We start from the raw sequence: 53,622 nt of genomic DNA, 5'->3' as shown, positions 1-53,622 counted from the left end.
GCACCTGGCCAGCCATGGCTATTTCTCAGAAGGTGCCAGTGGTTGCGACCCACTGCTCAACAGCGGCATCGTGCTTGCCGGCGCCGATGCCAGCCGCCTGCCGAACAAGGCCTGCGGCGGCGTCCCGTCCGCCCCTGGGGACCAGGCCGCCCAGGCCGGCCGCTCGGCCAACGCGGCCGCTGCTGCCGACGACGGCTATCTGACGGCCAAGGAAGCCTCCGGGTTGCAACTCGATGGCACCGAGCTTGTGGTGCTCTCGGCCTGCAACACGGCCTCGGGCACCCTGCAGAGCGGCGAGGGCGTGTATGGGCTGCAGCGTGCGCTGACGGTGGCGGGTGCCCGCTCCACCTTGCTGTCGCTGTGGAAGGTGGATGATGCGGCCACTCGGGAGTTCATGAAGCGCTACTACGAACTGCTGCATAAGGGAGTGGGTCGTATGGAGGCGCTGGTGCAGGTGCAGGAGGAGTTCCGGAGTCATCCCAAGCAGAAAGATTGGGGCGACCATAAATACTGGGCGGCCTGGCAACTCACGGGTGATGGGGGGCCGGTGCCTGGGTTGTAGGACCCAGGCACCGGCAAGTGCACTGGAACTGGTCTCGGCGTCATCGGGCGCTATGTGCCTCAACAGCCCGCGCCGTGATGCGCCTGCTGGAAGACAGCCTGGCCGAGGAGTTCCTCACCGGGCGCCTCAAGGATGGCGATTCCGCCCTGGTGGATGTCAACGAGGAGAAGCAGGTGGTGATCCGCCACCAGACCATCACCGCGCCGCTGCCGGAGTTGGCAGGGGCGAGTGCCTGAGGGGCGGGCGCTTAGCGCCTCTGATTCAGAAGATTTGGGGGGCCGATGGGCCCCCTTTTTTGTGAATGATGACGGGCTGGGGTTTGAGACACCCCGCATCAGGTGTTGGTGTTGCTCCTGCAGCCGGAGCTGGGTGTATGGGGATTGGCGGCTGAGATCTCCCATGCCTTCGGGTGGAAGTGCTCAAAGCCCCCACGGCGGAGTTGCTCACAGTTGGCCTTCCCCAATAGTTGCGGTGCAAGGAACCTCAGGGCGGCTGAAAGGACTCAGCAAACCAGGCAGCAGGTACACAACTTCCGGCATTGGTTTGATACCCAACTGTTGAAAGGGGTCAGGTCTTTTTCACTATCCAGGAGGTACCAATGCAGGCCATGGAATGACGAAGCAACTTTCAAGCACCTTATCGATCATGGGGAAGCAAGGTGTAGAGCCCAGCGGATCAGCCCTTAGCGGGGCTTGATAGGGTGAGTGTGTTATGCAGGTTTCCGCGGCCAGGAATGGGACGAAAGGGGGTTGCAGTAGAACGCGCACCTGAGAAAATCGTCTGATGTGCTGAGCGGAGAAGGGCTGAAAAGGGGTGGCAAGACGTGGCTGGATGGGCGAACTGTCGAGAATAGAGTTAGATTGTGGTGAATTTTTAAGATCACCGGTTCATAGAAAGCTTGGAGGAAACCCATGAAAGCGATTGTGTACACAGAATACGGGGCACCGGATGTTCTTCAGCTCAAAGAGGTGGAAAAACCTACGCCAAAGGATAATGAAGTTCTGATAAAAGTCTATGCGGCAACCGTAACCACAGGGGACGTGAACGTTCGGGGGTTTACCTTTGTCCCTCCCGGATTCGGGCCCCTACCACGATTAATGTTTGGTCTTAGAAGGCCAAAAAGAACAATCCTGGGGACTGAGCTGGCTGGAGAAATTGAAGCCGTAGGCAAAGGCGTGAAATCATTTAAGAAGGGTGACCACGTTTTTGGCATCGGCTCAGATAGCTTCGGCGCTTATGCCGAGTATGTGTGTCGGCCTGAAGCAGGGGCATTAGCAATGAAGCCGGCCTTTGTAACACACGAGGAAGCTGCCGCTCTTCCTTTTGGAGCGGGAACTGCCTTGTTCTTTCTGAGAGATATGGCGAAGATTCAGCGCGGACAAAAAGTCCTGATCAATGGCGCTTCTGGAGGGGTCGGTACTTATGCGGTTCAACTTGCCAGGTACTATGAGGCAGAAGTCACCGGGGTATGCAGTGCCACGAATTTAGAATTGGTGAAATCCCTGGGGGCCGATAAGGTCATTGATTACACCCAAGAGAATTTTATCCAAAATGGTGAGTTGTACGACATCATCTTGGACACAGTCGTAGGCAAGACTTCGTTTTCACGTTGTAAGAACTCCCTGAAGCAAAAGGGACTTTATCTCGCAGTGGCCGGCGGGCCACAGGAGTTGATTCAAATGCTATGGACTTCCATAATCGGCGGGAAGAAAGTGTTGTTTGGGTCGCCAACCGAGTGCAAAGAAGATCTAATGTTCATCAAAGAACTGATTGAGGCGGGGAAGATAAGAGCAGTCATCGATAGACGTTATCCCTTGGAGCAGATTGCCGAGGCGCACCGTTACGTGGACAAAGGACACAAAAGAGGAAACGTAGTGATAACTCTGGAACAGAGTGGCACAATCTAACAACGGAAAGCAGCCGACATGGCTCCGCTCTGCTCCGCAAGGCAACTGAATCCGACCGTTAGCCCGTCTCGATTCACACAGCATCTATTGGAGGTCAACCATGACCAAGCCAGTCCTTGCTCCAGTCTTCTGCCAAGTTGCCTGGATTGTCCGAGATCGTTCAGCCGCCGAGAAGTTCTTCGTTGAAACGAAGGGAATCAGGCGCTTCATGCACATGGAGGATCTTGCTGCAAAGGATACCGAAGGCACGTATCTCGGCAAGCCCGGAGATTGGCTCTGCAACCTTCATCTCGCCTGTGCTGGGACACCCAGATTGAACTGATCCAGCCTGTCTCGGGGACCACCTCGGTGGCACTCATGGCATGAGTCAAGAGTCTTCAACCAAGGCCAGGAAAGTACGGGCGGACTTGCCCTCAATCGGCTGGCGAGTGCAGAGTCAATCCTGTGCTGCAAGTCGTTGGAGCTCAATGCATTCCCTACCGACGTCCTGGCCTTTGATGATCAAGACGAGGTTGACCCGAAGATGTCATGACTGATTGCTAAGTGTGCGGAGCTCAAGCCGTGCGACGTTTAATGCCGGCATAGAATTAGCCACCATCGCCACAGACTAGAGCCGCCACCGAATCGTTCTCCTCTGCGGTCACTACAGCTTTTGGCCTCGCGATGGCGAACGTCAGCCAGCCTTCACCCATTACCCAAGGAGCCCAGGATGAGTCAATCGAGCAAGCCCAACATCCTGATCATCTGGGGTGACGACGTTGGCATGTGGAACATCAGCGCCTATCACCGCGGAATGATGGGTGGCAGCACGCCGAACATCGATCGCATCGGTAAGGAGGGGCTGATTTTCATGGATCACTACGGCCAGGCCTCCTGCACCGCGGGACGCGCGGCGTTCATCACGGGGCAGTATCCGATCCGGGTCGGTTTGGCGACCGTCGGCTTGCCGGGTGCGGAACAGGGCCTGAACAAGGCTGACCCAACGCTGGCCAACCTGCTCAAGCCGCTCGGCTACGCCACGGGGCAGTTTGGCAAGAACCACCTCGGCGACCGCGATGAGCACCTGCCCACCGCCCACGGCTTCGATGAGTTCTTCGGGATCCTGTATCACCTCAATGCCGGGGAATACACAGAGCAGTACGACTTTCCGAAGGACCCCGAAGTCGCCAAACAATTCGCCCAGCGCGGCGTCGTTCACTCCTGGGCGAATCCGGATGGCACGCAGAAGATTGAAGACAAAGGCCCGTTCGGGCAGCAGCGCCAGCGGACGCTGGATTCTGAAATCCTCGTCGAATCCAAGCGCTTCATCAACGACGCGGTCCAGGCCGACACACCGTTCTTTGTCTGGCACAACACCACGAGGATGCACTACCGCACCAACCTGTCGCCCGAGTACGAGGGCAAGAGTGGCTATGGCCTCTATGCCGACGGCATGATGGAACTCGACGACACGGTCGGCGAACTCCTCAAGCAGCTCGACGACTTGGGCGTCGCGGACAACACGATCGTCATGTTCTCCACCGACAACGGTCCGGCCATGAACAGTTGGCCCGATGGCGGCAACACCCCGTTCGGCGGTGAGAAAGGCGTCGGCGGCAAGGAAGGCGGCTTCCGGGTGCCGATGCTCGTGAAGTGGCCCGGCAGGATCCCCGCGGGCGAGACGACCGGTGAGTTCATGACCATGGAAGACTGGATTCCCACCCTGATGGCCGCTGTCGGTGAGCCGAATGTGAAGGAGAAACTCCTCACCAGTTACCAGGCGGGCGAGCAGACTTACACCCACATCCACCTCGATGGGTACGACCAGACTGAACTGATCACCGGCAAGGGCAAGTCCAAGCGCAAGGAGTTCTACTACTTCACCGAGACCAAGCTCCACGGCATCCGCTACGGCGACTGGAAGTTCCTGTTCGTCAAGCAGGACAAGTGGTTCAATGGCGTCCAGCAGGACATGCTGACGCCGCTCGTCACCAACCTGAAGCTTGATCCATTCGAGCGCATGGAGCATTCGCGCGGTTTCGATGAATGGCAGGAGAACCACGCCTGGACCTATGCGCCCGCCTTCGCTCAGGTCGGCGTGCTGATCAAGTCGCTCAAAGACTATCCGCCGCGCATGGAGAGCCTGGACTTCAATATTGACGAAGCCATGAAGGCGCTCACGCCCAAGGGGGATTGAGACCGGTTCCGGTCGTTGTCGTCTGGCCAGCTGAACCAGTGCCTCAGCTGGCTTAACAACCTAGGCTCAAGTCATCAAATTGATTGTTGCGGATGAAACGAACCACCCGGAAAATTTTCAACTTCGCGGGCGTTGTGATGGCGCTGTGTGCGACGACGATCGTCCAGCCGGTCGCTGCACAAACCCCCGTTGTCAAGCAGAGCATCACGCAACAACGCCTCCCTGAAGCTGGCGTCAAGGTGACGCCGAAGACCTATATCCGGGCCGAAACCGATCGGCAGTTCGCCGAGATCGTGAAAATGGCAGGGGGCGTCAATCGCTTCTATCACTTCCGCACTCCCACGCCGCTCGATAAGCAGAATGTCGTGCGGATGAACCGCGATACGCTTTACTCCATGGGTGTTGTCGACACATCCAAGGGTGCAACAATTACTGTCCCTAAACTGCCAAAAGGTCGCTACGCGTCGGTGTATCTCGTTGACAATGATCACTACGTACCGTTTGTGATCTACACGGAGGGCACCCACCAACTCCCGAAGGACACTAAATACCTGGGCGTCGGAGTGCGCATCCAAGTGGTTAATCCGAAAGATCCAGACGAAATCGCCCTGGTCAACAAGTTGCAGGATCAGTTCGTCATCAAGGCCAACAGCGCCGATCCACTGCCCAAGTTCAAATGGGATCGCCCTCTCTGAAGACCTTGACCGCGCAGTATGAAAAGGATTCAGCGCAGTACAGCAGTTGGAAGGGGATGCAGGGACCGCGCGGTAAGGTTGTTGAAAAGATCCGTCACATTGCGGCTGCGGCGGCCTGGGGGCTCTTCCCCGAATGGGACGCCACCTACCTGAACTACAGCGGCGGCCATAATCCAAAGGTTTGCCACACAGCCACCTACAAGGTGCCGGAGAACAAAGCCTTCTGGTCGATTTTGATTTACGGCAACGATGGGTTCATCAAGAGCGAGAACAGTCTGGTCAATTCCTCGAATGTGAAGCTCAATGCCGACGGCACGTTCACCGTGTCTTTCGGATCAAAGCAACTGTGTGGTGCCGTTCCGAACCGGCTGGATGTGACCGAAGGATGGAACTTCCTGATGCGTGTGTATCGTCCAGGGCCATCCGTCCTGGATGGAAGTTACAAGCTGCCTAAGGCAACGCCAATTCAATGAGCTGAGATGACAAACTCAACATTCGCTTCACCGTCTGATTTTGGAGTGACGGACACCGCTTACAAAGTCTCGGAGACCGATTTCAACATCAAACGAAGCCTTGCCAAGGCGAGTATCAACACCTGGGCGCATCAGCGTGATGTCAGCAACGTCAAGACACAGCAGGTCATCCGGGAAAATCAGGATGTCATCTATTCCAGTGCCGTCGTGGACGTCCGGAGCGGAGCGACACTCTCCGTGCCGGCAAGCAAGACCTATCACATCATCGAGATCATCGACCAGCAGAACTACATCGTTGGTGTGGTGTATCCCGGTAAGACTCTCACCATTACCCTCGATGATCTGACATACGGCAACTACGTCTACCTCAACATGCGAATCCGAAAGCTTCCGGAAGCGCAAGGCGGACTCGCTGCCACCCATACCCTTCAGGGGATGGCAACCATCGAGGCGGCCTCAGCCGTTCCCTATGCAACTCCTGACATTGTGATCGATCAAAAGCAGATGGAGGTGATCCGTACGGCGCTGATCAAGGACGTTCAGGCTGGGAAACTGCCAGACACCAGCAGGGCCCAAGGCGGAGTGTCGGAGACCGAACCGCAGGATCATCTCTACGCCACCGCCTACGGATGGGGTGGTCTCTCGGTCGAACATGCGGCCTACGCTCCGATTGCGAATCGTACAGAGAACAAGGAGGGCAAGGCGTTGCCATCGAGCCTCACCTTTATGCCGCCGGAAGTCGATTCTGACCGAGGCGGTTTCTGGTCGATCACCACCTACAACAGTGAAGGCTGGCTGGCCAGGGACAAGGCCGCCCTTTCGAATTCAGAGGCCATCCCCAACCCCGATGGTTCCTACACAATCCGGTTCAACTCTCCCGGTAGCGCGAACAACGTCGAGACACCTTCACCTTTCGCCGCGCTGCTTCGAATCTATGTCCCCAAATCAAAGGAGAGTGCCATGCAATTTCTAAAAAGTGAGAGCAAGAATTTGGTTATCAAGTAATCTGACTCTCGCGAATGATCATGAGCTTGCTGCACATGTCCCAAGCCGATTCAAGTCATGGAAGTCAATTCATTGCAAGGTCGCGATAGTTGTTGCACCAATGGGGCTCGCTTCCCTCTGCCAGCGGCCTCGATCCCATCAAGTTGGCTCAGGCTACGTGGAGGGTGTGGATCTCAAGCAGCGCTACGTCAATCCAGGCTCAGGTATTCACGGCCTTTTCCCGGTGGGGACTCTGGTTACCAGTTGATGGATGACTTCAGCGATAAGCTCTAGCGTGCGGAGCTGATCATCTATCGGGCGCTCTGATGACTTGCGCTCTTGTTCACCTTCAAACTACAGTACATGGGTCAACGGATCCCTTGTATTCTGCAAGTCATTCTCCTTCAGCTATTTTTCGGGCTGAGGCCATTGAGAGGGTCATGAGATGAGAGCGACGTTTTCTCAAATCGGTGGCGTTAGGGTTGGCGGTGGCACCTTCTTCTCCTTCAACGCATCGTGGCCATTCGCCTCGATTCTGGTGGCTGATTCGGTGTTGACCATCTCCTGCCTGGGCATGAGCTGGGTTTTCCCCAAGGGTTCGATTCGGAGACTCAGCCCATGCAGCGGCCTGTTTTCGGATGGATTGCGCATTGAGCACAACGTGGTAGGCAATGCAGAGTTCATCGTGTTCTGGACTTTTAAGCTGGCCCATTTACAGCGTGAGCTTGAGCAGAGAGGCTATTCAGTCGATGAACCAGAGTTCTGACGATGCGCTCCAGCAATTGGTGGTGCACCTTGGCAAGAACCTTGATCGAAAGCTTTTTCATGTGTGCTGCGCTTTCTAAAAATGTTGACACTTTTGCTAAGTTCCGCATGGGGCCAGTGACCGTCAAGGCTAAGAAATATCAACGGCTTTTATGGCTAGTTATCACAGACTTACCATGATTCTACCTTCGACTGGCGCGAATGCGATTGTTCGTCCACTCAGCCGCTGAGTACGCATCATTGGAAGCTCTGGGCTTGTGATCGGCCGTGAGGGTGCTCCTCTACAACATCTTCAATCAAACCCATTGAACGTCGTTGAATCATGAAAGTTGTTATTCGGAGCTACTCGGGTAAGGGTGCTAAGGAGACATTTGATGCGCTGGAGCAGCAATCGGCCGATGTTGAGCGCCTGCTCCGTTCTGTGAAAGGGTTCGTTTCCTACACACTCGCTCATACCGAGCATGGTGGCCTTTCGGTGACCGTTTGCCAGGACCAGGCTGGAATTGATGAGAGCCTGCTCAAGGCGAAGGACTATATTGCGAGGAACATCCCTGACACGGGCGCATCGGCGCCAGAGGTGACAGTCGGTCATGTAATTTTGCAACTTACTTGAATGCTGATGTGAACTGCATTGCGTCGAACCTAGTGGGGTGTCGTGGTTGTTAATCACACATCCTTATGGCCAGGCCGCTGAGGTGAGTCGTTAGGATTTGGATGTTCGGAGATAGGATCATGACGAGCAACGAACCGGTTGCACCTGAGACGAAGGGTGTTGCGACGATTTTGCTTTCTACGCTTGACCTTGGCCCTGAGATCGTGGGCATGGCTGGCCGCCAACTTCGAATGCGTAGGGTGACCATTGAGCCTGGAGGCGTCTTCGGTCCGATTCACGACCATCAAGACAGACCAGGAATCGTCTACATCCTGCAAGGAACAATCACTGACCATCGAAATGGAGTCGCTACGGACTATGGGCCGGGCGTGGGCTGGCCCGAGGACAGGAACACCACCCATTGGCTTGAGAACAGAGGAATGATTCCGGCGGTTGAGATCTCAGTCGATATTGTCAAGAATGAGTAAGCTCAAGGTCAACAGCTATCACGGCTGGGCCGCGCACGTGGCTTGAGCGGTCGCGATTCAGTCGGCTTCGCCTCCTTTCGTGCGCCGATTTGATCCGACATCAAGGGGTCATTCCATTGAACCCATGGAGGTTGTGCCAATCTCTCCAAATGGCATGAAGACAACATGAAGAAGCATCTGACGGCCATCCTGGTGGTGTTGGCTGCGTTCGTCCTGATCGGAGCTGGGTGTCTCGCGCAGTCGGTGAGGGGCACGCTCACGCGAACGATCAAGGTCGGTGCTCTCAGCCGAACCTATTACCTCCATCGTCCGCCTGGGTTGCCGAAGAACAAGTCAGCGGCCCTTGTCCTGGTGTTCCACGGTGGTGGCGGCACGGCCTTGCAGATTGAGCGCCATAGCGGCTTCAGTGAGCTCGCGGATCGAGAGGGTTTTCTTGTCGCTTACCCCGAGGGCGTGGGCAGGAGCTGGAACGATGGCCGCGATGCTGCGGGGATTGCAGCCCAGCGCGACAGGGTCGATGACCTCGGCTTCATGGCCGCCCTGGTTGACGATGTGGCCAGGGTCCATCCACTCGATCCCAAGCGCGTCTACGCCGCCGGCATCAGCAATGGTGGAATCTTCTCCCATGCCCTGGGCGCTCGCCTGTCAACGCGGATCGCGGCGATCGCTCCGGTGGCCGGCGGTTTGGCCGAGCCCTACAGCTTCTCGTTCCAACCGGAGCAGCCGTGTCGGTGTTGATCCTGCAGGGAACCGATGATCCGCTCGTGCCTTTTGGTGGTGGCAACATCGCAGCCCGTTCCGCGCTCAACCGTGGGCGGATCATCTCCACCGACGCAGTGATCCACCAATGGCTCAAGCGCAACGGCTCCCAGCTACAGCCGGTGATCAAGGATCTCCCTGACACCGACAAACATGACGGCTGCCGTGTCCAGTCGTTCAGCTATGCCGTTGGTAAGGCTGGTACGGAAGTCGTGCTCTACCGCATGAACGGAGGCGGTCACACCTGGCCGGGTGCTCCAGCGATCCTGCCCAGATGGCTCGTTGGCAACACCTGTCACGACATCAGTGGAACGCAGGTGATCTGGGATTTTTTCAAAGCTCATCCAAAGCCGTAGCAACAACCAGGAAGGTTTTGACTCCTTTTGATCCTGGCATTGGTCACCAGACGATGGCTCGAAGCTGGATCTACTCAAATCCTCCACTGAGTTTTTCATTCGAGAGATGGGTGGACCGAGTGTGTTGTCACACGACGTTGTTCAGCTCTCGAAGGGGTTTACGCCCACCCTGCCATCACCTGCCATCTGAGCTGGGTGCCTTGGCTTAAGTGTGTCGCCTCAACAGCCAGCGCCGCGCCGTGGCGAACACCAGCAGCCCCACCCCGGGCTGGATCAACACAGGAGCTTGCGCCGCCAGCGGTAAGTCCGGGCAGGAGAAGCTGGCCGTGAACTGGCTGAGGATCTGCAGCAGTCCGCTGAAGATCGCGCAGAACATCAGCACGATCACCACGGGGAACAGCACCAAGGGCGTGATCACACCGATCAGGGCCATCACCAGCCCCAGGACCTGCAACCCACTCAGCCAGCGCCGGGTCCGCGCCGTGAGCCCAGCGCCTGGCAGAAGGGCGCTCAGCAGCACGGCCACCAGCAGAGGTACCAGCAGGGTCAGGGCCCAGCGGAGCGCTTCGGCGGCGGATTCAGGGATGGCCATGGGCGTTGCTTGGCGACTGGATCATCACCGCCCTGGGCTGTCGTTGTCTCAGCCGCTGGGCTACTTCCGCTCAGGCGGTAGCCTCCGCGATTGCGTTCTTCCTTCCATGGCACCCCGCCGCAGTTCCTTCCTTCGCGATTTCCAGGAGTTCATCAACAAGGGCGATGTGGTCGATCTGGCGGTGGCCGTGGTCATCGCCGGAGCCTTCGGCAAGGTGGTGGATGCGGTGGTCAGCCTGGTGATGACCACGCTGCTGGCTCCGGCCCTCAAGGCCGCCAACGTGGCCTCGATCGCCGCCTGGCCCGCCGGCGCCGTGATCGTGGCGCTGATCAACTTCGTGGTGATCGCCTTCGTGGTGTTTCTGATCGTGCGCGCGATCGAACGCCTGCGCCGCAAGGAGGAGGCCGTTGCTGCCCCCGATCCCCAGGCCGATCTCGCGGCCGCCGCCACGCGCCTGGCCGAGGCCCTCGACCGCCGCGCCCTCTGAGGGCCTGGGCCCCTGTGGTTCGGTCGGCTCAGCGCGTGCTGATCACCGCCAGGACGGCTTCGCCGTAGCGCTCCAGCTTGGCGGCCCCCACACCGCTCACCTGGGCCAGTTCGCCAGTGCTGGAGGGCCGCAGTGCCGCCACCTCCACCAGGGTGCGGTCGTGGAACACCACGTAGGGGGCACCCCCTGGCTGCGGGCCTGTTCCCGCCGCCACTCCTTGAGGGCCGCCAGCAGGGCTTCGCCTTCGCGATCCAGCTCCGTGTCGCCCGCCCGGGCGCGCTCGGCGCCGCTGGGCCCCTGGCGGCGCTGCACCTGCCGGGGGCGGCAGGTGCACGGCGAAGCGGCTCTCCCCGCAGCAGCGGCCGCACCAGATCATCGGCTCCGAAGCGCAGGCCGCCACGGGCCTCCGGGTCGCTCTCCAGCAGCCCCCGGGCCACCAGCTGCCGAAACAGGCTGCGCCACTGGCCCTTGTCGAGCTCCTTGCCGATCCCATAGACGCTCAGTTGCTGGTGAGCCAGCTCCCTGATGCGGGCGGTGTCGGCCCCCAGAAGCACATCCACCAAATGGGCCGCCCCGAAGCGGCTGCCCGTGCGGTAGACAGCTGAAAGCGCCATGCGGGCGGCCTCGGTGCCGTCGCTGGAGCGGCCTGGCTCCAGGCAGCGGTCACAGTTGCCGCAGGGCTCCGCCAGCGCTTCACCGAAGTGGGCCAGCAGCACCTGGCGCCGGCAGCCCGCCGCCTCGGTGAAGGCCACCAGGGCATCGAGCTTGCCGTGCTCGATCCGCTTCTGCTCCGGCTCGGCGGCGGAGTCGTCGATGAAGCGGCGCAGCTGGGGCAGATCCCCCGCCCCGTGCACCATCCAGGCGGTGGCCGCCAGCCCGTCGCGCCCGCCCCGGCCGGTTTCCTGGTAGTAGGCCTCCAGGCTCTTGGGCAGGTCCACATGGGCGACGAAGCGCACATCGGGCTTGTCGATGCCCATGCCGAAGGCCACCGTGGCCACCACCACCACGGCGCTCTCCTGGCGGAAGCGCCGCAGCACCTGGGCGCGCACGTCGTTGTCCAGGCCCGCGTGGTAGGCCAGGGCGTCGAAGCCCGCCGCCCGCAGCGTCTGGGCCAGGCTCTCCACCCGGCTGCGGGAGCGGGCGTAGACGATGCCCGCCTCGCCCCTTTGCCCCTCAAGGAAGGCCAGCAGCTGGCGGCTGGGGTCGTCCTTCTCGCGCAGCAGGTAGCGGATGTTGGGCCGATCGAAGCTGGCGCTGAACACCCGGCCGCTTTCCAGCGCCAGGCGCTGGCGGATCTCCTCGCGGGTGCGCGGATCGGCCGTGGCCGTGAGCGCCAGCCGCGGCACCGCCGGGAAGCGTTCCGCCAGCTGGGCCAGCTGCAGGTATTCGGGCCGGAAATCGTGGCCCCACTGGGACACGCAGTGGGCCTCATCGATGGCGAACAGGGCGATCGGCAGCTCCCCCAGCCGCTCGAGGGTGTCGCCCGAAAGCAGGCGCTCGGGAGAGAGGTAGAGCAGGTCCAGCTCGCCGGCGCGCAGGGCCCGCCAGCTGGCGGCGCCCTCGGCGGGGCCCTGGGCGGAGTTGAGGGCAGCGGCGCGCACCCCCGCCTGGCGCAGCGCCTCCACCTGGTCCTGCATCAGGGCGATCAGGGGCGAGATCACTACGCCCGTGCCGGCCCGGCAGAGGGCGGGGATCTGGTAGCAGAGGGATTTGCCGCCCCCCGTGGGCATCAGCACCAGGGCCGAGCCCCCGCCAGCACATGGTCAACGATCGCTTCCTGGGGGCCGCGGAAGGCGCCGTAGCCGAACACCTCCCTCAGCACAGCCGCCGGCTCGCGCAGGGGTGCTTCGCTCATCGCTCAAGCATGCCCACGCCGTTCCGGAAGATCAGCATTCGGTTGTTGGCGGGCAGATCCACGCCTTCCGCCAGGTTCAGCCCCACCCGGACGGCCTCGGCCTGGATCACCTGGGCATCGCGAACCCCCATGGACGGATCGCGGGCCCGCAGCTCGGCGTCGAAGGCGGCGTTGCTGGCAGCGCTGTGCACGCCGCCCTCGCTGAAGGGGCCATAGAGCAACAACAGGCCCTCGGGCGAGAGCACCTGCGCCGCGCCGGCCAGCAGAGCCAGCACGGCCTCCCAAGGCATGATGTGCGCCGTGTTGGCCGAGAACACCGCCTCGAAGGGGCCCGCTGGCCAGGGCTGCTCGCGCACGTCGAGGGCGAGGGGCTCCAACAACCCCTCTGGCCGGGGGCTGCAGCAGCAACAAGCGCAGCATCTCCAGATGGGGCGCCAGCTCCGTCGGTTGCCAACTCAGGCCTTCGATCGAGGCGCAGAAATGCTGGGCGTGCTGGCCCGTGCCCGAGCCCAGCTCCAGCACCGTCGCGCGGGCGGGGAGCCGGCGGCGCAGCACTTCAAGGATCGGGCCTTTGTTGCGCTCGCAGGCGGCGGAGAACACCGCCGCTTCAGGCCGGCTGCCAGTCGTCCGGGGGCAGGGGCTTCTCGGTGTCCTTGAGCGAGGGGAAGGTGCTGCGGATCAGGGCCACCACCTCCTGGCGCACCTGGGAGCGGAAGCTGGCCGCCGCCTGGGCCTCCAGCACGGGGTAGTCGCTGGCGGCGGCGTTGTCCTCGCCCCGCAGGGGCTTCCAGCTGGTCTTTTCCCTGGCCTTGAGGGCCGCCAGCGGGGCAGCGAAATCCACCTGCAGCACACGGCCGCCGGCGGCGGTGGCCGCCACCCAGGCTTCCCGAGCCGGGATCAACGCCTTGGCCTTGAGGGTGTCGGGCAACCCCAGCACCGGTTCGTCGTAGGCCAGGGCGCGCAGCTCTTCTTCGAGCACGATGCGCCAGGCGCCCAGCTCAACGCCTGTCAGCCCCAGTTCCGCCTCGGCGGCCTTGAAGGCCTCCAGGTAGAAGTTCAGCCAGCGCACGTGCGACTTGTCGCGGAAGCTCTTGCGCACCGACCCCTTGCCCGTCGGCAGCTTGGGGAGGGCGGCATCGGCCTTGCGCAGGTAAGCCCGGTCCTCCGGTTCGAGGTTGATCGCCCCCCAGCGCTGGCGGTACTCCCACAGCTCCTCGTAGCGCCGCACGTCATCGGCCGGCCAGCCCAGCTCCTTGAGTTCCAAGGCCCGGTTCACTTCGCCCTTCAGCACCCTGTGGCCCGTCTCAGTCGCAGGAAGCGTAGAGGGCGGCCCCCTGGGGAGGTCAATCGTGGCCACCCGGAAGCGCCCGTCAGGGCCGGGATCGCCTTCAATTCAGGACGGGATTGAGCCCAGGAATGAAGGCAAGGTTGCCTGGGCTGCTCTGGATCGCCACCCCGGCGGCCCCCACCTGGAAGCGTCCTTCGTCGCTGCCGGAACCGCCCTGGCCGTCGCTGGCCTGGATCAGCACCTTGCCGCTCTCAAAGAAGGCATAGGCGTTGCGGGAGCCGTCGGCCCAGGCCAGGTCGTAGATGGTCTGGCCGTTGTCGTTCTGCAGGCGGCTGAGGCGGCAGGGGATGCGCTCGGCGTCAGCCTGGTCGCCCCGGCGGAACACGCAGACGCTGGGGGCGCCGGGTGCCACGCCCTCCGGTTCGCTGGGGCGCGCTTCTGGATAGGGAACCCGGGCCGTGTCGTCACTGCCTCCCGCTGACCCCTCGCCAGCCGCGGGCAAACGCTTGAGGAAATCGCGCACCGCCGCCGCGGAGACGGCGAAGTTGAGCCCCTCACTGTCGTTGTATTTGAACGTGGCGATGCCGGCGACGCAGTTGCGGGCGTCGAGCACCGGGCCGCCGGAGTTGCCCGGGTTGATCGCCGCATCGATCTGCAGGATGCCGTCGCGATCCCGGAGGCTGCTGACGACGCCGCGGCTGAGGCTGAACTCCAGCCCCTTGGGCGCCCCGATCACGAACACCTCCTGGCCCACGGCGGAGGGCCGATCGTTCAGCTTGAGCACCTGGCCGCGGGTGCCCTGCACCGCCAGCAGGGCCAGGTCGTTGGTGGGGAGCCGCCGCCGCCCCGGGCCACCACCTGGGCTCCGTCGCTGCGGCCGTCCACCCACTTGAGGTTCACCCCGTCGCTGCCCTCCACCACGTGGGCGTTGGTGACCAGGTAAGTGGTGCCGTTCTGCTGGGCGACCACGAAGGCGCTGCCGAGGCCGCGGTCGGTGCGCACCACGGCGACGCCATTTTTAGAGGCGCTGAAGATCTGCTCGGCGTTGCGGTTGCCGTTGGTGCAGCGGCCGCCGGCGCCCACCGCCAGGGGCGGCTGCAACCGAGGGGCCAGGGCGGTGGCCTGCACCATGGCGCAGCCGCCCAGGGCCAGGGCCACCCCGGAGAGGGCGAGGCTGGCGCGCCAGCGGGGGCGAGAGGCCTTCGGGGAGGGGGCATGGTCCTGGGGGGCGGGAAGGGGAGGCTGGCCTGGATCCTTTCTATGGCTTGGGTTTGCTCCTGTCGGCGGGGCGCTGCCCCCAAACGGTGACCGGATCTTTCCAGGCAGGCCTCCGGTCTGATCTGGTCATGAACCAGCGCGCCAGCGGGGCGATGATCAGGTCGATGGCCGTTTCTGGGTGATCTGAAACGCCGAGAGGTACGACAAGGCGATCTGCCCCCCAGGCAGCTTGTCGATGATCCTGTGTAACTCCGCGAACAGCGCTGATCGACGCTCGGGGTCCAACCGGAGATAGGGGGAGTAGGTGGCCAAGGACTCCAGGTACTGATCCGCCGACCAGGTGAGCTGGGTTTCAACCGACCCCTCCTGCAGGTTGCCGAACAGGTCCGATTCCAGGGCGAGTTGCGCCAGCACGCTGAGAATCCGCTGCTGCTCAGCCCTGGTTTCATGGCGGATCAGCTCTGGAGCATGCAGCTCGTAGGCCTCCAGCAGGAGTTCATGGGTGGCCTTTGAGGGCTGAAGTTCCATGTTCCACAACAAAATCAGATGGCCGCGTTCGTTCAGTGCTGAAGAGGCCTTGCGGTAGGCCACCTCTGGCGTCACCCAATGAAATGAACTGGCCGCCAGAACAGCATCGAAGGCTTGTTCAGCCAGGGGCCATTCCTCAAAGGCCGACTCGACGATTTCGATCGAGGGGTAGGCCTCACAACGTCGCCGAGCTGCCACAGCAAAGTCTCGGTTGGGCTCCAGGCACACCATCGGGCACCCCAAGGGAGCCAAGCCAAGGGTGGCGGTTGCCGGTCCACATCCCACCTCAAGGATTCTGGAGTAGCGGGTCAGTCCGGCGACCTTGATGACCTGCTCGATCAGCTCCTGGGGATAGGCCGGACGTGCACGTTCGTACACCTGGGCCGCTGCCGAGTACCACGATTTCCGTTCCCCAAGATCACGGGCCCCGTAGGACGCGATGGACTGCTTGAGATCAGCGTCGTTCATGCGAACAAGCCTGGCCTTGCCTTGTTTTCAGGCTAGAGATCGGCACCGCATGGGACCTGTCTCCAAGCCCTCCTTGGCGGCGCGCCGAACCGCTCTCCCCAGCCTTCACGGTGACCCTCAATGGCTTCCTGATCAACGCGGGCTCAAGGTTCCCCCCAGGACGGCCAAGCGAGGGAAGGGGCGCGACTTTTAAACTCAAGGCATGACCAGCCCCGTCAGCCAGCACCAGATCGCCCCGGCCCGGGTGCTGCGGGGGAGGCGGCCTGGGCCGAGGCCCTGCCGCTGATCGCCGGCCTTTGTCGCCGCCCGTTGCTGCTCGGTCGCAGCGCCGCCACCGCCGAACTGCGCCAGCGGTTGGCGTCCGATCTGCGCGATCAGGGCCTCGATCCGATTGATGGTGAGCTGCAGTTCGACTGCTGCGAGCAGGATCTGGGGCGACTGCAGGCGGAGCTCACCGCTGCAGCCCGCGCTGGCCGCGCCGTGGATGCGGTTCTGGCCGCCGGTGGCGGCAAGGTGCTCGATGCCGGCAAGTTGCTGGCCCAGCGGCTGGACCTGCCCTGCCTCACCGTGCCCACCAGCGCCGCCACCTGCGCCGGTTGGACGGCCCTGGCCAACCTCTATTCCCCAGCCGGTGCCTTCGAGGGCGATGTGGCCCTTGATCGCTGCCCGGAGCTGCTGGTGTTCGACCACGGCCTGGTGCGCCAGGCGCCCGTGCGCACCCTGGCCAGCGGCCTGGCCGATGCGATGGCCAAGTGGTACGAGGCCCAGGTGAGCAGCGGCAGCAGCGGCGACGGCCTGATCCAGCAGGCGGTGCAGATGGCGCGGGTGCTGCGCGATCAGCTCCTGCTTGAAGGGGAGGCGGCCCTGGCGGAACCCGGCGGTGAGGCCTGGGTCCGGGTGGCGGAGGCCAGTGGCCTCACCGCCGGTCTGATCGGCGGCCTCGGTGGCGCCCGTTGCCGCACGGTGGCCGCCCATGCGGTCCACAACGGCCTCACCCAGCTGGAGGCCACCCACGGCAGGCTCCACGGCGAAAAGGTGGGCTTCGGGATCCTGGTGCAGCTGCGTCTGGAGGAGCAGCTCGCCGGCAACCAGCTGGCGGCCCAGGCCCGCCGTCAGCTGCTGGGCTTCTTTCGCACCCTCGGCCTGCCCGTGACCCTCGCCGATCTGGGCCTCGCCTCGGCCCCCTTGAGCGATCTGCAGGCGATCTGTGCCTTCGCTTGCCTGCCCCACTCCGACCTCCACCATCTCCCTTTCCCGGTCACCCCCGCTGATCTGCTCGGGGCCCTGGTGAGCGCCGACGCCTGCCCCACGCACCAGCGCGAGCTCGCGGCTTGAGCGCTGGAGAGGCGCTGCTGGCCGAGGCTGCCCGCAGCCTGATCGACCCCCAGGGGCGGGACCTGGCCGCCGCGGTGCAGTGGTGGGAGCTGGCGGGGCTGGAGGGTCGCTGGCCGGTGGCGCTGCTCGGCCAGGGGCCGCCCCTGCTGCTGCTCCATGGCTTCGACAGCTCGCTGCTGGAGTTCCGGCGCCTGGCGCCCCTGCTCTCGGCCCGTTTCACCCTGGTGATCCCCGACCTCTACGGCTTCGGTTTCTGCCCCCGGCCCAGCGAGGGTTCCTACAACCCGGCCGGGGTGCTGGCTCACCTGGAGGCCCTGCTGGCGGCCATCGCCGAGCGGATCTCCCCGGACCCAATGGGTCTGATCGGCGCCTCCATGGGCGGATCGGTGGCGGTGGAGCTGGCCCGTCGGCAGCCCGAGCGCATCGAACGGCTGCTGCTGCTGGCCCCCGCCGGGCTCACCGGCCGGCCGATGCCGCTGCCGCCCTTGCTGGATCTGTTGGGGGTGCGCTTTCTCGCCCTTCCCGGCGTGCGCCGGGGCCTAGTGCGCACCGCCTTCGCCGACCCCGCCAGCAGCGTGGGCCCCGCCGAGGAGCAGATCGCCTCGTTGCCCCTGGCGGTGCCCGGCTGGGGGATGGCCCTGGGCCGCTTCGCCCGCAGCGGCGGCTTCGCCGGCTGCGGTGATCCCCTGCCCCCCAGCCCCTGCAGGTGCTCTGGGGCGCCAACGATCGCATCCTGCGGCCGGCCCAGAAGCGCGCCGCCCAGGCCTTGCTGGGGGAGCGCCTGCGGGAGCTGGAGGATTGCGGCCACCTGCCCCATCTCGATCAGCCCCAGCGGGTGGCCGAGGCCTGGGCGTGGGCTGCTGAACAGCCATGAGCACTGGCCATGACAACTCCCGCCCCAGCCCTGCGTTGCAGCTGCTGGCCAGCGGCCTGCAGCTCTGGATCCGCCAGCAGTGCCAGGCCGTCGATGCGCTCGAGCTGCAGCTCCACGGCAGCGCCCTCCAACTCCTGCGCGGTCGCCTGGAGGGGGTGAGTGTGGTGGCCCAGGGGGTCGTCTACCAGCAGTTGATGTTCGAGCGGGTGGAGCTCACCAGCACCGCGATCCGCGTGCAGATGGGCGGCCTGCTCAAGGGCCAGGGCTTGCAGCTGGAGGAATCGTTCCAGATCAGGGGCGCCGTGGCCTTCAGCGGCGAAGGTCTGAACCGCTCGCTCACCAGCCCACCCTGGGGGTGGCTGGGGGACCTGCTGGCGGAGCAGTTGTTGGGGCGTTCGCCCCTGGGGAGCCTGCGCATCGCCGACGAGGTGCTGGTCCTTGCGGTGGTTGCGGGCGAAGGGTCACCACCCAGCGAGATCTGCGCCATGACCCAGGCGGTGAAAGGCAGCGTCGAAATCAGAGCGATCGAGGGGAGTGCGGTGGCACGCCTGCCCATGGATCCATCGATTCGCATCGATGAAGCCCGCTTGAGCAAGGGCAACCTCGAGCTGGAGGGCGAGGCGAGGGTGTTGCCCTGAATGCATAAGGAGAGCCGGTTCTAGATCTTTGTTCCAAGCGCGACAGCTCCACCATGCGGTTCCGCTGGCCGACGAGAGCCAGGAAGTTCAACAAAGATCATCAGGGGGCGGCTCAGGAGAATGGCATTGTTAGTCGATTACTGCCTGCATCAAAGATCACTTGGTTTGAGACCGGTGTTCTTGGCAATTCGAGACAGCATCCTGGGGCCAATCTCCTCGCCATCATGGAATGCAAAGACATAGTCCGGATAGCCTGCGTGTTCAAGGGTCTTGTGAGATCCTGACTGACGCTTAACTCCCCATCCAATGGACAGCAGGGCTGCTAATACTTTCTTGGCTTTAGCTGACGGCCAATGACTCATGCAGAGAGTGGAAGGGAAAACTGGATGCTGACTGGCTCGGAGTCGCCATTTTCAAGCCGATCAGCGATTACACGAAGGGCTAAGACCTCAGCTTTTGACATTGCATCAGCAGAGGAACTCCCGTATGCAAGAACTCCAGGCAGCTCGGGCACCTCGGCGATCCAACGACCGTCTACTTCTTCTTCGCACTCCAAAGTGAAATTCATTTGTAGCTCCCTATTGATGCCATTGTAGCAATATTCCAAGCTAGAGCGCATCCTGTTCCTCCGCTCAGCCCGGCGCCCTTCCCAGAGATTCGGCTAAGTTGTTATTGGATGGTTTCTGTGAACCACCGCTGAGAGAGCACCCCTTTCTGAGAACCGCGTCTCAAGGGCATCGGGCTCACAGCAAGAACCCAGTTGAATTAGAGGCTTTTAGACCCTTCTCCATAGGCTTGGCCGTGATTCTCGGGTGCGAGAACCACTTGTTCATGACGCCACACAATGTCTGCCGGGTTGCGGACACAAACGGCCCACGATTGAGAACATTGATATAGATCATGGTCGTGCTCACGTTTTGATGGTGCAGAAGTTCCCTGATCGTGTGGATGTCCTGGCTGCCCTGCAGTTGACGAGGGGAAAGCGGGTAGCGCCACTTCAAGTCATTGGAGAACAGCCTTGAGGCATCCCGTGGCGTTGTCAATCCATTCCGCTGTGCTGGCCTGAGCGCTGTAGCCCAGGCCTCCCTCAGGTCTCCTGTGCAGTTTCAGGGCTGCTCTCGCCGCAGCGTTTCAGCACGGCATGAATCACTTCCGGAGCGATCCTGAAATCACTGCCATGCAGTTGGGACAACACGGCCCGAGCTGACGGGATCAAATGGCGCGCTCGGGCCATGCCGATGACCGCGGCTGTACCTGCCATCGACAGCCCCAAGCCCTGGGCCACGGCCCGCCCTGAGCGCTCGTCGATCAGCAGCAGCGCCGGGCCCGGATGCGCCAGGGCCAGGCGAATGCTGGCCGCTTCTCCCTCATCGAGATCCGGCAGGTCAGGCCCGTCTGGAATGGGACCAGCAATCTGCAGCCAGCCAGCCTCCAACGCAGCGGTGATGCGCGCTTCTTCCGCAGGGAAGCCTCCGGTGATGACCTCAGCGGCGACCACTTCTGGGATGAGGACCTCCCCGAACAGCTCCTTCAGCCAGCCGATCCCGTTCACACGGGCGAGGCCGATCAGAGGGCTGGCGTCGCTGATGACGACTGCAGCCATTGCTCCAGGGTGTCAAGGTCGGCGTTGGCTTCGGCTTCCGTCAGCCGGATCACCGGAATCCCCAGCCGTGAGAGGTGGGAGATGAAGGCGGCCGTGTCCATCTCGGCGACCCGGGCGGCGCGGGCCAGGGACAGCTCACCATCGCGGAACAGGGCCGTGGCCAGCGCGGGCCGCACGCCCGGTGCCTGCAGCAGTCCGTCCTGATCGAGGCCCATCAACACCGCATCGGGATGGTCCCTGTTGAGCACGACGACCATGCCCTGCTTGGACTGGCGCAGGGCCTCGGCCGGATTGTTCTTGAGGCCGCTGACGCTGACGGCATGCATAGCCCATCCCTCCAGGGATGATCTGATGGGATGATCCTAAGGGCGATTGAGAAGGGAGGAGGTTTGCCCACTGGTGGCAATAGCCAAAAGCAGCACCAAGCCTTTGGCCTCCAGGAGTCGCAGCCGATCCCGCAACAAGTGGCTGCCGCTATCTCCGAACGAGCAGCAAGCCCGCGCCGCCGCCAAGGGCGCCCCGCTGCTGGAGCCCTGGCGCGAACACAACACCTTGCGTGGACTGCGGGATCGGCTGCAGCTGGCTTTCGACTGCTGGAACCTGCTCGATGCTCCCGACGGCACCAGTCGCCGCTCGGTCTACCTGCCCCCTGGCGTCAAGGAGCCGGACTCCTCATACCGCAACCGGATCGAGAACGCCCGGCCCACCGGCTTTTTCCGTGACGCGCTGCCTCACACCCTGCAGGCGGTGATCGGTGATGTGGATGGACGCGGCACCGATCTGGGGGTATTTCTGTTCATCGCCGATCTGTTGGTGCTGCGCGATGGCGGCTGCCGGACCATCAATCCAATGACTGCGAAACAACCTGATTGCCAATGTGGCTGTCAATCGCTGGATGGGCCTGTGCCAGCCATTTCGTTGCGACTTGCGACGGAGAAAAGCTGCCTTGAGATGAGAAAGTTTGTGGCAACCTTCACCCTGCCGATCAATTGTTGGGTTTATTGAGTTACTTCGTTTCACTGGTCTGGCTCCTGTGTCACGTTTTCAGGGAGCCCTCATCGAAAAGGTTTGCTCCCTCAGCTTCGCCCAGAAACGTTCTACTCAGGACAGTCTTCTTCAAGAAACCAGTGGCACCAGCAGCGTGACGAAATAAAAGACCACCGCCGGTGTGAACAGGTAGCTGTCGATGCGATCGAGGATACCCCCGTGGCCGGGGATGGCATCGCCTGAATCCTTCACGCCCGCATCCCGTTTCATCATCGATTCGGTCAGGTCGCCCACGAGGGCGAACACCGCCACCACACCGCCCAGCAGGCCCCCCAGGGCCCATCCCCCCAGGGCCAACCCAGCAGCACGCCGCCGATCGCGCCGGTCAGCACGGCACAGCCCATCCCCCCAGGGCCCCCTCAACCGTTTTGCCCGGGGAGATCGGCGAGAGCGGATGGCGCCCGAGCCGGCGCCCGATCACGTAGGAGCCGATGTCGGTGGCGACGATCAGCAGGCAGGCCAGCAGGGTGAAGGCCATGCCCGGGCCCAGGGGCCAGGGGGCGCCCACCAGATGGGGGGCCAGGGCTTCGCCTGTGAGGTCGCGCAGCTTGAGCCAGTGGCTGGGCAGAAAGCCCAGGTAGAAGAGCCCGAAGATCGAGGCGGCGATGTCGGCGATCGTGCCGGTGACCGGCTGCAGCAGCAGCCAGCCGCAGATCGCCGCCCCCGACACCGGCAGCACCGCCGCCGCCAGTTCGGTGGCGCGCTCGCCGCCGCCGCTGGCGGCCTGGGTGGCCAGCAGCAGCACCTGGCAGAGCACCAGGGTGGTCTTGGTGGCGGGCCGGATCCCCTTGAACTGCGCCAGGCGGAAGAACTCCAGCAGGCCCAGGTGAACCAGCACGCACACCGCCAGGGTGAACCACCAACTCCCCAGACTCACCACCACCAGACCGAAACCGCCTGCCGCCAGACCACTCACCACCCGGGGGAGGGAGGTGCGCTGGCGCGGTCCCGGCAGAGGGGGATCGGCGGGGATCAGCGGGCTCAAAGGGGGCGTTCGGCGGCGATCAGGAACAGGGGTTCGGCCGCCGCCAGCCTGGCTTGGCTGCCCCGTCGCTGCATGCGGTGCACGGTGGCCTGCACCACCTGCACGTCATGGGCCTGCAACTGGCCCAGGGTGTCGGTGGCATCCACCAGCCCCTCCAGGCTCGTGGTGCTGATCACCAGCCGGCCCCCGGCTGCAGCGCCTGCCAGACGGCGTTCAGCACATCCGCCAGGGGACGCCCCACCTCCAGCAGCACCCGGTCGGGGTTGGCGGGCAGCCTGTTCAGATCGCTCGGGGCCTGACCCTCGTGGATGTGCAGGTTGCTGATGCCGAAGCGGCGGCGGTTGCGCTTGAGCAGCTCGATCGCTTCGGGGTCTCGCTCCAGGGTGTGCACGGCTCCGGCGGGCATCAGCCGGGCGATTTCCAGGGCCAGGGCGCCGGTGCCGCCCCCCACGTCCCACACCAGCGACTGGGCCCTGGGGCGCAGGTGGGCCAGCAGCATCACCCGCAGTTCAAGCGGCGTAGGGCTGAAGCCTGGGGCGTCCTCGAAGCTGCTGTCCGGCACCCCGGGGGTGACGAAATCCCACTGGAAGGGTTCGACGGGCACGCCCCCAGCAGCTGCTTGCATGGGCGTGCTCAATCCGCCAGGACGCTCACCGTATCAGCGATCTGGCCGGGCCAGAGTGCCCGCTGACGCCGCAGCCAATCGGCGCGCTCGGCGTCGATCCGCTCACCGGGGATCAGCAGGGGAATGCCGGGTGGGTAGGGGCAGAGCGGCTCCGCCGCCAGCCGTCCGGCGGCCTGCGCCAGGGGCACCGGCTCGGCCCGGGCTCGCCAGGCCACGGCGGGGGCCAGCTCCGGTTCGGCCACCAGGGGCAGCGGTGGCGCCGAGAAGGCGGGCAGGGGGTGCCCCCGAGTTCTCGCCCCAACTGCTTGAGCTGCTTCCCCAACCGGGGGATCAGCCGGCTGGGGGCGCAGCCCCAGGCAGAAGGTGAGGCAGCCCGGTTCGGGCAGTTCGGCGATCACGCCGCGTTCCAGCAGCCACTGGTCGGCGTCGAGGCCTTGGATCCCCAGGGCCGCTGCGTGCAGTACCAGCCGCAGGGGATCGTCGTTGGCCACAACGGGCAGCCCCTGGCGTTCCAGGGCCGCGCGCAGCCGCAGACCCAGCTCCAGCGAGCGCCCCAGCCGCCGCCGGCCGTCGGGGCCGTGCAAATGCGCCAGGGCCGCTTCGCAGGAGGCCAGCAGCAGGGCGCTGGGGCTGGAGGTCTGCAGCCAGAGCAGCGCCCGTTCCACAGCCGCCGGGTCCACCCTGGCGGAGGCGCCTGGGCCCAGCAGCAGCACGGCGCTCTGGGCCAGGCCGCCGGCGGCCTTCTGCAGCGACTGCACCACCAGATCGGCGCCGCTGGCCAGGGCCCCCTGCGGCAGCAAGGGATCGAGACCGAAGTGGGCGCCGTGGGCCTCATCCACCAGCAGCGGCAGACCGCGTCGGTGCACCAGCTCCACCAGCGGGGGCAGATCGGCCGCCAGCCCCTGATAGGTGGGGTTCACCAGCACCACTGCTGCCAGCTCACCTTTTGCCAGTTCCCCCCGCCAGCTCCCCCGCCGCCTGCAGCACCCGCTCCAGGTGGGCGGCATCGGGGGGCAGCCAGAGGCCGGTGGCCGGATCGAAGGGCAGATCGAAGAGCACCGGGCGGAGCTGAGCGAGCACGCAGCCGTGCAGCAACGAGCGGTGCAGGTTGCGGGGCAGCAGCACCCGCGAGCCGGGCGGGCAGAGCCCGAGCAGCGCCACCTGCAAGAGCCCGCTGGCGCCATTGACCCCGAACCAGCAGCGCTGGGCCCCGAGCAGCTTGGCCGCGGCGGCCTGGCTTTCGGCCACCGCGCCGTCGTGCTCCAGGGGCCCGCCGATGCTGGGCAGTTCCGGCAGGTCCCAGGAGCCGGGGGCTGGCGCAGCAGCCGCTTCAGATCGGGCGCCAGGCCCCGGCCCCGGCCATGGGCCGGCAGGTGCAGGGCGAGGTCGGCCCGGGCCAGGCGCAGGGCATTCAGCAGGCCCATGGCTCCCCGGAAGGTGTTCCTAGAGTCTGCAGACACGACCAAGGTCCCGGGAGAACCACGCCATCGCCGACGCCGCCCTTCCCCTGCGCTACGACCCCAAGGGTGACCTGCGCTGGCTCCTGCTTCGCCCCTGGGTGCTCATCGGACGCCTGCTCCAGGTGCTCAGCCAGCTGGCCGCCCTGGCACTGGCCCTGCTGATCCAGGGCTCCAGCAGCGACGCCGCCGTGCAGCGCCGGCTGGGCCAGAAGATCCTCACCACCCTCACCAACCTGGGCCCCTGTTTCATCAAGGTGGGCCAGGCCCTTTCCACCCGGCCTGATCTGGTGCGACGGGACTGGCTCGACCAGCTCACCCAGTTGCAGGACAATCTCCCCCTTCCCCCACGCCATTGCCCTGGCGGTGATCCAGGAGGAGCTGGGGGCCCCGGCCGATCAACTGTTCGATGTGTTCCCCCAGGCGCCGGTGGCCGCCGCCAGCCTCGGGCAGGTCTACAAGGTGCGCCTGGGCAGCGGCCATTGGGTGGCGGTGAAGGTGCAGCGGCCGAACCTGCCCCAGATCCTGCGTCGGGACCTGGCGATCATCCGGCTGCTGGCAGTGCTCAGCGCGCCGCTGCTTCCGCTCAACCTGGGCTTCGGGCTGGGGGAGATCATCGATGAGTTCGGTCGCACCCTTTTCGAGGAGATCGACTACCGCCTTGAGGCCGACAACGCCGAGCGCTTTGCGGCCCTGTTCGAGCACAACCCCACGGTGTTCGTGCCCCGGGTGGAGCGGCTGCTCTCCGCCCGCCGCGTGCTCACCACCCAGTGGATCAACGGCACCAAGCTCCAGGAGCGCCGAACCCTCGAAGCCGAGCACCTCGATCCCACGGCGCTGATCCGCACTGGCGTGATGGCCGGGCTGCAGCAATTGCTGGAGTTCGGATACTTCCATGCCGATCCCCACCCCGGCAACCTGTTCGCCCTGCCGGGCAAGACCGGAAACCTGGGCCATGTGGCCTATGTGGATTTCGGGATGATGGACTCGATCAGCGACTTTGACCGGCTCACCCTCACCGGCGCGGTGGTGCACCTGATCAACCGCGATTTCCAGGCCCTGGCCGGGGATTTCGTCGCCCTGGGGTTCCTCAACCCCAGCACCGATCTGACCCCGATCGTGCCCGCCCTGGAGACCGTGCTGGGCGGCCAGCTCGGAGAGAACGTGGGCAGCTTCAACTTCAAGGCGATCACGGATCGCTTCTCCGAACTGATGTTCGATTACCCGTTTCGGGTGCCGGCGCGCTTCGCCCTGATCATCCGGGCGGTGGTGAGCCAGGAGGGGCTGGCGCTGAGGCTGGATCCCGCCTTCCGGATCATTGGCGTGGCCTACCCCTACGTCGCCCGGCGTCTGCTGGCCGGCGACACCGCCGAACTGCGCGAGAAGCTGATGGAGGTGCTGTTCGATCGCCATGGCCGCCTGCAGCTGCAGCGGCTCGAAAGCCTGCTGACCGTGGTGGAGGCCAACGACGGCGAAGGCTACGGCGATCTGCTGCCCGTGGCCGGTGCTGGCCTGCGGCTGCTGCTGGGGCCCCAGGGCAGCAGCCTGCGTCAGCGGCTGCTGCTCAACCTGGTGCGCGACAACCGGCTCCAGACCGATGACCTCCAGGGCCTGCTGGCTCTGCTTGGGCGCACCTTCTCGGTGCGCAAGCTGGCGGGCGGGATGCTGGCGCGGCTCAATCCCCTCGCCGGCGCCCTCGAGGCGGCGGCCTAAGGTCACAGCCCCATGCCCCTGGCCACCACTTTGTTCCCCGACCCGATCACCCTCAGCGAAGCGGCCAGCGATGCGGCCAGCGGAATGTTCGGCGATCTCGACGCCCAGGAGATCCTGCTGGAGTACGTGCCCTACTACAGCGATCCCCCTACGCGGTGGCGATCTTCGGGTTGGCGGTCGGGGTGCTCTGCGGGCTCACCTTCGCCAAGGTGATCCAGAACCGGCTGGAGGGCTGGAAGCAGGACCGCTTGACGTTGCTGCCGCTGGCGCGCATCGAAACGGTGGCTCCTGCGATCGGCATCGTGCTGGGCATCACCCTGTTCATCGGCGGCATCCTGCAGGTGTTTGGCTTTGGCGGTGCCACGGCGCTGCTGGTGGCGCTGCTGCTCTCGTTGCTCACCGCCGGCGGACTCTGGGTGCAGCTCGCCCGCCTGATGGCCCAGGTGGACGCGGGCACCTTCAAGGCCGTGGATTTCGACAACTTCGATCAGTTCTTCTAGGGCCCTTGGTCGGCTTACCCCAGCGACCCCAGCGGACCTGCGCCGAGGGGCTGGCCCTGCGCTTCTGGCCCGGCTGGCTCGATGGTGGCCCCCCGGGCGCCGATCGACTGCTGTTCCAGCTGCTCGCGGAGGTGCCCTGGCGCCAGGAGGCGATCAGCCTGTTTGGCCGCAGCCATCCCCTGCCCCGCCTCACCTGCTGGGTGGCCGATCCCGGTTGCCACTACACCTACAGCGGCCTGCTCAATCAGCCCGAGCCCTGGAGTCCGCCCTTGGAGGCCGTGCGAGAGCAGCTCGGGGCGCTGCTGGGCTGCCGCTTCAATTCCCTGCTGCTCAACCGCTACCGCCATGGGGGCGAGCGCATGGGCTGGCACGCCGACGATGAGCCGGAGCTGGAGGCCAGCGCGCCGATCGCCTCGCTGAGCCTGGGGGCTACGCGCAGCTTCCGGCTCAAGCCGAAACGCCCCGAACGATTAGCCCACGCCCCGATCAGCCAGGAACTGGGCCATGGCGATCTGCTGGTGATGGATCCCCCCACCCAGCGCCACTGGCTGCACGCCCTGCCGGCCCGCCTGAAGATCAAGGAGGAGCGGATCAATCTCACCTTTCGGGTGGTGAGCGGTTGAGGCTGCCTCCGCGATGGAGGAAGTCTCAACATGAAAGCGCAGATCGCTTGATTCAATTTTTCCCAGATCCGTCCGCTTCCAGTTCCCGTTCCCACGACCCCAGCAGTCGCTCGCAGAGCAGGATGGCGCCGGCATCACGCTCAGCAAAGCTGTCTTCGCCCAGGAGAACGGATTCAATGCGCTCACGGATCGACAGCTCGGTACTTGGCGTGGGCCGCATCAGTCGCATGAATCCCGCAACCGGCATCAGCCCCTCGGCCTTGCGCAGGGCATGAAATCGGCCTCGGGCTTCCTCAGCCTCCATGGCCAGCACGTCGTCGTCGGGATCCAGCAGGCTCGGCTTGTACGCCTCGGGGATGGCCAACTCGCCAATGAAGGCTCGGAAAAAGTCTCCCGGCGTCCACGGTTTTCCGTTTTGATGGCAGATCGGTTTGGCGTTGTAGATCCGCTCGTGCAGGACTCGATCGCGGATCGCGCCTCGAAAGTCCTCAGAAAGGGCCACGTTGGCCATCCCAAGGGCCTGAAATGTGCTCGTATCCGTGTTCTTGTTGAGCTTCAACTCAAGGCCAGTCAGCACCGAGTTGAGAAGTTTGATCGGCAGCAGCTCTGGGCAGTTATGGGCCCAATCCTGAAGCGTTTGGCTGCTCCAACCGTTGGACTGGCGCCACACCAACAGCATGTCGCCAAAAGCGTTGATGTGCTCTTCGCATTTCTCTTGCCATTTAGCTTCGTAAATTGAGAGATCAGGCATAGTCGAAACGACAGGAAATCAAGAATCCTTGCTTGAGAGCGCAGACGGAGCACACCCACGAGCGAATGACGCTTGGACATACGCCGGCCTGGTAAGACTACAAAACGCAGGGAGATAGAGCTTTCCCTGTCACTCCCCATCAGAGTGTCGCGATCAGGCCGTGGGTCCTATTCCGGCGGCGCCTGGACCGCCTGGGCCTCGGCCGCTTCGAGCATGGCGGCCGTGACCTCGATCACCTCGAGGGCGTCGTCGTTGTCGAGGTAGGAATCGAAGGAGCTGTAGCGCCGGATGCTCGGGGCATAGGTGGGGTTGCTACAGACCTCGCTCCAGGCCAAACCCTCGGGCTTCACCACCAGATAGCAGGCCAGGGCCTCATCGAGATCCGCCGCATCGCTGAAGCTGTCGCCCTCCCAGAGCACCTCGAAGAAGGTCATCGCGATCGATCCACACCACTCAGATCTAGCCCGGGCGACGAACCATGACAGTCAGCGGAGGCTCCATGGGCCGCTGACTAGGAAGAAGGCAGTTCCACTGACTGGTCTCCATGGGCGGAGTCCTGATTCTGCTGGTGATCGTCGTGGCCATCGTTCTGGTGAGTGGCGCGTCAGAAGGACGCCGGCGCACCCGGGAGCTGTTGCACCACTTCAAGCACCTGGAGGTCCGCCTGGCGGAGCTGGCCCTTCAGTTGCAGGGCATCGATCTGCGGTTGATCGACCTGGAGCGCCGCCAAGACGAGCGGGCAGAGCGGCGATCCCCGTCCCCCTCCCAGAGCCGGCGCCGCCCTCCCTGACAGCCGAACCACGGGAGGTTCGATCGGATTCCTTGCATGAGAGCGCCGAGCGGCTGGGCAGTACCCCGCCGCCGCCGTCCAGTCCCAGGGCGCCCCATCAGCAGGGTTCGGTTCGTGCCCCCCAGGCGCCCGAACCGGAGCGCTCCCCGTCCCGCCGCCCTGCCGTCCGGCGTCCACCGCTTCCCCCAGCCCCGCTTCCCCCAGCTCCGCTGCCACCAGCCCCGCCTCCGCCGGCGCCGGCGGAACCCAGCGCCCTGCAACTGCTCTGGCGCCGGATTGAGCGCCTGTTCATCGAGAACTGGACCGGCATCCTCGGTGTGCTGGTGGTGGTGGCCGGGGTCACCTTCGTGGTCATCAACGTCGCCCTGCGACTGGGCCCCTTCCAGCGCTTCTGGATGACCGTGGCGGCAGCGGCCGCCCTGGCGGCTCCTTCCTTAGTCCTTGGGCATCGGCTCCCCTGGCGCAACCTCACCCACTGGATGCGCAGCGGCGGGGCCGCCCTGTTCCTGTTCGCCTGTGCGGCGGGTGGTGGGCTGCCGGGCCTCGGTCTCCAGTGGCTGCAGAATCCCCGCCAGGGGCTGGCGCTGCTGAGCCTGGGGGTGGGGGTCAACCTCGCCCTGGCCGGTGTCGCCCGCACCCAGACGATCGCTTCGTTGCACGTGGTGCTGGGCCTGGTGCCCTTGATGATCGTGCTGGACAACCAGCCGGCACTGGCCGCTGAAACGCTGCTGATCGCCAGCCTGGTGGCCCTGGTGGGCTTGATCCTGCCCCTGCGCCGCCCCTGGGATCCCCATCTCCTGGTGGTCACCCTGGCCTATGCCGCCTTCCACGGCGCCTGGTTCCTGCGCTGCGCCGAGGCGCTCCAGGCCAGCGGCGACCTGCGCCTGCGCGGAGCCCTGGCGGCCCTGCTGGTGTTCGGGGGCGGGGCGCTGCTGCAGCACCGCCGGTTGCTCAGCCGGAGTGAGGGGAGCGCCGCGTCGCTGGCGCCGTTGCCCCTGGCCCTGCAGCTCAGCAACTGGGGCGCCCTGGCCCTGGCTCTGCTGATCTACCCCCAGCAGGCCGCCAGCCGCGCTGGGGCCCTGGCCCTGGCGGCGCTGGTGGCGGCACTGCTGGCCCGACGGGCGCGCCAGGGCCAGCTGGGCTGGCTGCAGCTGAACGACACCCTGATCGCCCAGTCCTTGGCCATGGGGGCGGTGATCAGCCTCCACCCCCTGATCGCCAACGGCCCCTTGCTGCTGATGGTCCTGCTGGTGGAGACCCTCCTGTTCCTGCGCCTGGGTGTTGTGGAGAACGACTCCACGATTCGGCGCCTCGGCTGGGGGCTGGTGAACCTGATCGCCCTGCTGCTGGTGCTGGCCGGGGTGGAGGCGGGGGTGTCCGGTGGAGCGCCGGCCCTGCTCTGGCAGAACGGCGGTGTGCTGATCGGTGCTAGCGCCCTGCTCACTGCGGTGCAACGGCAGCTCAGCCTCAGGCTCGTGAAGCTCCCCCTGCCAGCGCTGCTGGGTTGGCTTGCCGGAGCATTGGCCTTCGTGGGCGCCATGGTCTGCCCGCCGGAGCCCAGCCGGGAGCTGCTGGCCCTGGCGGTGATCGGAGCCCTGCTGCTGGCGGGCCGCCGCTGGCGACCCGACGGAGTGCTGGCAGGAGCCACGGCGGCCGCGGTCGCAGCCCATGGCGTCGGCTGGATCCATGGGCTGCAGCTGTTGGCTCCCGGCAGCCATGGGGGTGTGACCCTCTATGCCCAGGGGTGGTCAGCGCCGACGTACCTGCCCCACCTCCTGCCCCTCACTGGCCTGGCCCTGCTCGCCCTGGCGATGCGCCGGGAGACCGTGGTCAGTGGCATCGGCTGGGCTCTGTTCAACGGCACCGGCGTGGTGCTGATCATCGGCACCGTGTTGAGCACCACCACCCAGGGCGGTCCTGGAGGCCTGGCGCTCAACGGGGGTGTCCTCGTGGCCTGGGCCGCCTTCACCACCCTGGTGCAGTTGTTGATGCGTCGCTTTGCCGTTCGTCAGCCCTTGCCTCCGTTGATGGGTGGCCTGAGCGCGGTGCTGGTGTTCGTGGCCGCCGGCCTCTGCACCCCCGAAGGGGGCCGTGAACTGGAGGGCCTGCTGGCGATCGGTGGTCTGCTGCTGATCGCCCGCCGCTGGCGGCCGGAGGCCCTGATGGGCAGCCTCGCCGCGGCGGCCGTCGCCCTCCATGTGCTCAGTTGGGGTGCTCAGCTGCAGCAGCTGCCCTGGTCGCCCCTGCCGCTGCTGGGCCACCTGCTGCCGCTCACCACCCTGGCCCTGCTGCTGCTGGCAATGAAACGGGAGCCGCTGGTCAGTGCTGTCGGTTGGGCTCTGCTCAACGGCACGGCGGTGATCCTGATCCTCGGCGCCCTGGTGGGCGCCGCATTGGAGAGAACCGCAAGCTGGCCTGAAACCGCCTCAGGACCAGCCCTGGCGGGACTGCTGGTGGCCTGGGCCGGCTTCACCACCCTGGTGCAGGTGTTGATGCCTCGATTCGACCTTCGCCAACCCTTGCCGGCCTTGATGGGCTGGATCAGCCCGGCCCTGGTGCTGACCGCCGTGGTGGTCGGCACCCCCGCCGCTGGCCGTGAGCTGGAGGCAGTGCTGGCCCTGGGCGCCCTGTTGCTGATCGCCCGCTGCCTGCGGCCGGATGGCTTGCTGGTGGGCACCGCCGTTGCCGTTGCCCTCACCCATGCCGTCGCCTGGGGAGCGCTGCTGCTTGAGCAACCCTGGGCCACGGCCCCCCTGCTGGGCCACCTGCTGCCACTCACCGCCCTGGCACTCGTCACCATCGGCAGCGGCGGTCCCGGGGCGGTGCGCCTGTTGGGCCTCGACCTGCTCGGTCTCGACCTGGGCCTGGCGGCTTATCTGTTGTTTGAGCCGATCTCTCCGTTGATCCCCGGTGTGGTCTGGCTGCTGCTCTCCCTGGTGGCCCTGGAGAGCTCCGATCGGCTGAGGCGCTCAATGGCCACCCATGCCTTGGTGCTGGGCCTGCTCTACCTGCTGGCCTTCGCCGGGTCGTACCTGCTGGTGATCAGCCAGAGCCCGGCCCTGGTGAGCGCCGGGCCGTTCACCCTGCCGATCCGGCTGCTGATCGAGCTATTGGCCCTGGCGGTGGCCCTTTACTGGTGGTTCTTCTCGCCCAGGGAGCGCCTGCGGGAGCAACCGCTCTGGCAGGCGGTGCACCCCTGGTTTCTGGAGGTGGTCCTGGTGGGGGTCGTGGTCACGATCCTGGGCGAGGTGGAGGCGCTGTGGCGGCCGGTGGCCTGGTCGTTGCTGGCCCTGGTGCTGGTGAGTGATCCCTGCCGACGCCTGTTCGCCACCCGGGTGAAGGTCTATGCGGTGATCCTCTACTGGGTGGCGGTCGCCACGGTGGTGGCCATGCTCAGCAGCCTGGAGACCCCGTCGCCGCTCTGGTACGAGCAACCCCATCAGCTCGCCCTGGTCGCCATTGGCCTGCAGATGACGTTCATCGTCGTCTCCCACCGCAGCCTGGACCTCCAGGAGTTGCGACAACCCGGCGGGGGCCCGCTGCTGGCTTGGGTGGGTCGCCGGGTGGCGGCCCACCGCAACCACTGGCTCTACTACCCGATGTTCGCCGCCGTGGCCTACTACCTCTACCTGCGCTACGACCCCTCCCTGCACACCCTGCTCTGGGCCGTTGAGGCGTTCGCGCTCTACGTGCTCAGTGCCCTGCTGAGGGAGAACAGCTTTCGCACCATCGCCCTGGTGGGGCTGGGGATCTGCCTGTTGCGCCTGATGTCGATCGATCTGGCCCAGGTGGATCTGGGCCTGCGGGGGATCGTATTCATCGGCGTGGGCCTGCTGATGCTGGCGATGAATGCGATCTACAACCGCTTTCGCGCCCGCTTCGAATGACATCCGAGCGCCACGTTCCCCTGCGCACAGTCCTGCTGGTGTTGCTGCTCGCCGGCGGTGCTGGACTGATCGCGCTGTTGATGCAGGCGCGTCCCGGTAGCCCCTTGACCTCCTCCCTGGCCACCCCCTTCCAGTTGCTGGGCACGCCGTTGAAACTGGCCGACCGGCTGGCCAGCCGGGGGATGCCGATCGGCTCGTTGGAGGAACGGGATCTGGGGGACACCTTCCGGGAGCGCTATGCCTACCAGGTCAAGGTCTCCGACCCAGACCAGGCCTACCTGGATGCCCTGATGCCGCTGATCCGGTCCCATGCCAGGAAGCCCTTCCCCTACCGCGCCTATGTGATTCCGTCGGAGTCCGCCAACGCCATGGCGCTTCCGGGCGGTGTGATCCTGGTCAACAGAGGGTTGCTGAACACCCTTGGCTCCGAGGCGGAGCTGGTGAGCGTGTTGGCCCACGAGGCCGGCCACATCGAACTGGGCCACTGTTTTGACACCGTGCGCTTCCAGTTGCTGGCCCGCAAGCGGGGCAGTGAAACGCTGGGGCAACTGGCTGATCTGGCCCTTGGGATCCTCGTCCAGCACAACTACAGCAAGGCCGCCGAGCACGAAGCCGACGTCTACGCCTTCACCCTGCTGCGCTACAGCCCCTACGACCCCCGGGGCAGCGGGGCCAGCTTCGCTTCCCTCGAACGCTCCGAGGGCTCACAATCCAGCCGTGCCGACGACCACGCTGATCTGCTGCGGGATTACATCAGCTCCCATCCGCCCCTGGCGATCCGCCAGGCGGAGTTCAGCCAGGCTGCCGAGGCCTGGTGGCGGGGCCATCCGGCAGAACGCCGCTACTGGGGCCGCCGAAACCTGCGCGGGCGACGGGCCTTGAGCGCCCTTGATCTGGGGGCGGAATGGCACGGAGCGCGGTTGACACCGCCAGCCCCTCAAGCCACCAGATAGCCCTCCAGCTGGCGCGAACGGGCGCGAATCGCCTCCAGCCCACGACGCTCGAGGTTGCGGGTCTTGTCGCGACTCATGCCCAGGGTGCGGGCGATCGAGGTGAGGCTCATCGGCTCCTCCACATCGATGCCGTAGCGCATCTTCAGCACCCGGCCCTGGATTTCGGGCAGCTGCTCCAGCAGGGTGCGCATGTCGCCCCGCAGGCAGGCGCTGTCGACCGCCTGCTCGGGCAGTTGGGCGTCGCCCTGGAGCAGATCCAGCAGCTCGGTGTCATCGCCATCGCCCACCTTCATCTCCAGGCTCACGGGCGCTCGGGCGCGGCAGAGCAGATCCTTGACTTCTTCTTCGGGCAGCTCCACGGCCACGGCCAGCTCACTGACGGTGGGGGTGCGGCCCAGCTCCTGGCTCAGCTCGCGCTGACCTTTCTTGAGCTTGTTGAGGGTTTCGGTGATGTGGATCGGCAGCCGGATCGTGCGGCTCTTCTCGGCGATCGCCCGGGTGATTCCCTGGCGAATCCACCAGTAGGCGTAGGTGGAGAACTTGTAGCCGCGGGTGGGATCGAACTTCTCGACGCCACGCACCAGGCCGATGGTGCCCTCCTGGATCAGATCCAGCAGCTCCATGTTCCGGTTGGTGTACTTCTTGGCCACACTCACCACCAGCCGCAGGTTGGCGGCAACCATGCGCTCCTTGGCGCGGCGGCCATTGGCCAGCTTGCGCTTGAGCACGGGAAGCTCCAGCTGGGCGGCGGCGGCCCATTCGGCCTCGGAGGGCTTGGCGCCCTGGCGCATCTCCAGCTCCTCGACAACCTCCTCGAGCGCCATCAGCTCCTGCACCTGGCGGCCGATGGTGATCTCCTGCTCATGGCTGAGCAGGGGCACGCGACCGATGTCGCGCAGGTAGGAGCGGACCAGGTCCGTGCCACCGCCCAGGGTGGATGTGCCATCGGCCGAGGCAATGGGGATGGAAGGCATGGGTTGGGAGTAAGGAACCCTTGTGGTTTCGTAACTTATCACCAATCCCGAAGCAAATCCGAACATCGGGCCCGCCTGTGCCGCCCGTCACAGCCATGGGCCTGGAGAATGGGCCCATGCACCCCTGGCCCCTTCTGTGACCGCCCCGCGCCTGATGGTGGTCGAGGACGACGACACGATCCGTGAAACCATCGCCGAAGCCCTGGAGCTGGAGGGTTTCGAGGTCGCCGCCTGCGCCAATGGCCGTCAGGCCCTCGATCAGATCCAGAGCCACGGCGAGGCCCGCCGCTTTGATCTGATCGTGCTCGACCTGATGCTCCCTGGCCTGGGGGGACTGGAACTCTGCCGCCAGCTGCGCCAACACAACGACCGCACCCCGATCCTGGTGGTCAGTGCCCGGGACAGCGAGACCGACCGGGTGCTGGGTCTGGAGGTGGGGGCCGATGACTACCTGATCAAGCCCTTCGGTATCCGCGAGTGCGTCGCCCGTTGCCGTGCCCTGCTGCGCCGTTCCCAGGCCGAGGCCGGCACCGGGGCCGAGCCTTCGCCGCAGCGGGTGCTCGAGCATGGGGCGATTCGCCTGTTCCCGGACGAATGCCGGGTCACCCGCGATGGGCTGGCGCTCAACCTCTCCCCCAAGGAGTACCGGCTGCTGGAGCTGTTCATGCAGCACCCGCGCCAGGTCTGGAGCCGCGACAAGCTGCTGGAGCGCATCTGGGGGATCGATTTCATGGGTGACAGCAAGACCGTGGACGTGCACATCCGCTGGCTGCGCGAAAAGCTTGAGGTCAACCCCTCCGCCCCTCGCCACATCCTCACGGTGCGTGGCTTCGGCTACCGCTTCGACATCGGTGGCTGAACCTCTGACCCTGGCCGTCGGCCTGGGACTGGGATGGCTCCTGGCCAAGGTGCTGCCGTGGCGCCGCCGCGGGCCCCAGCCTGGGGGCCATGGGCCCCGGACCCTGCCCCCTTCCCAGGTGCTCGATTGGATCGATGCCGCTCCCCAGGGCTGGCTGGTGCTCGATCCCCACAGCACCATCCAGTACGTCAACCCCCGCGCCCTGCGGCTGCTGCGGCAGTCCAGCGACCGCCTGCGCCGCGGCGAGGCCCTCGGGGAGGCGATCGAGACGCCGGCCCTGCTGAACGTGGTGCTTGATGCCCGGCGCCTGGGGCGGCCCCAGCGGATCGGCTGGATGGAGGGCAGCGAACCCCTGGAGGCCCATGCCCTGCCCGGTCAGGATGGCTGGGTGGGGTTGTTGGTGCAGAGCCGCCGTTCGCTGGAGGCGCAGTTGGAGCAGCAGGAGCGCTGGGTCAGCGATGTGGCCCATGAACTGCGCACGCCCCTCACGGCCCTGATGCTCGTGGGCGACAGCCTGGCCGGCCAGCTGGAGGGCCGCAATGCCGTGCTGGTGCAACGGTTGCAGCGGGAGCTGGATCGCTTGCAGCTGCTGGTCAATGACCTGCTGGAGCTCTCACGTCTGGAGAACACCCTGCATCGGGAAGGGGGCGATACACGCTTCTCGACCTGCGCGCTCTGGTGACGGAGGCCTGGTCCAGCCTCGTTCCCCTGGCGGAACAGCGGGGCATCACCCTCGCGCTGAGCGCCCCAGCGGAGGCCCCCTTGCGGGGGATTCCTCCCGGCTGCACCGGGCCCTGCTCAATCTGTTCGACAACGCCCTTCGCCACAGCCCCGACGGCACCCGCGTGGAGGTGGGTGTGGAGATCAGTGGCAACTGGTGGCTGCTGAGCGTGCGCGACCACGGCGCCGGCCTGAGCGAGGAAGATCAGCGGCGCATGTTCGAGCGCTTCTACCGGGGCGACCCCTCCCGGGAGCGCAGCCAGCGGGGCGGCAGCGGCCTCGGGCTGGCGATCGTCCAGCAGATCGCCGTCACCCATGGGGGCAGGGTTCTCGGCCGCAACCACCCCGAGGGGGTGCTGTGATGGACCTGTTGCTCCCCCGCGGCGGCTGAGCCATGGCCGAAGACCCTCCCCTGCCCCAACGACTGCAGAAGCTGCTGGCCGGAGCGGGACTGTGCTCCCGCCGTCAGGCCGAGGCCCTGCTGGTTCAGGGTCGGGTGCGGGTCAACGGCCGGGTGGCCCAGCTGGGGGATCGGGCCGATCCCCTCCGCGACCGGGTGGAGCTCGATGGCCGTCCGGTGGCGGCCAGGGCCCCTGCGTTCACGGTGCTGTTGAACAAACCCCGGGGGTGGTCAGCAGCTGCTTCGATCCGGAGGGCCGCACCACGGTGCTTGATCTGCTGCCGCCCGAGCTCGCCCGGGGCACGGGCCTGCATCCGGTGGGGCGCCTGGACGGGGAGAGCCGGGGGGCGATGGTGCTCAGCACCGATGGGGAGCTCACCCTGCGGCTCACCCACCCCCGCTACGGACACCGCAGGACCTACCGGGTGTGGGTGGAGGGCCAGCCAGAGCCGGAGACCCTCGAGCGCTGGCGCCAGGGGGTGCCCCTGGACGGTGAGCCGAGCCGGCCGGTGGGGGTGAGCGTGGGCGAGCGGCAGCCAAGGCGCACCCTGCTGGAGCTGGAGATGCGGGAGGGCCGCAACCGTCAGATCCGCCGCACGGCCGAGGTTCTCGGCCACCGGGTGCTCGACCTGAGCCGCATCGCCATCGGTCCGATCAGCCTCGGGGCCCTGCCGGAGGGGCGCTGGCGTCGGGTCGACCCGGAAGAATGGGGGATCTGGATCGCCTGGGCTGAGTCGACCCCCTGATCGTCCTCCTCTGATCGCCGTCTCCTGAGCACCATGCCCCGGCCCACGCCGAACTCACCCCTGCCCCGGATCCTGCGGCGCTGGTTCGGCCGCGATCGCCCCCAGGGCTCAGGTGCCTCGGTCATCAGCGAAGACCCCCTGCTTCAGGCCGGCCGTCTCCTGCGCCAGCGGCGGGAGGAGCGGGGGCTGAATCTGCGCCAGCTGGCCCTGGAGACCCGCATCAGCACGCCGGTGCTGGAGGCGATCGAGCGCGGCTGGCGGGACCGGCTGCCGGAATCCACCTACCTGCGCACGATGCTGCCGCTGATCGAGCAGCACCTGGAGCTGCCCAACGGCAGCCTGCAGGTGGCCCTGCCCCCTGCCCAGGACGAGGAGGGGCCACGGCGCAGCCGCACGATGTTGCTGGGTCGCTTCCACCCCCGGCTCGATCGATGTCTTCACCACCTGGCAGGGCACCTTGCTCTATGGGGTGATCACCCTCGCGCTGATCTATGGCCTCAACCTGCAGCAGCGGCAGCTGGCGACGGCCCAGATGCTCAGCCTGCGCTCCATTCCCCCTTACCCCCGGGCGAACAGGTCCGCAGCGGCGACCCAGGCAGCTTGCTGCTCCAGATCCAGCCCGGCCTGCGGCCCCTGGCCCTGGCGGATCGAGGGATGGGACGCGTCGCCCTGCAACGGCTGCAGACCCCCGGGGCGCCCCGGCCGGGGTGCTGCGGCTGCAGCTGGCGCAGCCCAGCCAGGTGGTGCTCAGCAGTGCCTCGGGCGAGCGCAGTCAGCTCAGCGGCGCCAGCGGTGAGCTGGTGCTGCAGCTGCAGCCGCCCCTGGAGCTGGAGCTGAGCCCAGCCCCCACGGGCCCGGCGGTGTTCTGGGATGGCCAGCCCCTGGCCCCGATGCCGAAGCAGCCCGGCCGCTACCGCTATCCCCTGCCAGCTCCCGTGCGCCCCGAGGCAGGTTCCGTGCGCCCCGAGGCGGTGGCGAATCCTTCCAGCCCCTGAAGCGGACCCTCCAGCTCCCCGATCGGCTGGGTCAGCCGCCACTGCCAGTTGCCCGTGGTCGTGCCCGGGGTGTTGAAGCGCGCCCCATCGTCCAGCAGCAGCAGGTCCTGGAGCGGCACGATCGCCAGATCGGCGGAGGAGGCCAGGGCCAGTTGCAACAACTGCCAGCCCGGGGCCTGCATCGCCTCCCCCAGCACGGTTTCCACCTGGTGGCGCTGGCCGCCATCGAGTTGCTCCCACCAGCCCAGGCAGGTGGCGTTGTCGTGGGTGCCGGTGTAGACGACCCAGTTGCTGCCCTGGTAGTTGGCGGGCAGGTAGGGGTTGTCCGGGTTGCCGTCGAAGGCGAACTGCAGGATTTTCATCCCCGGCAGGGCGAAGCGATCCCGCAGCGCTTCCACCGCTGGGGTGATCACGCCGAGGTCTTCGGCGATCAGGGGCACGCGGCCCCCTGGCGCCGGCGCAGTCGCTCCAGCAGGGCCTGGCCTGGAGATGGTTTCCAGTGGCCGCCCTCAGCGGTGCTGTCCGTGCCCGGCACGCTCCAGTAGGCCTCCAGGGCGCGGAAGTGGTCGAGCCGTAGCCCGTCCACCAGCTCCAGCTGACGCTCCAGCCGCCGCATCCACCATTGAAAACGGCTGAGGCGATGCCAGCGCCAGCGGTAGACGGGCGTGCCCCAGAGCTGGCCGGTGGCGGAGAAGTAATCGGGAGGAACGCCGCTCTGCTCGCTCAGCTGGCCATCGGATCGCACCGAGAACAGCCGGCGGTGGCTCCAGACATCGGCGCTGTCGTGGGCGACGTAGAAGGGCAGATCGCCGATGATCTCGACGCCATGGCCCTGGGCATGGCGGTGGAGTTGTTGCCATTGCCGGTCCAGCTGCCACTGCACCAGGGCCTCCTGCAGCAACGCCTGCCGCTGCTGCCGATCGAAGTGGGCCAGGGCCCAGGGGCGGCGCCGCGCCAGGGAGGCCGGCCAGGTCCACCAGGGTGCCTGGCCATGCAGGCGGCGCAGCACCATGAAGCGCCCGTGGTCGATCAGCCAGTGGGCCTGCGCGCGCCGCCAGTGCTCGAACTCCGCCTGGCGCTCGGCTGCCTGGGTGGGCCAGTGCTCCAGGAGCTGCTCCGCCAGGGCTTCCGCCCGGCGGGGGCCCCCTCCAGATCCAGGCGCTCCGTCTCCGCCGCCGGCAGCCGGGTGGGGCCATCGGCGGCGATGAAACCCTCGCTGGCCAGGAGTTCCCCGTCCAGCAGCCAGGGATTGAGGGCGAAGCCGCTGGGGGAGCTGTAGGGGGAGCCGGTGCCATCGGTGGGGGCCAGGGGCAGCAGCTGCCAGACCGCCACCCGGTGGGCCGCCAGCAACTCCACCCAGCGGTGGGCCTGGGCCCCGAGGGTTCCGCAACCGGGGGTGTGGGGCAGGGCGGTGGGGTGGAGCAGCACGCCGCAGCGGCGTCCCCCAGAGGGTTGGGTGGCGCTGCTCACAGGCTGGGCAGGCGGTAACGGGCCACGATTGCCTTGGCAAAGCCAGGAATGTGATCCTCGGCTTTCTCGGGATGGTGCCGGCGCACCCAGAGGGCGTTGCGCGTGAAGTGGGAATCGATCGAGAAGCGGCCGTATTCCAGCCCCTGGGGACCCACCCGTTGGACGATGAAACCCACCAGCTCCGCCAGCCAGCGGGGAAGTTTGATCGCCTTGTCATAGGCGTCGATGCCCTGCTGCACCGCGGCGCGGCGATCCCCACGGCTGCTCACCGGGGCCAGATCCAGTTCCGTTTCCACCAGATCCAGCAGCTCCTGACCGCGGGGGTTGCGCACCGTCAGCCACTGGCGGCCGAAGCTGGCGCCCATGTACCCCACCACCAGATCGGCGCCGCCGTTGACGTAGTCGAAACAGCTCAGGCAGCTGGGGGCGAAGACGTTTTTGAGCTTGGGGGTGTCGAGGCCGAAGAAGGGCACGGTTTCTTCGCGGCCATCGCTGTGGCGGAAATGGATGCGGAAGTCCTGCATGAACTCGTAGTGCACCACCGTGGCCGGCGAATCGCTGGCGCTCTCCAGGAAGGTCTGCAGCCCGGCGCGGCTGACGTTGTCGACGCAGGGCAGCCCGAGCACATAGAGCTGCTCCAGGGGGAGGGTGTCCTGGACGGCCCGCAGGGCCTGCACCTGGCAGCCGACGCCGATGGCCAACAGCCGCCTGATGCCACTGCCGGGGAGCTGCTCGAGCACCTCCAGATTGGGCGAGAGGGTGGGCTTGTTGACCCGGGCGGCCAGCACCTGCTCGGGGGTGCGGGCCAGCACCGGCAGGGGGGTGAAGCGGTCGTCGGGGCTCTGCTGCACGCACAGCACCGCATCCACCAGGCCGGTTTCCAGGGCGCGCACGCCGATGCGCGAGACGATGCCGCTCCACTGGGCTCCCTCGATCGCTGGCCGCAACCGTGCCGTCACCATGCGCTGGCTGACGCCGAAATAGAGCTCGTCTTCGTTGGCCAGGTCCCGGCTGCGGCCGTGGGCCGCCGTTTCCATCGCCTCGAAGCGCTGGTTCAAAAAGGCGCAGGCCCGGCGCACATAGGCCACCCAGCGGCTGTCGCAGAGCCCGCACTGGCTGCAGAGGTCCTTGGCGGGGTAGGTGCTGCCCTTGGCCAGGGGACGAGCTCGTTCGTGGGGGCCGGGGACCGGGGGGCTGAGGTCAAGGAAGTTCTGGCGGCGGGCGCCTCCGCGCGCCTCAACTTATCGGCCGGCCCTACGAAACTGACAGGCCGGAGCCGGCCCGGGCCGGTGCATCAAAGTGGGGGCATCGTCCCGTGATCCAGACCCCATGGTCCCCAGAGGGGAATCCCCATCGGCCCCGGGGGGCGCTCACCCTCTGGCGGGACGCCGCAGCGGGGCAAGATCGCCCGCCCCAAGGGGCCCCACCGCCCCTGGCGCCTGGCGGGCCAGCTGCTGGTGGGGGTGGCCGGTCTGGTGATCGGCGGGGGCGTGCTGGGGCTGGTCTGGCCCCCGGCCGATCCGGCCGCCCTGGATCAGGCCCGTGATTCGGCGGCCCTCTCTCCGCTCCCCGATCGGCCGATCACGGTGCTGGTGATCGGCACCGACGCCGATCGCCTCGGGGCGACGACCAACGGCGCCGCCCCCCGGGCACTCCCAACAGCGATGCCCTGTTCCTGGTGCGGGTGGATCCCAAGGGCCCGGTGCAGGTGCTGGTGCTGCCCACCGAGCTGGCGGTGAAGCTGCCGGGGCAGCAGCAGTCCCTGCCCCTGGGGGCCGTCTACCGCCGGGGGTGTGGCCCTCACCGCCGATGTGGCCGCCGAGTTGGTGGGACTTGGCAAGGGCCAGCCCGACCGTTATCTGCTCCTCAGCCGCGGGGGCCTGCGCCAGCTGGTGGATGCCCTGGGCAGCCTGGAGCTCAGTCCTGACCGGCTGATGCGCTACGAGGACAAGGCACAGAAGTACACGATCGATCTGCAGGCGGGGCTGCAACAGCTCAATGGAGTCCAGGTGGAGCAGTTGGTTCGTTTCCGCGAGCCTGCCGGCGGCGAGGCCGCCAGGCGCACCCGCCAGCAGCAGGTGATCAGCGGCCTCCAGCAGCAGCTGGCCCAACCCACCCACCTCGCGCGGCTGCCCGATCTGGTGCGGCAGCTGCGCAGCGGGGTCGAAACCAACCTCAGCGAAGCCGAGGTGCTCTCACTGCTGGCGGCCACCCTGGGCCAGAGCAAGCCGATCCGCTTCGCCAGCCTGCCCCTGGAGCCCCCGGCGGAACCCGCCCAGGCCCTGCGTCAGCTCAAGCGGGAGGCCACGCTGCCGCTCTGGCCCTCCCCTTGATCCAGGGTCTGCCAACGCAGCAGCAGGACCCGGGCGAGCCCGGCGGTGGCAGCGTCATCGGGATCCAGCGCTGGATCGTGCCCCTGGGGGTTCACCCAGCCCAGCCATGGCAGACCCTCGGCGCGGCGCCTGTCCGCCCTCCACGGTCCGCCCCATTGGATCAGGCCCACCAGGGGCACCCCGGCGCGCTCCAGAAGGGCGGTGGTGGCCGCCGCCAGACCCCGTCGGTGCTGCTGCCGGCCACCAGCAGGGCGGTGGGCTGGCGGAAGGCCCCGAGCAGGTCCGCCCAGCGGCCCGCCGGCCCCAGCCATGCCCCTGGATCGCCGGGCAGGGGCGCCAGCCAGGGACCCGCCTGGGCCTGGAGCGCCGCCAGCTGAGTGGGTGGGTCGCCGCCGCCGCCGAAGCGCCGCCAGGTCAGGCCCACCCGAGCCGCCAGTTCCGCGGCGACCGCTTCGGCCAGGGGCGGCGCCAGGGAGCCAGCCGCCGCTTCCTGATCGACTCGGGCAGCGCCGACCACGTCCGTCAGCACCAGGCGCAGGGATGAAGGCAGCAGCGGTGGCGTTGGCAAAACGGTCATCGAACGATCTTCTCCTGGGCCGAATGGCTTCTACCATCAACTTTCAGCCCAAGCGCTCACGCCCGCCGTGACCAGTTTTTTGACCGCTGCACGGGTGGAACACGAGAGCGCACCCCACGACACCCGCCGTCTGCGGCTGTTCAGTGGCACCTCCAATCCCGCCCTGGCGCGGGAGATTGCCAATTATCTCGGTGTGCCCGATGGCCCGCGGGTGATCAAGCGCTTCGCCGACGGGGAGCTCTACCTGCAGATCCAGGAGTCGATTCGGGGCTGCGATGTGTTCCTGATCCAGCCCACCTGCGCGCCGGTGAACGATCACCTGATGGAGCTGCTGATCATGGTGGACGCCTGCCGCCGCGCCTCCGCCCGCCAGATCACTGCTGTGGTGCCCTACTACGGCTACGCCCGCGCCGACCGCAAGACCGCCGGCCGCGAATCGATCACGGCCAAGCTGGTGGCCAACCTGCTGGTCAAATCCGGCGTCGATCGGGTGCTGGCGATGGACCTGCACTCCTCCCAGATCCAGGGGTACTTCGACATCCCCTGCGATCACATCTACGGCTCACCGGTGCTCGTGGATTACCTGGCCGGCCGCAACCTCGGGGAGGTGGTGGTGGTCTCCCCGGATGTGGGCGGGGTGGCCCGGGCCCGGGCCTTCGCCAAGAAGATGAACGACGCCCCCCTGGCGATCATCGACAAGCGCCGCTCCGGTCACAACGTCGCGGAAAGCCTCACCGTGATCGGTGATGTGGCCGGCAAGACCGCCGTGCTGATCGACGACATGATCGACACCGGCGGCACCATCTGCCAGGGGGCCAGGCTGTTGCGGCAGCGGGGTGCCCAGCGGGTGCTGGCCTGCGCCACCCATCCGGTGTTCTCACCGCCGGCGAGTGAGTTGCTCTCGGAGCCCGGGCTGTTCGAGGAGGTGATCGTCACCAACAGCATTCCCCTGGAGCCCGACCGGCGCTTCCCCCAACTGCAAGTGCTCTCGGTGGCGAACATGCTGGGGGAGGCGATCTGGCGCATCCACGAGGAGAGCTCGGTCAGCTCGATGTTCCGATGAGCTCGTTTCGATGAATCCAGGCCCATGGGCAGGATCAGGGGCCTCCCTGTTTCTGCCGCTGCATCGCTGCCCTTGACGAGCCCCTTTCCCTTGCGCGTGCGCCTGAAACGGGCCCTGCCCACGGCCCTGGGCGGTCTGCTGGTGTCGGTCCTGCAGACCGTCGGTCTGGGGCCGCCCGCCTTAGCCGCCAGCCAGAGCGTGGGGGTCTGGCTCACCAACAGCCCAAGCCCCCTCTACTACGACGGCAACCGCATCGACCGGGCCGTGAATGAGCTGGCGGCGGCAGGGTTCACCACCCTCTACCCCAACGTCTGGAGCCGCGGCGCCACCTTCCATCGCAGCCGTTGGGCGCCGATGGAGCCGGCCCTGAAACAGAGCGCCCCAAACCTCGATCCGATCTGTCGCCTCACCCGCGCCGCCCATCGCCGGGGCCTGAAGGTGATCCCCTGGTTCGAGTACGGCCTGATGGAGCCGGCTGACGCCGACGTGGTGATCCAGCACCCGGAGTGGGTGCTGCAGCGCAGCGACGGCACCACCACCTACGCCATGCACGGCGCCAACATGCGCAGCTCGCCCATGAAGGATCTGCGGGTCTGGCTCAATCCCGCCCATCCCGGCGTGCGCCAGCGGTTCATCGGCCTGATCAGTGAGATCGTGCGCCGTTGCGGGGTGGATGCGATTCAGCTCGATGACCACTTCGCCTGGCCGGTGGAGCTGGGCTACGACCCCTTCACCCGAGCGTTGTACGAGAAAGACACCGGCCGCCAGCCACCTGAGGACTTCACCAACCGCGACTGGATGACCTGGCGCCGCCACCAGCTCACGAACCTGTTGCGGGAGCTGCGCAGCGAACTCAAGGACCGCCAGGGCGGCGCCGGCATCAGCCTCTCGCCCGGACCCTTCCGTTTTGCCTACAACCAGTGGCTCCAGGACTGGGAGATCTGGTCGCTGGGGGGGCTGATCGATGAGCTGGTGGTGCAGAACTACGCCTACTCGGTGAAGGGATTCCTCAAGGACCTCGACCAGCCTGCGCTGGTCAAGGCACGCCAGTGGGGGATTCCCGTGGAGATCGGTCTGCTGGCCGGTTTTGGCGGCCGCACCACCCCGATGCCCGTGCTGGCGGAGAAGGTGCGGCTCTCGGCCCAGCGGGGCCATGGGGTGATTTATTTCTATTGGGAGGGGCTCTGGGGCCAGTACGCCGGTCCCGAGGGGGCCCGGCGCGCCAGGAAGCCTTCCGACAGCTCCACGGCAACCTGTTCCCTGATCCCTATCCCAACCGGAGCAATCTCAGGCCGGCGAAACGCTGAGCCTGAGCCCCAGGTCTCAGTTCAGCGTTGGGGCTCCGTGCCGAGGCACTGCTCCACCACCTCGCGGGTGTTGGTGGACAGGCGTTCGTCCGCCAGTTGCTCGAGGGCGGCCCGCTGGGCGGCGCCGCGCGCCGCCCCATAGCTCTGCCAGCGGCTGAACACCTTGGCCAGGCGCGAGGCGGTGATCGGGTTGCGCCGGTCGAGTTCGGCGATGCGCGCCGCCATGAAGCGGTAGCCGCTGCCATCGGCGGCATGGAACACCGGCGGGTTGCCCGCCAGGCCCCCCAGCACCGCCCGCACGGAGTTCGGGGCGGCCGGATCGAAGCGGGGATGCTCCAGCAGCCGTTGCACCCGCTCCAGGCCGTCGGCGAGCGGGGCCGAGGCCTCCAGCGCGAACCAGGCATCGAGGATCACGGGCTTGTCCTGCCAGCGCGCATAGAAGGCCGCCAGGGCTTGCTCGCGGGCCGGGTGCTCCAGGGGCTGCAGGGCGCGCAGGCCGGCGCGGGCCAGGGTCATCGAGGGGCCCTCCACGGCGGCCGCGGCGGCGGCGATCGCCGCCCCTTCACCGGCGGCGGCCCGCCAGGCCCAGATGGTGGCGGTCAGCATCCGATCGCCAACACCCTGGGGCCAGGGGAGGTCCCATTGGGGCGTGCAACGGGGGAGGGCCTCCAGGAGTGGTTCCGCCAGTTCGCTGCCGAAACGGCGCTCCAGGGCGAGCTGGGCGGCGAACAGGGCCGGCGGATCCGGCTCGGCGGCCTCAGCTTCCAGTTCCGCCAGTCCGGGCAGGTCCAGCAGCACACTGCGGTTGGCCTCCGAGAGCAGGCCATCGCGGAGGATGCGCTCGAAACCGGCCACCAGACCCTCTTCCAGGGGTTCATTCGGGCCGCCGGCGGCCCGTTCGATCAGGGCCCGCCGCAACAGGGTCTGACCGGCGTCCCAGCGGGCCACCGGTTCGCTGTCGTGGGCCAGCAGGTGCAGCAGTTCCTCGCTGGAGCGCTCGACCTCCAGCCGCACCGGCGTGGAGAAGCGCCGCAGCAGGGAGAGGGCGGGTGGATGGGGCTGGTGCTCCAAGCCCGTGAGCACGAACCGCTGCTCGGCCTGGTCCACCACCAGCAGCCGGCTGAGTTGTCCCCAGCGGGGCGGGAGGCTGCGGGCCGCGGCCTCCAGCTCGCTTTCCCCTCCAGGCGCACAGGCACGGCCTCGCCGCCCTGGTCCACCAGCCCCAGGGCCAGGGGCAGCACCAGGGGCTGCTTGTGGGGCTGCCCGGGGGTGGGGGGTGTGCTGGCGGGCCGTCAGGGTGAGGGTGCCGCCAGCGGCGTCCCAGTGGCGCTCCAGCTGCAGCACCGGGGTGCCCGCCTGATTGTACCAGCGGCGGAACTGGGCAAAGTCGAACTCCGCTGAGCTGGTGGCCGCGCTGGAGGTGGCTTCGAGGGCCGCATCCTCCATGGCCTGCACGAAGTCTTCGCAGGTGGCGGCGGTGCCGTCGTAGCGCTCGACGTAGAGATCGATGCCGCGGTGGAAGGTGCTTCCCCCAGCAATGTGTGCAGCATGCGGATCAGTTCGGATCCTTTTTCGTAGATCGTGGTGGTGTAGAAGTTGTCGATCGCCTGGTAATGATCCGGCTGCACCGGGTGTGCTGTGGGGCCGGCATCTTCGCGGAACTGCCTGTTGCGCAGCATCGACACATCCTCGATCCGCTTGAGCGCATCGGCGTGCAGATCAGCGGTGAAGCACTGGTCACGAAACACCGTCAGGCCCTCCTTGAGCGAGAGCTGAAACCAGTCGCGGCAGGTGATGCGGTTGCCGGTCCAGTTGTGGAAGTACTCGTGGGCGATCACGCTCTCGATCCGCTCCAGTTCGCCATCGGTGGCCGTGGCGGCATCGGCCAGCACCAACTTGGAGTTGAAGATGTTGAGGCTCTTGTTCTCCATCGCGCCCATGTTGAAGTGGCGCACGGCAACGATGTTGTACTGATCGAGGTCGTATTCGAGTCCGTAGACCCGCTCATCCCAGGCCATCGAGCGCTTGAGGGAGTCCATGGCGTGGGCGGTGAAGGGGCATCGCCCGGCTCCACGTGCAAGCGCAGGCGCACCGCACGGCCGCTGGCGGTGATGAACGTGCTTTCCACTTCCTCCAGCTGACCCGCCACCAGGGCGAACAGGTAGGAGGGCTTGGGGAAGGGGTCGTCCCAGAGCGCGAAGTGACGTGGGGCCCCGCTGAGCGGATCGGGGGGCAGCGCTCCGCTCTCCAGTTGGTTGCCGTTGGAGAGCAGCACCGGGCAGCTCTCCCGTTCGGCCTCGATCCGCACCTGGAAGCGGCTGAGCAGATCAGGCCGGTCGGGGTGGAAGGTGATGCGCCGGAAGCCCTCGGCTTCGCACTGGGTGGTGACCATGCCGCCGCTCACGTAGAGCCCTTCGAGGGTGGTGTTGGTCTCCGGGTGGCTGCGCACCAGGGAGCGCAGCAGGAACGGTTGACTGGGGGGCTCAAGGATCGTCAGACCTTCGCCATCGAGCCGGTACGCCCCCTCATCCAGGGCCACCCCGTCGATGGAAAGCTCCAGCAGCTCCAGTTCGATGCCCTGCATCAGCAGCGGTGCGCTGTTCAGGGGGTGATCCGCAGCTGCGCCTCCACCAGGGTGTGATCGGGGAAGATCCGCACGATCAGGTCGGTGCGCTCGATGCGGATCGGGGCCGGACGGTAATCGGCGAGCCGCACGGTGGTCATGGAAAGGGGGAGCAGCGGTGCTTCGATCCTGCCGCTCCGCTCCCCTGCCGCTTCACCAGAGGGTGGGACCCTTGCCGATGGCGGCGTTGCAGCCCACCTGGGTGCCGAGCAGGGCGCCCAGGGGCACCGCCCAGGAGCGGCCGTCCTGACGGGAGGCGGCATAGCCGACGCCACCGCCCACCAGGCCACCCACCAGCCGGCCGATCTGGCAGGTTTTCTGCTGCTGTTGGGCATCGGCCTGCGTCAGCGGAGCGTTGCCGTCGAGCTGAGCGGCATACCCCTGTTGCCCGTAGGTGGGCTGGATGTAGTCCTGGCGGTAGGGCTGCCGGTAGGCCTGCCGGTAAGGCTGGGCGTAACCGGGCTCGTCGTAGCCAGGCTCGTAGTTGACCTGGTAGGTGGGTCGGTAGACCTGCCGGTAGGTCTTGGTGCGCACGGGTACCCCGTAGCTCTGGCGAACGACCGGCGCCGGCCGGTAGCTGGGCTGGCCGTAATTGCGTGAGCCGTCATCGCGATATTCCACCGTCGTCACGGTGCGTTCGATGATCACCGGCTGGCTCTGGGCCAGGGCGGCGACAGGGCCGAGCAGGGCCGCAGTGGCGAGGCCGCAGGCCAGCAGGACAGGGCTGTTGGAACGCCAGGCCGGGCGGCTGGAGCGCTGAAGGTCATTCATGGGATCGGAGGCGATGGGACATCCCAGGTGTGAGGGATGAGCCAAGCAAAGCCCTGAGATCTGACCCAATCACAACTGGCACATGTGCCAGTTGTGGCCAGATGCGACTGGCCCTGCCCTGCAGGGCATCTGGGCCCTCCTGAACCCTATTTCGCGGCTGGAGCCGGAGCGGGTTTGCCGCCGGATTGCTGCTTGATCAAGCCTCTTACATTCTTGACAACATCAGCCGGCACATTATCCGGACAGATCTCAACGGCGTCGATCACTGCGGAGTTGCTCGAGCCCTTGCGGAGTTCATCGCGCGCTAGGGGCTTTGGGCCCATTTGAACGATCATGCCACCGTGCTGACCCTGGAGAACTAAAGAAATAGTCTCTCCAGCAATCGCCACGGCCCTGTCGAATTCGATCCCGGCCGCTCTCATGACGCAGATGTTAAGGGCTGCGAGACGTGTGTAAAGCCTAAAGTCGGCATCGGTTGCTGGGTCTGCGAGGGCCGGCGTGGGCAGCAGCAGCGGGGCCAGCAGCAACGTACCGGACCAGCGTAAGAAGGTGGGCATGCTAGATGGATTCTAGAAGCCGACACTCTGATCTACGGGTTCCCTTCTGTCTGTGTCTATGGGCATGTTTTCGCTTCAACGCGTCCACTTGGAGCGTTGAAGGTTGCTCATGGGATCGGAGGGCGGATGGACATCCCCGGCGGGGGGATTCACCTAGACAACCCTACCGATCTGACTCAACAGCAACTGGCACATGTGACAGTTGCTGTCAGATGCGACTGGCCCATGACCAGCTCCCGAACGATCCCCGCAGAGGCGCTGCGGGGGAGCCGTTTCAGCCCGGTGGGCTACTTGGCTGGGGCGGGTGCGGCGCCGGGCGCCTTGCCACCGGACTGCTGTTTGATCACGTCCTGAACCTTTTTGACGACATCCGCAGGGACCTCCTTCGGGCAGATCTCCACGGCGCCGATCACGGAGGAGTTATTGGAGCCCTGGCGCAGCTTTTCGATGGACAGGGGGTTGGCTCCCACCTGCTGGATCAGGCCACCGTGCTGGCCCATCAGCACCTGGGCGATGGTTTCACCGGCAATCGCCACGGCCTTGTCGAATTCGACCCCAGCTGCCCGGGCGATGCAGACGTTGATGGCGGCCAGACGGCTGTAGAGCGTCATGTCGGTGTCGGTGGCCGGGGCCGCCAGGGCCGGGGTGGGCAGCAGGGCCAGGGGCAGCAGCAGCAGCGGGGCCAGCAGCAACGGGCTGGACCAGCGGAGGAAGGTGCGCAAGCTCGACGAAGGCGAGGAGGCCCCATGGTGAATCACAGGGGTCCCGGCTGTCGGTGCCCTGGGAGGCCTGTTTTCGCTTCAACCTGTCCCTTGGAGCGCCCTGCGCGCGGCCCCCGAATCGCGCCCGCACCGGCCCGCCTCGGCCACTGGCGTGGAGGGGGTCCTTCCTTGACGAAGGGCCTGTCGGCCCCGTAGTTTCCCTGCATCGGAGCGCACACCCACGGGGTGCGGTTCGTGGCCTCGCCCCCATCGTCTAGAGGCCTAGGACACCTCCCTTTCACGGAGGCGACAGGGGTTCGAATCCCCTTGGGGGTATTCAATCCGAGCTCAGTGTTTGTTCTCACGAATACTGAAAAATCGCCCTTTGAGAAATGCTCGTTGCGCTTGATCGCAAATCGAGCAGCAATCGAAGCGCCCATTCGTTACCCGCTTCAGGGTCAACGACCCCATGGGTTTCAAGCTGTCCGTAACGCTGCCATCGCTTCCAAGGTTGTTGTGCTTGGAGTCGATGCCATCACCGACGGAGCGGCGGTTGGCCTGGAGCTCAGCTTGTGGCCCGGCGCAGGGCCTCCTGTTGCACGGCCCGGAGGTTGGCGGCCAGGTCTTCCCGCAGTTGTTTTTCGATCATCCCAATTGGCATTCCCGGTCGCCCCTGCACGGTCAACTCGTAGTACAGGCGGGTGGCGCTCGTGTCGCGATCGATCCGCCAGATGCCCTCAAACCGCCTGAAATCTCCGCAGCTCATCCGGAAACACAGACATCCGTTGCTCTCCTGCTCGGTGAGCTCCAGCTCCACCCGGGCACTGAAACGAAGGCCGCAGAACTGCTGGGACCCCACCTGCTCCAGGCCCACCACCGCACCCTTGCGCCATAGCAGGCGGCTGGAGGCCAGGTTGGGGATGAAGCCACTGAGGTTGTTGTAGTCGGTGAGCACCGACCAGAGCAGCTCGGGTTCGAGGCTCAGCCGTAACAGGACCGCCAGCCGACGCGTGCCATTGGGCAGACGCTCCATCTCTTGCTGGATCGTGTCCAGGGCGCAGATTTCGCTGCCGATGTCCCGCAGGGTCGTGGTGGCGATTGGATTGACATCGCTCTTGAACAGAGCCGGAAGCTGCGCCAAGTGGTGTTCAGCGGGGCGGGCGAGTCCAGGCCGCCAACCTAGCCTTGCCAGGACGAATTGAGGGACTTTGGGCCCCGGATCTGACCGGGAGAGGTGTTCCCTATGATCACCCGCAAGCTTTCCGGGGCCTCGTATCCATGCGCGTTTCGACCGCCACCACCAGCCGGGACGACTCCCGCATGTTCACTGTGGTGGTCAGGGGTTACGGCGCCGGCAGCCAGCGCCAGGCCGAACGCACCATCAACGTTCCCTTCAGCCGGTTGCAGGTGCTGGTCCAGTCCATCGCCCAGCTCGGTGGCCAGATCCTGTCGGTGAATGCCACCGACGGGCCCTCGACCGAGCGCTCCACCCCTGACGGCGCCACTACCACCGCCACTGCCGCAGACCCTGCCTCCTCGAACCCTGCCCCCTCGACACCTCCTTCCGTGAGTACGACCCCCGCCCACGAAGCCGTTCCCGTCAACCTTTACAAGCCCAAGGATCCCTACGTGGGCACGGTGCTGGAGAACTACTCCCTGCTGGCCGAGGGGGCGATCGGGCGCGTGAACCACATCACCTTCGACCTGTCCGAGGGCAACCTCCATTACGTGGAAGGCCAGAGCATCGGCATTATTCCCGATGGTGAGGATGCCAAGGGCAAGCCCCACAAGCTGCGCCTCTATTCGATCGCCAGCACCCGCCACGGCGACAACCTTGAGGAGAAGACCGTTTCGCTCTGCGTGCGCCAGCTGCAGTACGACAAGGAGGGCGAAACCATCCTCGGCGTCTGCTCCACCTTCCTCTGCGACATCGAGCCGGGCGCCAAGGTGAAGATCACCGGGCCCGTGGGCAAGGAGATGCTCCTTCCCGCCGATGAAGACGCCAACGTGATCATGCTGGCCACGGGTACCGGCATCGCCCCGATGCGGGCTTACCTCCGCCGCATGTTCGACCCGGGGGAGCGCTCCAAGAACCCCGGCTATCAGTTCCGTGGCAAGGCCTGGCTGATCATGGGGGTTCCCAAGACGCCGAACCTTCTCTACGAAGACGACCTGCAGAGCTACCTGGCCGCCTTCCCCGACAACTTCCGCTACACCAAGGCCATCAGCCGCGAAGAGCAGAACCCCAACGGCGGTCGCATGTACATCCAGGATCGGGTGGCCGAATACGGCGAAGAGATCTTTGCCTGGATCGAAGATCCCAAAACCCACGTCTACATGTGTGGCCTGCGGGGCATGGAGCCCGGCATCGACGAGGCGATGACCAAGGCAGCCGAGTCCAAGGGTCTGAACTGGGCCGAGTTGCGCCCCCAGCTCAAGAAGGCCGAGCGCTGGCACGTCGAGACCTACTGACCTCCAGCTCCAGCCCGCCTTCGGCGGGCTTTTTGATGCCCGCTACGGCGCCGCTGGGGGGTCTGATGCTCCCCCTGGATCGGCGCCTTCTCCGCTCGTGCCGTTTGGCGGATTCCACACAAACCATGCCCCCAGACCCCCGCGGCAGGGTCAAGCCGCTTTTCGTGGTTAAACCAGGGGCACCGCTTTCAGCGATCCCGCGCCCATGACTGTCAGCCACACCAATCCCCTGCGGGTCGGCCTGCGCCAGGAGCGGGTGATCGCGCCCCAGTGTCTGGTGATTTTCGGCGCCAGTGGTGATCTCACCCACCGCAAGCTCATCCCTGCCCTGTTTGAGTTGTTCCGCCAGCGGCGGTTGCCCACCGAGTTCGCCGTGCTCGGCTGTGCCCGGCGGCCCTGGAGCGACGAGGAGTTCCGCCGCCGCATGACCGAGGCCCTCGCCGGCGAGATCCGGCAGCACCAGAGCGCCTGGGCCCAGTTCGAAAGCTGCCTGTTCTATGAGCCCGTCGACCTGGAGCAGCCCGCCGATGTGGTCCGCCTCGGCACCCGCCTGGAGCTGATCGACCGCCAGCGGGCTACGCGCGGCAACCGCACTTTTACCTCTCGGTGTCGCCGGCGTTCTACGGCAGCGGCTGCCGCTCCCTGGCGGCCGCCGGTCTGCTCAAGGACCCCAGCCGCAGCCGGGTGGTGATCGAAAAACCGTTCGGCCGCGACTACGGCAGTGCCCAGTCACTGAACCGGGTGGCGCAGGCCGCCGGCCAGGAGAACCAGATCTTCCGCATCGACCACTACCTGGGCAAGGAAACGGTCCAGAACATCCTGGTGCTGAGGTTTGCCAACGCGATCTTCGAGCCGATCTGGAACCGCAACTACATCGCCAATGTGCAGATCACCGCTGCCGAGACGGTGGGGGTGGAGGATCGGGCCGGGTACTACGAGTCGTCTGGTGCCCTGCGGGACATGGTGCAGAACCACCTCACCCAGATGCTCGCCCTGACCACCATGGAGGCCCCGGGCCGCTTTGATCCCGAGGCGATCCGCAACGAGAAGGCCAAGGTGCTGCAGGCGGCCCGGCTGGCG

Annotated in this window: 60 protein-coding genes, 1 tRNA gene and 12 pseudogenes (1 of these 73 only partly in view); 36 read left to right on the top strand and 37 right to left on the bottom strand. The window is 66.1% G+C overall.

What is annotated here, in order from left to right:
* The 3 genes from AAF143_RS10025 to AAF143_RS10015 all read left to right on the top strand — a co-directional run.
* Positions 1 to 562: the 3' portion of a CHAT domain-containing protein gene (locus tag AAF143_RS10025; protein ID WP_414026961.1), read on the top strand. It extends 161 nt beyond the left edge of the window; 562 of the gene's 723 nt are visible here — the last part of the coding sequence; its start codon lies off the left edge, out of view; its stop codon occupies positions 560 to 562.
* A 77-nt stretch (positions 563 to 639) separates the two neighbouring features.
* Positions 640 to 798 (top strand): hypothetical protein, encoded by a 159-nt coding sequence (locus AAF143_RS10020; protein ID WP_255007767.1) that lies wholly within the window; start codon positions 640 to 642, stop codon positions 796 to 798.
* 675 nt (positions 799 to 1,473) lie between these two features.
* Complete coding sequence (locus tag AAF143_RS10015; protein WP_255007148.1) at positions 1,474 to 2,469, top strand: NAD(P)-dependent alcohol dehydrogenase; 996 nt, start codon at positions 1,474 to 1,476, stop codon at positions 2,467 to 2,469.
* A gap of 160 nt (positions 2,470 to 2,629) precedes the next feature.
* Here AAF143_RS10015 and AAF143_RS10010 read toward each other — a convergent pair whose 3' ends face one another.
* Positions 2,630 to 2,758, bottom strand: coding sequence for a hypothetical protein (locus tag AAF143_RS10010; RefSeq protein ID WP_414026960.1), 129 nt, complete (start codon positions 2,756 to 2,758; stop codon positions 2,630 to 2,632).
* A gap of 420 nt (positions 2,759 to 3,178) precedes the next feature.
* Here AAF143_RS10010 and AAF143_RS10005 point away from each other — a divergent pair, with 420 nt between their 5' ends.
* From AAF143_RS10005 to AAF143_RS09960, 10 genes are all read left to right on the top strand, one after another.
* Positions 3,179 to 4,645 carry an arylsulfatase gene (locus AAF143_RS10005; protein WP_255007150.1) on the top strand — a complete coding sequence of 489 codons (1,467 nt, stop codon included), beginning with the start codon at positions 3,179 to 3,181 and terminating at the stop codon, positions 4,643 to 4,645.
* Positions 4,646 to 4,737: 92 nt separating this feature from the next.
* Positions 4,738 to 5,340: a DUF1254 domain-containing protein gene (locus AAF143_RS10000; protein ID WP_414026959.1), complete on the top strand. Its 603-nt coding sequence runs from the start codon at positions 4,738 to 4,740 to the stop codon at positions 5,338 to 5,340.
* 5 nt (positions 5,341 to 5,345) lie between these two features.
* A complete protein-coding gene (locus AAF143_RS09995) occupies positions 5,346 to 5,813 on the top strand; it encodes a DUF1214 domain-containing protein (RefSeq protein WP_414026958.1) in 468 nt (155 codons plus the stop codon).
* Positions 5,814 to 5,858: 45 nt separating this feature from the next.
* Positions 5,859 to 6,818: a DUF1254 domain-containing protein gene (locus AAF143_RS09990; RefSeq protein WP_255007152.1), complete on the top strand. Its 960-nt coding sequence runs from the start codon at positions 5,859 to 5,861 to the stop codon at positions 6,816 to 6,818.
* A 424-nt stretch (positions 6,819 to 7,242) separates the two neighbouring features.
* Complete coding sequence (locus tag AAF143_RS09985; RefSeq protein WP_255007153.1) at positions 7,243 to 7,563, top strand: hypothetical protein; 321 nt, start codon at positions 7,243 to 7,245, stop codon at positions 7,561 to 7,563.
* Positions 7,564 to 7,565: 2 nt separating this feature from the next.
* Positions 7,566 to 7,742 (top strand): hypothetical protein, encoded by a 177-nt coding sequence (locus tag AAF143_RS09980; RefSeq protein ID WP_414026957.1) that lies wholly within the window; start codon positions 7,566 to 7,568, stop codon positions 7,740 to 7,742.
* Between the two features lie 142 nt (positions 7,743 to 7,884).
* A complete protein-coding gene (locus AAF143_RS09975) occupies positions 7,885 to 8,175 on the top strand; it encodes a hypothetical protein (RefSeq protein WP_255007155.1) in 291 nt (96 codons plus the stop codon).
* Between the two features lie 101 nt (positions 8,176 to 8,276).
* Positions 8,277 to 8,642, top strand: coding sequence for a cupin domain-containing protein (locus AAF143_RS09970; RefSeq protein ID WP_414026956.1), 366 nt, complete (start codon positions 8,277 to 8,279; stop codon positions 8,640 to 8,642).
* Between the two features lie 165 nt (positions 8,643 to 8,807).
* Positions 8,808 to 9,380: an alpha/beta hydrolase family esterase gene (locus tag AAF143_RS09965; protein ID WP_255007159.1), complete on the top strand. Its 573-nt coding sequence runs from the start codon at positions 8,808 to 8,810 to the stop codon at positions 9,378 to 9,380.
* Positions 9,368 to 9,757, top strand: coding sequence for a hypothetical protein (locus AAF143_RS09960; protein ID WP_255007161.1), 390 nt, complete (start codon positions 9,368 to 9,370; stop codon positions 9,755 to 9,757). The genes AAF143_RS09965 and AAF143_RS09960 overlap by 13 nt, the downstream gene beginning before the upstream one ends.
* Before the next feature lie 205 nt (positions 9,758 to 9,962).
* Here AAF143_RS09960 and AAF143_RS09955 read toward each other — a convergent pair whose 3' ends face one another.
* A complete protein-coding gene (locus tag AAF143_RS09955) occupies positions 9,963 to 10,349 on the bottom strand; it encodes a hypothetical protein (RefSeq protein ID WP_255007162.1) in 387 nt (128 codons plus the stop codon).
* Between the two features lie 106 nt (positions 10,350 to 10,455).
* Between AAF143_RS09955 and mscL the strand changes: the two genes are divergently transcribed.
* Positions 10,456 to 10,836, top strand: a complete 381-nt coding sequence (gene mscL, locus AAF143_RS09950; RefSeq protein WP_255007164.1) for a large conductance mechanosensitive channel protein MscL — start codon at positions 10,456 to 10,458, stop codon at positions 10,834 to 10,836.
* Between the two features lie 28 nt (positions 10,837 to 10,864).
* On the opposite strand, the gene AAF143_RS09945 is transcribed toward mscL, so the two are convergent.
* The 9 genes and pseudogenes from AAF143_RS09945 to AAF143_RS09905 form a co-directional block, all read right to left on the bottom strand.
* Positions 10,865 to 11,212, bottom strand: a complete 348-nt coding sequence (locus AAF143_RS09945; protein WP_414027048.1) for an HRDC domain-containing protein — start codon at positions 11,210 to 11,212, stop codon at positions 10,865 to 10,867.
* Positions 11,213 to 11,240: 28 nt separating this feature from the next.
* Positions 11,241 to 12,566, bottom strand: a pseudogene (locus AAF143_RS09940) (RecQ family ATP-dependent DNA helicase); the annotation flags it as partial.
* Positions 12,566 to 12,691: a hypothetical protein gene (locus tag AAF143_RS09935; protein WP_414026955.1), complete on the bottom strand. Its 126-nt coding sequence runs from the start codon at positions 12,689 to 12,691 to the stop codon at positions 12,566 to 12,568. The gene AAF143_RS09935 and the pseudogene AAF143_RS09940, both read right to left, overlap by 1 nt.
* On the bottom strand, positions 12,688 to 13,071 hold the full coding sequence (locus tag AAF143_RS09930) for a DUF938 domain-containing protein (protein WP_414026954.1): 384 nt from the start codon (positions 13,069 to 13,071) through the stop codon (positions 12,688 to 12,690). The genes AAF143_RS09935 and AAF143_RS09930 overlap by 4 nt, the downstream gene beginning before the upstream one ends.
* A gap of 100 nt (positions 13,072 to 13,171) precedes the next feature.
* A pseudogene (locus AAF143_RS09925) lies at positions 13,172 to 13,246 on the bottom strand (hypothetical protein); the annotation flags it as partial.
* Positions 13,247 to 13,298: 52 nt separating this feature from the next.
* On the bottom strand, positions 13,299 to 13,982 hold the full coding sequence (locus tag AAF143_RS09920) for a hypothetical protein (RefSeq protein WP_255007168.1): 684 nt from the start codon (positions 13,980 to 13,982) through the stop codon (positions 13,299 to 13,301).
* A gap of 97 nt (positions 13,983 to 14,079) precedes the next feature.
* On the bottom strand, positions 14,080 to 14,784 hold the full coding sequence (locus AAF143_RS09915; protein WP_414026953.1) for a trypsin-like peptidase domain-containing protein: 705 nt from the start codon (positions 14,782 to 14,784) through the stop codon (positions 14,080 to 14,082).
* Positions 14,751 to 15,137, bottom strand: a complete 387-nt coding sequence (locus AAF143_RS09910) for a hypothetical protein (protein ID WP_414026952.1) — start codon at positions 15,135 to 15,137, stop codon at positions 14,751 to 14,753. The genes AAF143_RS09915 and AAF143_RS09910 overlap by 34 nt, the downstream gene beginning before the upstream one ends.
* A 216-nt stretch (positions 15,138 to 15,353) precedes the next feature.
* Entirely contained in the window at positions 15,354 to 16,193 is an 840-nt protein-coding gene (locus AAF143_RS09905) for a class I SAM-dependent methyltransferase (RefSeq protein WP_255007170.1), read from the bottom strand.
* A gap of 202 nt (positions 16,194 to 16,395) precedes the next feature.
* Between AAF143_RS09905 and AAF143_RS09900 the strand changes: the two are divergent.
* The 3 genes and pseudogenes from AAF143_RS09900 to AAF143_RS09890 all read left to right on the top strand — a co-directional run bounded on the left by AAF143_RS09900 (position 16,396) and on the right by AAF143_RS09890 (position 19,040).
* A pseudogene (locus AAF143_RS09900) lies at positions 16,396 to 17,528 on the top strand (iron-containing alcohol dehydrogenase family protein).
* A 191-nt stretch (positions 17,529 to 17,719) separates the two neighbouring features.
* A pseudogene (locus tag AAF143_RS09895) lies at positions 17,720 to 18,402 on the top strand (alpha/beta fold hydrolase).
* Positions 18,399 to 19,040, top strand: a complete 642-nt coding sequence (locus AAF143_RS09890) for a DUF2993 domain-containing protein (RefSeq protein ID WP_255007175.1) — start codon at positions 18,399 to 18,401, stop codon at positions 19,038 to 19,040. The pseudogene AAF143_RS09895 and the gene AAF143_RS09890 overlap by 4 nt, the downstream one beginning before the upstream one ends.
* Positions 19,041 to 19,189: 149 nt before the next feature.
* Here the strand turns inward: AAF143_RS09890 and AAF143_RS09885 are convergent, their stop codons facing one another.
* The 4 genes from AAF143_RS09885 to AAF143_RS09870 all read right to left on the bottom strand — a co-directional run bounded on the left by AAF143_RS09885 (position 19,190) and on the right by AAF143_RS09870 (position 20,969).
* Complete coding sequence (locus AAF143_RS09885; RefSeq protein ID WP_255007176.1) at positions 19,190 to 19,402, bottom strand: type II toxin-antitoxin system HicA family toxin; 213 nt, start codon at positions 19,400 to 19,402, stop codon at positions 19,190 to 19,192.
* The gene (locus AAF143_RS09880) at positions 19,399 to 19,647 is read right to left on the bottom strand and encodes a type II toxin-antitoxin system HicB family antitoxin (protein WP_414026951.1); all 249 of its coding nucleotides are present in this window, start codon (positions 19,645 to 19,647) and stop codon (positions 19,399 to 19,401) included. Before AAF143_RS09880 ends, AAF143_RS09885 begins: the two co-directional genes overlap by 4 nt.
* Positions 19,648 to 20,127: 480 nt before the next feature.
* Positions 20,128 to 20,643 (bottom strand): DUF3368 domain-containing protein, encoded by a 516-nt coding sequence (locus tag AAF143_RS09875; protein WP_261358858.1) that lies wholly within the window; start codon positions 20,641 to 20,643, stop codon positions 20,128 to 20,130.
* Positions 20,607 to 20,969 (bottom strand): UPF0175 family protein, encoded by a 363-nt coding sequence (locus AAF143_RS09870; protein WP_255007179.1) that lies wholly within the window; start codon positions 20,967 to 20,969, stop codon positions 20,607 to 20,609. The genes AAF143_RS09875 and AAF143_RS09870 overlap by 37 nt, the downstream gene beginning before the upstream one ends.
* Positions 20,970 to 21,042: 73 nt before the next feature.
* Between AAF143_RS09870 and AAF143_RS09865 the strand changes: the two genes are divergently transcribed.
* Positions 21,043 to 21,648, top strand: coding sequence for a hypothetical protein (locus tag AAF143_RS09865; protein ID WP_414026950.1), 606 nt, complete (start codon positions 21,043 to 21,045; stop codon positions 21,646 to 21,648).
* Positions 21,649 to 21,759: 111 nt separating this feature from the next.
* Here AAF143_RS09865 and AAF143_RS09860 read toward each other — a convergent pair.
* The 5 genes and pseudogenes from AAF143_RS09860 to AAF143_RS09840 all read right to left on the bottom strand — a co-directional run bounded on the left by AAF143_RS09860 (position 21,760) and on the right by AAF143_RS09840 (position 24,548).
* Positions 21,760 to 22,645 (bottom strand): annotated as a pseudogene (locus tag AAF143_RS09860) (phosphatidate cytidylyltransferase).
* Positions 22,646 to 22,671: 26 nt separating this feature from the next.
* The gene (locus tag AAF143_RS09855) at positions 22,672 to 22,851 is read right to left on the bottom strand and encodes a hypothetical protein (RefSeq protein WP_414026949.1); all 180 of its coding nucleotides are present in this window, start codon (positions 22,849 to 22,851) and stop codon (positions 22,672 to 22,674) included.
* Entirely contained in the window at positions 22,848 to 23,279 is a 432-nt protein-coding gene (cbiT, locus tag AAF143_RS09850) for a precorrin-6Y C5,15-methyltransferase (decarboxylating) subunit CbiT (RefSeq protein ID WP_414026948.1), read from the bottom strand. The genes AAF143_RS09855 and cbiT overlap by 4 nt, the downstream gene beginning before the upstream one ends.
* A gap of 29 nt (positions 23,280 to 23,308) precedes the next feature.
* Entirely contained in the window at positions 23,309 to 24,220 is a 912-nt protein-coding gene (locus tag AAF143_RS09845; RefSeq protein ID WP_414026947.1) for a hypothetical protein, read from the bottom strand.
* A gap of 19 nt (positions 24,221 to 24,239) precedes the next feature.
* Positions 24,240 to 24,548, bottom strand: coding sequence for a hypothetical protein (locus AAF143_RS09840; protein WP_414026946.1), 309 nt, complete (start codon positions 24,546 to 24,548; stop codon positions 24,240 to 24,242).
* Positions 24,549 to 24,807: 259 nt separating this feature from the next.
* Here AAF143_RS09840 and AAF143_RS09835 point away from each other — a divergent pair.
* From AAF143_RS09835 to AAF143_RS09825, 3 genes and pseudogenes are all read left to right on the top strand, one after another.
* Positions 24,808 to 26,470 (top strand): annotated as a pseudogene (locus AAF143_RS09835) (ABC1 kinase family protein).
* Between the two features lie 12 nt (positions 26,471 to 26,482).
* Positions 26,483 to 26,970 (top strand): annotated as a pseudogene (locus AAF143_RS09830) (hypothetical protein).
* A gap of 5 nt (positions 26,971 to 26,975) precedes the next feature.
* On the top strand, positions 26,976 to 27,593 hold the full coding sequence (locus tag AAF143_RS09825) for an alpha-ketoglutarate-dependent dioxygenase AlkB family protein (RefSeq protein ID WP_255007184.1): 618 nt from the start codon (positions 26,976 to 26,978) through the stop codon (positions 27,591 to 27,593).
* A gap of 52 nt (positions 27,594 to 27,645) precedes the next feature.
* Here AAF143_RS09825 and AAF143_RS09820 read toward each other — a convergent pair whose 3' ends face one another.
* Together AAF143_RS09820 and AAF143_RS09815 are read right to left on the bottom strand one after the other, a co-directional pair.
* Positions 27,646 to 28,344 (bottom strand): hypothetical protein, encoded by a 699-nt coding sequence (locus AAF143_RS09820; protein WP_255007185.1) that lies wholly within the window; start codon positions 28,342 to 28,344, stop codon positions 27,646 to 27,648.
* Positions 28,345 to 28,511: 167 nt separating this feature from the next.
* Positions 28,512 to 28,778, bottom strand: a complete 267-nt coding sequence (locus AAF143_RS09815; RefSeq protein ID WP_255007186.1) for a hypothetical protein — start codon at positions 28,776 to 28,778, stop codon at positions 28,512 to 28,514.
* Positions 28,779 to 28,888: 110 nt separating this feature from the next.
* On the opposite strand from AAF143_RS09815, the gene AAF143_RS09810 reads away from it, so the two are divergent.
* Genes AAF143_RS09810 through AAF143_RS09800 form a run of 3 tightly spaced genes read left to right on the top strand, consistent with a single transcriptional unit; the run spans position 28,889 to position 33,974 of the window.
* Positions 28,889 to 29,134, top strand: a complete 246-nt coding sequence (locus AAF143_RS09810) for a hypothetical protein (RefSeq protein ID WP_414026945.1) — start codon at positions 28,889 to 28,891, stop codon at positions 29,132 to 29,134.
* Between the two features lie 32 nt (positions 29,135 to 29,166).
* Positions 29,167 to 33,021 carry a hypothetical protein gene (locus tag AAF143_RS09805; RefSeq protein ID WP_414026944.1) on the top strand — a complete coding sequence of 1,285 codons (3,855 nt, stop codon included), beginning with the start codon at positions 29,167 to 29,169 and terminating at the stop codon, positions 33,019 to 33,021.
* The gene (locus tag AAF143_RS09800) at positions 33,018 to 33,974 is read left to right on the top strand and encodes a M48 family metallopeptidase (RefSeq protein WP_255007190.1); all 957 of its coding nucleotides are present in this window, start codon (positions 33,018 to 33,020) and stop codon (positions 33,972 to 33,974) included. Before AAF143_RS09805 ends, AAF143_RS09800 begins: the two co-directional genes overlap by 4 nt.
* Here AAF143_RS09800 and AAF143_RS09795 read toward each other — a convergent pair.
* Positions 33,959 to 34,948 (bottom strand): RpoD/SigA family RNA polymerase sigma factor, encoded by a 990-nt coding sequence (locus AAF143_RS09795; RefSeq protein WP_255007192.1) that lies wholly within the window; start codon positions 34,946 to 34,948, stop codon positions 33,959 to 33,961. The genes AAF143_RS09800 and AAF143_RS09795 overlap by 16 nt on opposite strands.
* Before the next feature lie 154 nt (positions 34,949 to 35,102).
* Here AAF143_RS09795 and AAF143_RS09790 point away from each other — a divergent pair, with 154 nt between their 5' ends.
* From AAF143_RS09790 to AAF143_RS09770, 5 genes and pseudogenes are all read left to right on the top strand, one after another.
* Entirely contained in the window at positions 35,103 to 35,807 is a 705-nt protein-coding gene (locus AAF143_RS09790) for a response regulator transcription factor (RefSeq protein ID WP_255007722.1), read from the top strand.
* Positions 35,800 to 36,489 carry a PAS domain-containing sensor histidine kinase gene (locus AAF143_RS09785; RefSeq protein WP_414026943.1) on the top strand — a complete coding sequence of 230 codons (690 nt, stop codon included), beginning with the start codon at positions 35,800 to 35,802 and terminating at the stop codon, positions 36,487 to 36,489. Before AAF143_RS09790 ends, AAF143_RS09785 begins: the two co-directional genes overlap by 8 nt.
* A complete protein-coding gene (locus AAF143_RS09780; protein WP_414026942.1) occupies positions 36,404 to 36,889 on the top strand; it encodes a sensor histidine kinase in 486 nt (161 codons plus the stop codon). The genes AAF143_RS09785 and AAF143_RS09780 overlap by 86 nt, the downstream gene beginning before the upstream one ends.
* Positions 36,890 to 36,921: 32 nt before the next feature.
* A pseudogene (locus AAF143_RS09775) lies at positions 36,922 to 37,673 on the top strand (pseudouridine synthase).
* 33 nt (positions 37,674 to 37,706) lie between these two features.
* Positions 37,707 to 38,510, top strand: coding sequence for a helix-turn-helix domain-containing protein (locus tag AAF143_RS09770; RefSeq protein ID WP_414026941.1), 804 nt, complete (start codon positions 37,707 to 37,709; stop codon positions 38,508 to 38,510).
* 79 nt (positions 38,511 to 38,589) lie between these two features.
* Here the strand turns inward: AAF143_RS09770 and AAF143_RS09765 are convergent, their stop codons facing one another.
* From AAF143_RS09765 to AAF143_RS09750, 4 genes are read right to left on the bottom strand one after another with little or no spacing between them, the layout of a single operon-like run.
* Positions 38,590 to 39,108 carry a 4-alpha-glucanotransferase gene (locus AAF143_RS09765; protein ID WP_414026940.1) on the bottom strand — a complete coding sequence of 173 codons (519 nt, stop codon included), beginning with the start codon at positions 39,106 to 39,108 and terminating at the stop codon, positions 38,590 to 38,592.
* The gene (locus AAF143_RS09760; protein WP_414027047.1) at positions 39,099 to 39,776 is read right to left on the bottom strand and encodes a 4-alpha-glucanotransferase; all 678 of its coding nucleotides are present in this window, start codon (positions 39,774 to 39,776) and stop codon (positions 39,099 to 39,101) included. The genes AAF143_RS09765 and AAF143_RS09760 overlap by 10 nt, the downstream gene beginning before the upstream one ends.
* A complete protein-coding gene (locus AAF143_RS09755; RefSeq protein ID WP_414026939.1) occupies positions 39,698 to 40,138 on the bottom strand; it encodes a 4-alpha-glucanotransferase in 441 nt (146 codons plus the stop codon). Before AAF143_RS09755 ends, AAF143_RS09760 begins: the two co-directional genes overlap by 79 nt.
* A complete protein-coding gene (locus AAF143_RS09750; RefSeq protein ID WP_414026938.1) occupies positions 40,135 to 41,226 on the bottom strand; it encodes a Coenzyme F420 hydrogenase/dehydrogenase, beta subunit C-terminal domain in 1,092 nt (363 codons plus the stop codon). Before AAF143_RS09750 ends, AAF143_RS09755 begins: the two co-directional genes overlap by 4 nt.
* A gap of 375 nt (positions 41,227 to 41,601) precedes the next feature.
* On the opposite strand from AAF143_RS09750, the gene AAF143_RS09745 reads away from it, so the two are divergent.
* Together AAF143_RS09745 and AAF143_RS09740 are read left to right on the top strand one after the other, a co-directional pair.
* Positions 41,602 to 41,877: a hypothetical protein gene (locus AAF143_RS09745; protein ID WP_414026937.1), complete on the top strand. Its 276-nt coding sequence runs from the start codon at positions 41,602 to 41,604 to the stop codon at positions 41,875 to 41,877.
* A gap of 54 nt (positions 41,878 to 41,931) precedes the next feature.
* Positions 41,932 to 42,471 (top strand): LCP family protein, encoded by a 540-nt coding sequence (locus AAF143_RS09740; protein WP_414026936.1) that lies wholly within the window; start codon positions 41,932 to 41,934, stop codon positions 42,469 to 42,471.
* Here AAF143_RS09740 and AAF143_RS09735 read toward each other — a convergent pair.
* Positions 42,426 to 42,650 (bottom strand): hypothetical protein, encoded by a 225-nt coding sequence (locus tag AAF143_RS09735; RefSeq protein WP_414026935.1) that lies wholly within the window; start codon positions 42,648 to 42,650, stop codon positions 42,426 to 42,428. The genes AAF143_RS09740 and AAF143_RS09735 overlap by 46 nt on opposite strands.
* Positions 42,632 to 43,048: a hypothetical protein gene (locus AAF143_RS09730; RefSeq protein ID WP_414026934.1), complete on the bottom strand. Its 417-nt coding sequence runs from the start codon at positions 43,046 to 43,048 to the stop codon at positions 42,632 to 42,634. The genes AAF143_RS09735 and AAF143_RS09730 overlap by 19 nt, the downstream gene beginning before the upstream one ends.
* Positions 43,049 to 43,115: 67 nt before the next feature.
* Between AAF143_RS09730 and AAF143_RS09725 the strand changes: the two genes are divergently transcribed.
* Both AAF143_RS09725 and AAF143_RS09720 read left to right on the top strand, forming a co-directional pair.
* Positions 43,116 to 44,111, top strand: coding sequence for a ribose-phosphate pyrophosphokinase (locus AAF143_RS09725; RefSeq protein WP_254938011.1), 996 nt, complete (start codon positions 43,116 to 43,118; stop codon positions 44,109 to 44,111).
* A gap of 24 nt (positions 44,112 to 44,135) precedes the next feature.
* A pseudogene (locus tag AAF143_RS09720) lies at positions 44,136 to 45,418 on the top strand (glycoside hydrolase family 10 protein).
* Positions 45,419 to 45,439: 21 nt separating this feature from the next.
* On the opposite strand, the gene AAF143_RS09715 reads toward AAF143_RS09720, so the two are convergent.
* The 7 genes and pseudogenes from AAF143_RS09715 to AAF143_RS09685 all read right to left on the bottom strand — a co-directional run bounded on the left by AAF143_RS09715 (position 45,440) and on the right by AAF143_RS09685 (position 50,091).
* On the bottom strand, positions 45,440 to 46,864 hold the full coding sequence (locus AAF143_RS09715; protein ID WP_414026933.1) for a DUF3458 domain-containing protein: 1,425 nt from the start codon (positions 46,862 to 46,864) through the stop codon (positions 45,440 to 45,442).
* Positions 46,865 to 47,001: 137 nt separating this feature from the next.
* Positions 47,002 to 47,436, bottom strand: a pseudogene (locus tag AAF143_RS09710) (M1 family aminopeptidase); the annotation flags it as partial.
* A gap of 200 nt (positions 47,437 to 47,636) precedes the next feature.
* A pseudogene (locus AAF143_RS09705) lies at positions 47,637 to 47,810 on the bottom strand (hypothetical protein); the annotation flags it as partial.
* A 209-nt stretch (positions 47,811 to 48,019) separates the two neighbouring features.
* The gene (locus AAF143_RS09700) at positions 48,020 to 48,142 is read right to left on the bottom strand and encodes a hypothetical protein (RefSeq protein ID WP_414026932.1); all 123 of its coding nucleotides are present in this window, start codon (positions 48,140 to 48,142) and stop codon (positions 48,020 to 48,022) included.
* Between the two features lie 52 nt (positions 48,143 to 48,194).
* The gene (locus AAF143_RS09695) at positions 48,195 to 48,812 is read right to left on the bottom strand and encodes a hypothetical protein (protein ID WP_255007208.1); all 618 of its coding nucleotides are present in this window, start codon (positions 48,810 to 48,812) and stop codon (positions 48,195 to 48,197) included.
* Positions 48,813 to 48,958: 146 nt separating this feature from the next.
* Positions 48,959 to 49,339 (bottom strand): cAMP phosphodiesterase, encoded by a 381-nt coding sequence (locus AAF143_RS09690; protein ID WP_255007209.1) that lies wholly within the window; start codon positions 49,337 to 49,339, stop codon positions 48,959 to 48,961.
* A 317-nt stretch (positions 49,340 to 49,656) separates the two neighbouring features.
* The gene (locus tag AAF143_RS09685) at positions 49,657 to 50,091 is read right to left on the bottom strand and encodes a cAMP phosphodiesterase (RefSeq protein WP_255007210.1); all 435 of its coding nucleotides are present in this window, start codon (positions 50,089 to 50,091) and stop codon (positions 49,657 to 49,659) included.
* A 242-nt stretch (positions 50,092 to 50,333) separates the two neighbouring features.
* Here AAF143_RS09685 and AAF143_RS09680 point away from each other — a divergent pair.
* Positions 50,334 to 50,406 (top strand) — tRNA-Glu (locus AAF143_RS09680).
* Between the two features lie 229 nt (positions 50,407 to 50,635).
* On the opposite strand, the gene AAF143_RS09675 is transcribed toward AAF143_RS09680, so the two are convergent.
* The gene (locus AAF143_RS09675; RefSeq protein WP_409995614.1) at positions 50,636 to 51,211 is read right to left on the bottom strand and encodes an SRPBCC family protein; all 576 of its coding nucleotides are present in this window, start codon (positions 51,209 to 51,211) and stop codon (positions 50,636 to 50,638) included.
* A gap of 137 nt (positions 51,212 to 51,348) precedes the next feature.
* Between AAF143_RS09675 and petH the strand changes: the two genes are divergently transcribed.
* Positions 51,349 to 52,542 (top strand): ferredoxin--NADP reductase, encoded by a 1,194-nt coding sequence (petH, locus tag AAF143_RS09670; RefSeq protein WP_255007211.1) that lies wholly within the window; start codon positions 51,349 to 51,351, stop codon positions 52,540 to 52,542.
* 205 nt (positions 52,543 to 52,747) lie between these two features.
* Positions 52,748 to 53,622, top strand: a pseudogene (locus tag AAF143_RS09665) (glucose-6-phosphate dehydrogenase); the annotation flags it as partial.

This window comes from Cyanobium sp. ATX-6F1, assembly GCF_047395825.1.
Taxonomy (GTDB): domain Bacteria; phylum Cyanobacteriota; class Cyanobacteriia; order PCC-6307; family Cyanobiaceae; genus ATX-6F1.
The sequence above is the reverse complement of the archived record's forward strand: the minus strand, read 5'-3'. Positions and strand labels throughout refer to the sequence as shown.

Coding starts and splice junctions, on each gene's coding strand:
- AAF143_RS09965 (WP_255007159.1), top strand. CDS start 8,808: ATGAAGAAGCATCTGACGGCCATCCTGGTGGTGTTGGCTGCGTTCGTC.
- AAF143_RS09780 (WP_414026942.1), top strand. CDS start 36,404: ATGACCTGCTGGAGCTCTCACGTCTGGAGAACACCCTGCATCGGGAAG.
- AAF143_RS09800 (WP_255007190.1), top strand. CDS start 33,018: ATGACATCCGAGCGCCACGTTCCCCTGCGCACAGTCCTGCTGGTGTTG.
- AAF143_RS09985 (WP_255007153.1), top strand. CDS start 7,243: ATGAGAGCGACGTTTTCTCAAATCGGTGGCGTTAGGGTTGGCGGTGGC.
- AAF143_RS09890 (WP_255007175.1), top strand. CDS start 18,399: ATGAGCACTGGCCATGACAACTCCCGCCCCAGCCCTGCGTTGCAGCTG.
- AAF143_RS09870 (WP_255007179.1), bottom strand. CDS start 20,969: ATGCATGCCGTCAGCGTCAGCGGCCTCAAGAACAATCCGGCCGAGGCC.
- mscL (WP_255007164.1), top strand. CDS start 10,456: ATGGCACCCCGCCGCAGTTCCTTCCTTCGCGATTTCCAGGAGTTCATC.
- AAF143_RS09730 (WP_414026934.1), bottom strand. CDS start 43,048: ATGACCGTTTTGCCAACGCCACCGCTGCTGCCTTCATCCCTGCGCCTG.
- AAF143_RS09695 (WP_255007208.1), bottom strand. CDS start 48,812: ATGAATGACCTTCAGCGCTCCAGCCGCCCGGCCTGGCGTTCCAACAGC.
- AAF143_RS10005 (WP_255007150.1), top strand. CDS start 3,179: ATGAGTCAATCGAGCAAGCCCAACATCCTGATCATCTGGGGTGACGAC.
- petH (WP_255007211.1), top strand. CDS start 51,349: ATGCGCGTTTCGACCGCCACCACCAGCCGGGACGACTCCCGCATGTTC.
- AAF143_RS10000 (WP_414026959.1), top strand. CDS start 4,738: ATGAAACGAACCACCCGGAAAATTTTCAACTTCGCGGGCGTTGTGATG.
- AAF143_RS09935 (WP_414026955.1), bottom strand. CDS start 12,691: ATGAGCGAAGCACCCCTGCGCGAGCCGGCGGCTGTGCTGAGGGAGGTG.
- AAF143_RS10020 (WP_255007767.1), top strand. CDS start 640: ATGCGCCTGCTGGAAGACAGCCTGGCCGAGGAGTTCCTCACCGGGCGC.
- AAF143_RS09715 (WP_414026933.1), bottom strand. CDS start 46,864: ATGGAGGATGCGGCCCTCGAAGCCACCTCCAGCGCGGCCACCAGCTCA.
- AAF143_RS09815 (WP_255007186.1), bottom strand. CDS start 28,778: ATGACCTTCTTCGAGGTGCTCTGGGAGGGCGACAGCTTCAGCGATGCG.
- AAF143_RS09945 (WP_414027048.1), bottom strand. CDS start 11,212: ATGATCTGGTGCGGCCGCTGCTGCGGGGAGAGCCGCTTCGCCGTGCAC.
- AAF143_RS10010 (WP_414026960.1), bottom strand. CDS start 2,758: ATGAAGGTTGCAGAGCCAATCTCCGGGCTTGCCGAGATACGTGCCTTC.
- AAF143_RS09790 (WP_255007722.1), top strand. CDS start 35,103: ATGGTGGTCGAGGACGACGACACGATCCGTGAAACCATCGCCGAAGCC.
- AAF143_RS09875 (WP_261358858.1), bottom strand. CDS start 20,643: ATGGCTGCAGTCGTCATCAGCGACGCCAGCCCTCTGATCGGCCTCGCC.
- AAF143_RS09795 (WP_255007192.1), bottom strand. CDS start 34,948: ATGCCTTCCATCCCCATTGCCTCGGCCGATGGCACATCCACCCTGGGC.
- AAF143_RS09975 (WP_255007155.1), top strand. CDS start 7,885: ATGAAAGTTGTTATTCGGAGCTACTCGGGTAAGGGTGCTAAGGAGACA.
- AAF143_RS09885 (WP_255007176.1), bottom strand. CDS start 19,402: ATGAGTCATTGGCCGTCAGCTAAAGCCAAGAAAGTATTAGCAGCCCTG.
- AAF143_RS10015 (WP_255007148.1), top strand. CDS start 1,474: ATGAAAGCGATTGTGTACACAGAATACGGGGCACCGGATGTTCTTCAG.
- AAF143_RS09770 (WP_414026941.1), top strand. CDS start 37,707: ATGCCCCGGCCCACGCCGAACTCACCCCTGCCCCGGATCCTGCGGCGC.
- AAF143_RS09970 (WP_414026956.1), top strand. CDS start 8,277: ATGTTCGGAGATAGGATCATGACGAGCAACGAACCGGTTGCACCTGAG.
- AAF143_RS09700 (WP_414026932.1), bottom strand. CDS start 48,142: ATGACCACCGTGCGGCTCGCCGATTACCGTCCGGCCCCGATCCGCATC.
- AAF143_RS09955 (WP_255007162.1), bottom strand. CDS start 10,349: ATGGCCATCCCTGAATCCGCCGCCGAAGCGCTCCGCTGGGCCCTGACC.
- AAF143_RS09820 (WP_255007185.1), bottom strand. CDS start 28,344: ATGCCTGATCTCTCAATTTACGAAGCTAAATGGCAAGAGAAATGCGAA.
- AAF143_RS09905 (WP_255007170.1), bottom strand. CDS start 16,193: ATGAACGACGCTGATCTCAAGCAGTCCATCGCGTCCTACGGGGCCCGT.
- AAF143_RS09980 (WP_414026957.1), top strand. CDS start 7,566: ATGCGCTCCAGCAATTGGTGGTGCACCTTGGCAAGAACCTTGATCGAA.
- AAF143_RS09810 (WP_414026945.1), top strand. CDS start 28,889: ATGGGCGGAGTCCTGATTCTGCTGGTGATCGTCGTGGCCATCGTTCTG.